The sequence below is a fragment of the Saliterribacillus persicus genome, from assembly GCF_003337485.1.
Lineage (GTDB): Bacteria > Bacillota > Bacilli > Bacillales > Amphibacillaceae > Saliterribacillus > Saliterribacillus persicus.
Genome location: NZ_QPJJ01000021.1, coordinates 1 through 46,632, shown reverse-complemented (window position 1 = coordinate 46,632; position 46,632 = coordinate 1). Strand labels below are relative to the sequence as shown.

The following is a 46,632-nucleotide window of genomic DNA, read 5'->3' as shown; positions in this document are numbered from 1 at the left end:
GAATGAAAGAAACTGAAGAATGGATAAAAACAAGTGCTGAAGAAGTGGCTCAAAATTAAATTGCGAAATGGCTCACTTTTCACTTGCGAAATACATTTGTGGGAAAAAGGTAATCCTTACTGCTGAATGCAGTCGCTTCTAAATAGGATTCTAATGTGTTCTTTAGGATTGGATTAATAAAATAGGATTGCTTTTTTTCGGAGGTCGTTTCGAACAAATCGATATATTCATATACTTTCCCGTCCTTACTTATATCTTCTACTTTTAAATGGAGGAGACGATGAATACGAATACCTGTATTAATGCCAAACACAAAAAGTAAATGGTCACGCATAGAAGACTTTTTCAAGATAGCCTTCATTTGTTTAATTTGCGTGATACTTTTGATTGGATCGACTGCTTCCATATGTATTCACCTCTTCAATCAAAGATACGGATAAGTTTTAATAGTCTAAAGTAGTAACCATGATTAAGTATTGTAAGGAAAATAATAGCTACTAATTTCATTCTATGTTACATAAGTAAATTTTAACATAGGTTTTGTAACATATATAGAGATATGCACTAGGGCTAGAGAAGAGAAATAAAAGAAGCCATCCTCATTTGTGAGGATGGCTTCTAACTATTATATCTCTTTATCAAATAAAAGCACGCGTGCTGGAGCTGCTTCCGTTCCAACTAAGTGAAGCGGAGAGGCTACCATAAAGTACTCACCTGCTTCAATTTCAGAAAGGCGCAAACCCTCCATGATGATAATATCATTTCGGAAAAGCTTACGATGGGTTGGATTGCCCTCCTGGCTTCGTTCAATGCCTAAGGTGTCAATCCCAATTCCATCAATTTGCTTTTCGATACAAAAATCTGCAGCATCTTCTTTAAGATAAATAAAGTCAAAGTCGAATTGATTAGTTGTGTGAAATGAATTAGTTGTTCGACATAAGAGAAAATCGCCTTTTTCAATCGAGCAGTCCTCTAAATCAGATCTTGTAATACCATCTTTCGCGTCTGTAAGATCAATAACCTTTACCTTTCGAACCAATCGATCAAGGTTTATTGTTTCAAATGTATCCGCATCGTTGATCATATGAAGTGGTGCATCGATATGTGTACCAGTATGAAGATTTAGGGTCATTGTCGTTGAAGTAACGTGTTTTTCAACATTTCTGTTTAAGTTAGGCTTACTTCCTTCATTGTTTTCCCAAACCATCATATCCGGTGTAATCGGCATGCTTATATCGTAAAATTTCATCTTATCACCTTCACCTTATTTATTAGGTGTTACATCCCACCACTGGAAGCCATCTTCTGCTAACAAATCGTCTGCAGCTTTAGGACCGTTTGATCCAGTTTCATAGTTAGGGAAGTCTGCTTTCTTTTTACCCCATGCATCTGCAATGACGTCAACAAATTTCCAAGATAATGCCACTTCATCCCAGTGGGTAAAGTTAGTAGAATCGCCACGCATACAATCATGCAATAAAATCTCATATGCTTCAGGCGTATTCATTTTATCGTGGCTACTGTTTTCATAGCTTAACTGAATTGGAGTAGAAGAAGCACTGTAGTCACCTTTTTTAGCATTTACATGTAAGGTGATTCCTTCATGTGGCTGCACATGTATAACTAAAAGGTTTGGACGAGTGTCATGCTCTTTACCGTAATAAAGATTCATTGGCAAGTCTTTGAATTCTACTACAATTTCAGTTGATTTTTGCTTCATACGTTTACCAGTACGCATATAAATTGGCACGCCAGCCCAGCGGAAATTATCAATCATTAATTTAGCTGCAACAAAGGTATCTGTGTTTGAATCAGGATCTACACCGTTACCAGCACGGTAGGCAGGTAACTCTTCTCCATTTACAAGACCTTTGTCGTATTGACCACGCACAAAATACTTGTGCACATCGTCTTCTGTCATAGGACGAAGGGCACGTAATACTTTTACTTTTTCACTGCGGATTTCCTCAGGTGAAAGTTTAATTGGTGGATCCATTGCGATCAGTGCCATCATTTGTAACATGTGATTTTGAACCATATCTTTTAATGCGCCAGCACTGTCATAATAGCGTCCACGTTCTTCCACACCTAAAACTTCACTAGAAGTGATTTGAATATTGGATATATGTTGATTATTCCAAAGTGGCTCAAACAATGCGTTTGCAAAACGAATTACTTCAATATTTTGAACCATTTCTTTTCCTAAGTAATGGTCAATGCGGTAAATTTGATCTTCATCAAATGCCTCACGTATTTGATCATTTAATTCTTTTGCTGAAGGGTAATCGTGACCAAATGGTTTTTCGATTACAAGACGTGTCCAGCCTTTAGCAGTTGTTAATCCCTCTGATTTCAAATTAGCGGCAAGGGTCCCAAAGAAGTTAGGCGCCATTGAGAAATAGAAAAGACGATTTCCTTCTGTTTGATGTTTTTCATCAAGTGCATTGATAAATTTATCCAATGCTTGATAGTGACCCAAATCTTGAATATCGAATGGATTATAATGAAAATGGCTCGCAAATTCATCTTTATCAATATGTGGATCATCGAAGTTCTCGATTGATTTTTTTACGTTATTCTGAAAATCTTCGTTTGTAAGAGGTCGTCTAGCTACCCCGATTACGGCAAAATTATCGGATAATTTTCCGTTGCGATATAGGCGATAAATAGAAGGGTATAGTTTTCTATTTGCCAAATCACCTGTAGCACCAAAAATCACGATTACTGCTTTTGGAGTGTTCGTTGTCATTAACTTAAACTACCTTTCTCATTGATTATTTTCACAGTTTTGCTTATGCTTGTGCTTGTACGCATATGTGTCACGATATGCTATAATCATATAACGATATGTCTCCTAACCATTATACACTATCATGCAAGGTGTTTCTGTGAATAACAATTCACATGATAGAGAGTGATGGTGTGGCTAGTGATTTTTCCATATTTATATACTATCATGTATGTGAAAAATGACAAATGAAATACATAGAATATTCTAAACATTTAGGAGGAAATTATGAAAAAGTACCGTGGATTTTTAATTGATTTAGATGGAACTGTATATAAAGGGACTGAAAAGATTGAAGAAGCTATTACATTTGTAAAAGAATTAGAGAAAAGAAAGTTACCTTATTTATTTTTAACAAATAATTCTACAAAACACCCGAAGGATGTATCGGAAAAGTTAGTGGAAATGGGAGTTCCATCCACAACGGAGCATGTTTTCACAACAAGCATGGCCACAGCAAGCTACATTAAAGAGCAACAAGCGGATGCGAAAGTTTTCGCAATTGGCGAAGAAGGGTTGCATGCTGCACTTAAAGAGGTTGGTTTAGAAGTTGTGGAAGATGATGCAGATGTGGTAGTAATGGGACTGGACCGTGAGCTTAATTATGAAAAATTAGCCGTAGGTGCATTAAATATTCGTAATGGTGCTAAATTTGTAGCAACTAACGGGGACGTCGCACTTCCAACTGAACGAGGATTTTTACCTGGTGCTGGATCTCTTATTTCTGTTTTATCCGTCACTACAGGTGTGACACCAAAATTTATCGGAAAGCCAGAAGCGATAATCGTGGAGCAGGCTTTAGAAGTGCTTGGCACAAAAAAAGAAGAAACGTTAATGGTAGGAGACAATTACGATACAGATATTTTAGCTGGAATTAATGCAGGTATCGATTCACTATTAGTGCACACGGGTGTTACAACAAAAGCACATTTAGAAAAAATTGAAGTAAAACCAACCTATACCATTGATTCCTTGGCTGATTGGATATTAGAGGATTAAACAAAAACAAGGCATGCGCTTTAAACACGCATGCCTTGTTTTTTTCGTATGTTCACTCGATTTGTAATGAGAACACCAAAAATAACTAAGAAAGCTCCACCTACTTGAATGAAGGTTAGTTGTTCCTTTAAAAAGATCACCGCACCGATCATCGTGAATACAGGTATTAAATTTAAAAAGATAGAGGCCCGTGACGGACCAATGGCCTGTACCCCTTTATTGTATGCGACTAATGCAATTAATGAGGGGAAAATACCGAGATATAATAGTCCTAAAACGACATTCCATGACCATGTGATCTCAGACCACGAGTTAAATTCAATCCATGTTAATGGAATAAAGATAATAATTGCAACAACCGACATTACAAGAAGCGCACCATAGGTTGGAAATTTCCATGTATGCTGTTTTATAAAGATAGAATAGACGGCCCAGGTAATCATTGCTAAGAGCATAATCAAGTCACCAATGTTCACTTCAAGCGACATAATGACTTCAAGTGACCCCTTGGTAATAACAACAAAAACACCGAATAAAGAAATAAACACCCCTAATAGCTGCATTCGGGTAACTCTCTCTTTAAAGAGAATAAAGGTTAATAGAAGAGTGAAAATAGGTGTTGACGCTTCGACGATCCCAGCATTGATCGAAGTAGTATAATTCAGTGCTAAGTATACAAAAATATTAAATAATACAAGGCCAGAAATTGATAACGAAAGGATCGCCTTCCATTCCTTTTTCCAAAGAATCCGATTATTTTTCCACTCCCGGTAGCCAATCGGGAAAATGACAAGTGCTGCGATTAAATATCTAAAAAAGGAAAGCGTAATTGGTGGGATTTCCTGTGTAACAGGCTTACCGACAATCAAATTCCCTGCATAGAATATTGCTGCAAGTATGAGTAGTAAATAGGCTTTCAAACAATCCCTCCTTATTTTCAATTTAATAGATGGATTTCAAAAAGTATATGCGAAATCAATACTATCATAATTTCTCGGAGGGCTCTATTCTTTGAATCTCAAATATATCTTCTAATTTCTCAGATAAAAAGTGGTGGGCGTCTTCTACTCCAAGGTTGTAAAAAGTAGGCGCAATCTCCTTCATGATGAAGTCCAGAATAAATCCAGCTTCTAGATTTCCTAATTCTTCATCGCGTTCCTTTAGGTAGTATTGCTTTATCGATAGAATTAGTTGTTCCTTCTTCTCTTTGGATAGTTCGAATGGTTGTTTCATGTGTCATGCCTCTTTTCATACCATATTTATGTAAAGTATAGCAGAGTTAGCGTGAATTGGCAGTTTCGCTCAGCCACTTGTGGAGGTTTCATGGCCAAAATGGATGCATGCATGGCCAAACGAAATGATTTCATGACCAAATAACGCGCTTGCTTGGCCAAACTAGTAAATTTCATGGCCAAATCGGAGTAATTCATGGCCAAAATGCACACAAAGCAGGAATCTCCAAATAGGAAGATCCCTGCTAAACTGCATATTAATATGATAAGTTTCGCTAGGCACAAGTGGCAAGTGCATCCACTTGTGGAAGTCTCATTTTATCGCCGCGCTAAGCGTCCGTAGAAAGAAAGATCAACGGACGCTAAGCATCACTGGGAAAACCCACCCATTGATGCAAGTCTCACTTTATTTCGCTGCTTTTTGTAGCTTGTGTATCATTTGAAGGGAGCGGCCTGTTCCGATTGCAACTGATTCTAACGGATTTGGTGCCATGTGCACAGGCACGTTTACTTCTTGCTTTAACCAATCTTGCATTCCTTTTAATAGAGCGCCACCACCAGTTAGGGTAATGCCGTGGTCAACGATATCTCCACTTAGTTCAGGCGGACAGTTTTCTAACGTATCACGGATAGCTGTGAAGATGGATTCCAGCGTTTCTTTGATCGCAGATTGTACCTGCGTAGAAGTAACAGTTACAACGCGAGGCAGTCCTGTAACAAGGTCACGGCCTCTTACTTCCATTGTTTCTTCCTTGTGATCGATTAATGCATGTCCAATTTCCATCTTAATGTTCTCTGCTGTGCTTTCTCCGATTAACACATTGAAATTTTTACGTACGAATTGAATAATCTCTTCATCCATATGGTCTCCACCAACACGAACTGATTTACACGAAACCACTCCACCAAAGGAAATAATCCCAACTTCACTAGTTCCGCCACCAATATCTACGATGACACTAGCAGTTGGCTCTGCAACAGGTAAGTCCGCTCCAATAGCAGCAGCGACAGGTTCTTCAATTAGATGTACCTCTTTCGCTCCATAATTTTTAACGGCATTATGGATAGCACGGCGCTCTACAGCTGTGCTTCCAGACGGAGTACAAACAACCACACTAGGCTTGCGCATGGATAACCCAGCAGTTTTACTAACCTTTTTAAGTAATACACGTAACATCTGCGTGGTTGTATCAAAGTCAGCGATCACACCGTCACGAAGCGGGCGGATAGGGACGATATGTCCTGGTGTTTTTCCGATCATATTTTTTGCGTCATTTCCAACAGCAACGACTTGCTTTGTGCGGGTGTCAATGGCCACAACAGATGGCTCATTGAGAACGATACCCTTTGATTTTGTATATATTAAAACATTTGCAGTACCTAAATCGATTCCTACTTCAGCATTTGAAAACATAATGAATCCTCCAGTTTATAATCAAGATAATTTTTTATTAAGTAAATATAGCAATACTTTCTATATAGCTTTTCTTAAGTCTAACGAAAATTATGGGGGTAGGTCTGCAGGGGATTAATGTAAATAAACACAAAAACTTGTATTTTTGCGTCACCTCGCACCTTAAAACACACTTTTTTTATCAAATAAAACTATTTTCGACAAGATAAAATTTTGTATGGCCAAATCGATTACCAAAGAGAGAATTTTGAATCCACGACGGCACACGCTATTTTTAGTATAATGAGAGAAATAAGCTCTAAAAAGATGGGGAGGAAATACGTTGACCTATAAAATCGTATCTTTTAATGTGGGCAAACCGTCCACCTATCAGTTCGGCACGAAAGAAATCGAAACAGGTTTCGTAAAAAAACCGATTGAACATGCTGTAAGGTTAACCAAAACCGGATTCACAGAGGACGGCCAAGCCGATCTGAAAAACCATGGGGGTGAGGAGAAAGCTTTACTCTTTTATCCTGTGGAGCATTATCCCTTTTGGGAAAAACATTATGATCGTTCCTTTTCCTATCCAGCTTTTGGCGAAAATATCACCATTAAAGGGTTAACTGAAGAGGCTGTTTATATAGGAGATCAATTCCAATTAGGAGACGCCATTATAGAAATATCGCAGCCAAGGCAGCCATGCTACAAAATAGCGGCCTATCATCAAATTAAAGATATTCCGAAGATCGTGACAGAAACAGGCTACGGCGGTTATTATTTCCGTGTTCTCAAAGAAGGTGACGTTTCAAAGGATTCTGTAGTGGAAAAAGTTTATCAGGATCCGGCAGAAATATCATCTTCGGCTATATTTAAGGCGCTATTTCACAATTCTGTTGGCGAAAGAGACATACAGCTTTTTAGTGAACACCCAAAACTCGCAAGTAATGTCCGTGCATCTTTAAAAAAGAAGTTAGAGCGAAAATAATGGATGGGCATGGACCACACTATAAAAAAGAAAAACAATATTTTAGATAATAGGGGAGAACAACATTGCGTACACTATGGATATACACCTATGCAGCGATCATTGTATTTAACACCTTACCGAAATTACGAAAAGTTAAAAAACTAAGTAAGGAAGAGAAATTTAATCAGCAAGAAGAAATTTTTCAAACCGCTCAACAGGTTTCAGAAAAAGTGATCAAGAAAACAAAAACCACAGTAGAAGTTCATGGGAAAGAAAACTTACCTGATGGCCCAGCACTTTACGTCGCTAACCATCAAGGCTTATTTGATATTTTATTATTACTTGGGTACTTAGATAGACCAATTGGATTTATCGCTAAAAAAGAAATTAAACGACTGCCTATCATAAGTAGCTGGATGGAAGAGATAGGCTGTGTATTTATCGATCGTGCCAATAAAAGAGAAGCAATTAAAGTGATGGCGAAGGGAATAGAAAATTTAAAGGATGGATATTCATTAGTAATTTTCCCAGAGGGAACAAGAAGTAAAGGGGCTAGTTTAAAAGAATTTAAAGCGGGTAGTTTACGATTAGGAACAAAGGCAAAGGTGCCTATCGTACCGATTGCGATTGATGGCACTTATCATATGTTAGAGGGTAATGATGGTGCCATTAAACCTGCGCATGTTCAAATGTGGATACACAAACCAATAGACCCTGAAGTATATCAAACCCAAAAGAATGTAGAAATTATGGAAAATATATCAGAAGAAATTAGAACCACGTTATTAAAAAATACCAAAGAATAGCTACTTTAAGCTGAAGGGGTGAAGGCTATGTGTGGTCGGTTCACTTTAACAGTAAGTGAATTTGAGATATATGAAGCATTTGGATTAGAAGGGAAGTCTGATTTCAGCGACTATTTGCCAAGATATAATATTGCTCCAGGACAAGAAATCCTTTCGATCATTCATGATGGAACGAAGAAAAGAATGGGTCCAATTAAATGGGGACTGGTACCGAGCTGGTCAAAGGATAAAAAAATAGGGTATAAAATGATTAATGCACGAAGTGAAACAGCGCATGAAAAGCCTAGCTTTAAACGATTAATGGCCAACAAACGTTGTCTCATTGTTGCTGATAGTTTTTATGAATGGAAGAAGACAGAGGCGGGAAAGCAACCAAAACGTATTTATTTAGAAAATCGACCTCTTTTTGCCTTTGCGGGATTATGGGATAAATGGGAGAAAGACGGTGAGGTTTTGTTCACCTGTACCATTCTTACAAAGGAAGCGAACTCCTTTATGTCGGATATTCATGACAGAATGCCGGTGATTTTACCAGAAGGAAAAGAAAACGAATGGATAAACCCAAATGCAACAGATCCTATAGAAAGAGCTGCTTTTTTACAAGAGATCGAGATAAGTGATTTGGCTGCCTATAATGTGAGCAATACTGTCAATTCAGTTAAAAACGAAGAAAAAGCATGCATTGAACCGTTGAGCTCTTAAACTGGTCGGATAAAAAAGGACTCAATGGAAAAAGAAGGTTAGAAAATTAGAATAGGTGGTATTATATGATTAAAGTATTATTTGTTTGTTTAGGAAATATTTGCCGATCACCAATGGCAGAAGCGATTTTTAGACAAATCGTAAAAGAAAAGAGAGAAGAGCAAAACTTTGAAATTGACTCAGCAGGAATGGGGAATTGGCATGTAGGCAAACCTCCTCATCAAGGCACAAGAGATATCTTAGATCGTTATGAGATAAGCTATCAAGGACAAGAGGCTAGACAGATACAAGAGGCTGATTGGGATCAGTATGACTATATTGTTGCAATGGATGAACAAAACATGCAAGACCTTGAAGCTTTTCGTCATCTAAATCAGCAGGTAGTTGTGAAACGATTAATGGATTTTGTAGATAATCCGAAAGAACAAAATGTTCCTGACCCTTACTTTACAAAGAATTTTGATTACACCTATGAATTAGTAAAAGAGGGCTGTGAAAAGTTATATCATTTTTTGAAGAACGAGAAAAAGTAAAAAATTCACATAGGCATGAAGCTATGTGAGGCATATTTTAAGGTTCGAAGTAATACAAATGAATTCTATTCATCACACATTTAAAGACACAATTCTTCTTAAAAAAAGACGCAGAAAGGATGATAGTAAATGGGTAAACAATTATTATGTAAAGGTATCATTATTGGAGCAGTAGCGGGAGGTTTAATTACGCTATTTGATGAGGATACAAGAAGGTATGCTAGTAGAAAATTATCAGAATCAAAGGACTCTGCCGGGTATTACGTGAAGCATCCATCTGATGCTTTAAATCAACTTAATCATGGATACCAAAAAGCTTCCAAGCAAGTTTCTGCTGGTCTTTCTAGTGTGTTATCTATTTTAAATCAATTAGAAGAAGTAACGAATTCAGTGGAGGATAAAAGCGAAGCAATACTAGAAGAGTCAACTGGAGCTAGCAATGAACAAAAATAGTTTGATGAAGCACCCAATTGTGTCCTTCGGGAAACAGTTGGGTAAACGTGTTATGGATGATGATGTTACTGGTCTTGCAGCGCAGCTTGCTTACTTTTTCCTGCTATCATTATTACCCTTTATTTTATTTTTAGTGACCCTAGTCGGTTATCTACCCTTCGATGATATTGACGTCATGAGCTTTCTTTCTACTTATGCACCGGAAGAAATTATGACCCTGTTAAATGACAATATCTCACAGATTGCAAATGATCGTAATGGTGGTTTATTATCCATAGGTATTATTGGTACCTTATGGTCAGCTTCAAACGGAATAAACGCACTTATGCGATCGCTTAACACTGCTTATAATATTGAGGAAGATCGTTCCTTTTTAATCGCAAGAGCTATTTCTATTGTTCTAACAGTAGCAATGGTTGTTGTTATTATTACTGCTTTTGTATTACCGATATTTGGCCGTATGATTGGTGTCTATTTGTTTTCATTTTTTGGACTTTCAGATGGGTTCTTGAGTATGTGGAATACATTAAGATGGGTGATATCATCTATTGTATTCTTTATTGTGTTAGTGGTCTTATACCGTCTAGCCCCAAGTAAACGTGTATATTTTAAGCATGTGTATGTAGGTGCTATTTTTGCAACAGTATTTTGGCAATTAGCTTCATTAGCATTCTCTTATTATGTAACCACAATGGGAAATTATTCCGCAACATACGGAAGCCTTGGTGGTGTCATTATACTTATGATTTGGTTTTACCTATCAGGCATCATTATTATTACAGGTGGAGAAATCAATGCTCTAATCGAAAAGAAAAGCAAAGAGAGAAAAGTTGCAACATAACAAAAAAGGTACTGTTACCGAATGATCGGGCAGTACCTTTTTTATATGGGCAGTTCAACATCTCTAAACTAAAAGACTTTTCCATAAAGTAGGAGTATCATTAGTTTTGTAATTTTTCCAGCTATAATTTAAATTTTCAATAATCTTAATCCATTAAGAATAACAAGTATTGTACTTCCTTCATGGCCAATGACTCCGAGTGGCAGATCTATTGCTTGTAAGAAGTTCGATGTGATTAAAACAAGAATAACAGCGATAGAAAAGATGACATTTTGCTTAATCACGCGATTCATTCTCTTAGATGCTTGAAGCGCCTCTACGATTTTTGGTAAATTATTTTTTACTAGCACAACATCTGCCGTTTCGAGCGCTACATCACTACCGGCTCCCATTGCAATACCTAAGTTTGCAGTAGCTAGTGCGGGCGCATCATTAATTCCATCGCCAATCATCGCTACTCTTTCTTCCTTCTCTCGAAGCTTTTTAAGGATTTCTACTTTATCTTGTGGTAAGCAATTGGCATGGTACTCGCTAATATTTGCCTCAGCTGCAATTGCTTTAGCTGTAGATTCGTTATCACCAGTTAACATAATGGTTTTAATTCCTAAATTATTGAACGTTTGAATTGCCTTTAAGGTATCTTTTCGCATCTGATCCTTTAAAGCATAAGCGGCCACTACAACTTCCTCTTTTGCCACATATACAATTGTTTTCGCTTCTCTATTAAAGGTATTGCCATAACTTTCTAAAAAATTCTCTGCTTTTTCGGTTCCAACAAATCTTGCGCTTCCAATTAACCATTCATCACCATTCACAATAGCTTTTACACCTTTTCCGCTAATTGTTTGAATCTCATCGACTTCCAGGTTGGTAGAATAGTTTTCTTTTTCACACCAATTAACGACAGCCTGTGCTAAAGGGTGGGTAGAAGCTTTTTCGATCGATCCTACTATTTCATGTAGTGCTGTTGTATCGATATCATTTTTTACTAAGTTATCTGTTACTGCAGGTTTTCCTTCTGTAAGTGTGCCCGTTTTATCAAAGGCGATTGCTTTAATGGAGGCTAAGTTTTCAAGATGTAATCCGCCTTTAAATAGAACGCCATTTCTAGCATTGGAAGAAATGGATGAAAGGGTAGCAGGCATGATAGAGGCTACAAGTGCACATGGAGATGCAACAACAAGTAGTATCATCGCCCGGTAAATAGTATCCGTCCAGCTCCATCCAACTAAGTAATGTGGTAAAAACATCATAAAGGCAACAGTCAACAGCACTATTTTCACATAGGTGCTTTCAAAGCGTTCAATAAATAACTGGGAAGGTGACCTTTCACTTTTTGCTGCTTGCACGAGCTCCACTATTTTTTGAAAAAGAGATTCACTTGAAAGCTTATTAATCTCAACCGTAATATTACCATTGCCATTTACTGTACCAGTAAATACATCTTCGTCGATTTCTTTTTCAACAGGAATGGATTCTCCTGTTAAAGCACTTTCGTCAATGGTGGTGGAACCCTTTATAATTTTTCCGTCAGCAGGAATTCTCTCCCCAGCCTTGATGACAATGCTATCACCTATAGTAAGCTCTTCTACACGAACCTCTACTGTGCCATTGTCTGTTAGCTTCCATGCGGTTTCGGGTTGTAAATCCATTAATGAAGCAATTTCTTTTTCACTTTTATTCATGGTGTACGTCTCAAGTGCGCCAGATAGTGCAAAGATGAATATTAATATAGCCCCTTCTGTCCAGTAGCCAATTGAAGCTGAGCCGATTGCAGCTAGGATCATTAATAATTCTACATTCAGTGTCCTATCTTGAATGGTTTCTTCTATACCTTCTTTTGCTTTAGCAAAGCCACCAATTACGAATGCGCTTAAAAGTACAGCAACTTGAGCATTACTGCTTAACATGCTGCTAAAGAGCCATGCGCTAAGAATTAATACACCACTCAAGAGAGCTGCAATTAACTCTGCATGTGTTCGAACGAATTGAAAACTAGGATACTCTTTTAATGAATGAAAATGATTCGCAGGCTTCTTATTTAAAATAATTTTAGTTTGTGTCGCCATTTTTGAACACTCCTTATCTAATTGAGAATGTTAATCATTAGTAAATCGTTTAAATTAGGTTAATTGATAATAATAATCATTATCTTATTTATAATTATTATAAAGTAGTACTTAATATTATATTATCATATAGAGAGGAGAAATCAAGAGGGAATTATGGATTCTTTATGAATAGAACGATTATCAATTAGAAAATATATTACTGTTATATTGAGCTTTTTTGTTATATATAACAGATGATTTTTTTAATAGATACAGGATGTTTAAATCTTGAAATAATCAGAATTAACTGTTATCTTTTATTAGGTGAACTATCTATAACAAAATATAAGGGGTGTTTCAGGATGAAGAAATTTTTTTTAATTATTGGGGTTTTATTCCTTTTCTTAGTTGCATGTGGAGAAGGTGATTCAGAAGAACAATCAGGTCAGTCTGAATCTGATGGGAAATTAGCTGAGATTGAAGAAAAAGGCGAGATTGTCGCTGGTACTTCGGGTACATTAATTGCTGCTTCTTATTATGAAGAAGAGACAGATGAATTAACTGGATATGATGTTGAGGTAATGAAAGAGATTGGTAAAAGACTCGATCTAGAGGTTAAATTTGAAATAATGGGAATCGATAGCATGCTTCCTGCGATTGAAAGTGGTAGAATTGATGTAGCTGTTAATGATATTGAGGTAACAGATAGCCGTAAGGAAAAAAATAATTTTTCTGATCCATATAAATACTCTTTTAGTACGATGGTAGTACGTGAAGAAGATAACTCTGGGATTGAAACATTAGAAGATTTAGAGGGTAAAAGAGCTGGTGGCGGTGCTACCACAATCTTTAGTCAAATAGCAGAACACTTTGGTGCAGAAGTGGTTACATACGGTAATGCGCCAAATGAAGCGTATTTACGTGATGTTCATAATGGAAATACCGATGTAATAGTAAATGATTATTTCTTATCTAAATTTGGTGTGGGTGCTTTTCCAGAGTTTGATATTCACCTTCATCCAGATTTGAAGTTCCATCCTACTGAGCAAGCAGTAGCAATGGATAAGGATGCAAATGATCTTCAGGAAAGAATAAACGAAGTATTAGCAGAAATGCGTGAAGATGGAACATTATCGGAGTTAGCAACGAAATTTTATCAAGAGGATGCTTCAAAAGAGCCTGAGGGTGAAATTGAGGAAATCGAAGGTCTTGATTTATAAGGTGTGATAAAGAATGCAGGACTTTTTTGATGTTAAATTAGCGATAGAGAATTTACCGCTTGTCTTAAGCGGCTTACCGATGACGATTGCAGTATCGTTTGTATCGATGGCACTCGGTTTAACTTTAGGACTCTTTCTTTCGCTAGCTAGAAGCTCTTCTGCAAAATTATTACGCTATCCAGCGCGTATCTATATTTCGTTTATGCGAGGTACGCCAATTTTGGTCTTTTTATTTATTTTATACTACGGCTTGCCGATGGTAAATTTGAATATGTCAGCATATGTAGCAGCAGTGCTTGGCTTTGGATTGAATAGCGCAGCCTATATTGCTGAAATCAATCGAGCATCGTTAAATAGCGTTCCATATGGACAATGGGAATCTGCAAAAGCTTTAGGTTTTTCATATTTTCAATCATTACGGAAAATTGTATTGCCACAGGCAACACGCATTTCAATCCCGCCTTTGACAAATGTGTTCTTGGATTTAGTAAAAGCAACTTCTCTTGCAGCTGTTATTACTGTTCCGGAATTATTTCAAAAAGCGCAAATAGCTGGTGGGAGATCATTTGATTCCTTAACAATGTATATTTTAGTTGCGCTAATATATTGGCCGCTGTGTATTATCATTGCTTTCTTCCAGGAACGATTAGAAGATCGCTTTAGTCGTTACGTGCAAAAATAATTAAAAAGATGGTTAAAAAACACGAGTAGGTATCTTTCTACTCGTGTTTTCTTATCACTAAAAGATTATTTATATTTTAACTAAGTCGCAATAGTACCTAAGGATCTAGTTTTCTTGAATAATAAAATTAGGACCAATAATAACATGAAGGCAATAAAATAGAAAAAGGAAATGCCGGGAAACCACTCTAAGAAGATACCACCAAGATATGGTCCAGAGATACTACCAAGACTAAATGCGATTCCGCATAATATATTTCCCGCAGGTAAAAGCGTACGTGGTAATAAATCAGTCATAAAGGAGACACCTAAAGAGTACAGCGAACCAATACATAATCCAGCAAAGATAAACGTGAAAAACACCCAAATAATGTGTTCTTCCATAAAAGCACCTATGATAAATGCGATCATGCCTAATAACACGACAATTTTTAAAACAGCCTTCCGCCCTATTCGATCACTCCATATCCCCAGAGGAATTTGTGTAATTAAACTTGCTAAAGAAAAAGTTGGAATTAAAAATGCAAGTAAATCCACACTATAACCTAAGCGTAATCCGTAAATAGGAAACGTACTATGTAAGGAGGTCTCTAATATTCCATAAGTAAACGGTGCTAAAAGAGCAATCCAAGCAATTTTCCCTGCTTTATAAAAACGTGTCATCGATGATTGGTTTCTCGTTGTTTCTATTTCATGTGCATCTGCTTCAACAAATTCATTTCTAATGAAGAACATCCCTATCCATACTAGGAAAGCAATTCCTGCCGAAACAATAAAAGGTAGGTGTTCATGCACAGATAATAATCTTGTCATCATAGGACCTATAGAAAATCCTAAACTGAAGAACAGACCATATAAAGCAATATTTCTACCTCTTTTTTCAACAGGAGAGTTTGATGTAATCCATGTCTGTGTAGCAAAATGGAGCATATGGTCTCCTATACCAACGAGCAACCTTAAAATAAACCAGAACCATAATGCTTGCCAAAGCGGGAATAAAGCTAAGGATAAAAATACAAGTAAACCACCGACTAATATGATCGGTTTATAGCCTAGCTTTTGAAGTGGTTTTTCCATAAATGGAGATGCAATAAGTACACCGATATACAAACCAGTTGCATGTAGACCATTTACTGAAGAGGGAACACCGCTTTGTTCCAATAAAATCGCTAGGACTGGTAAAAGCATTCCTTGCGAGAATCCAGATACCAAAACAAAGCTGATTAAAAGCCAAAATTTCAAGTTATTTGGTGCCATAATACAAGATGTCCTTTCTTAAGTATGAAAATCGAATTCATACGTGTTCTATGCTAAACTAAAGATAATGCACACGAAATGTGCCGATAGTTTCGATGTATGACCTAAACTAACGATGAAAATAATAAAAAAGCTTAAAACTTGCATCAACTTAACTATTTTACTTTAAAAGGAGGAAAAAAGCATGGAGTTTTATTTAAAAGAAAATGGAGTTAGAACTCAATTAGAATACGGTGAATTAGATATCTCCGGAAATGAAGATTATGGATATCGCCCATTTCAATTAATGATCGCCTCAATCGCTGGTTGTAGTGCTTCCGTTTTCCGTAAGATTTTGACAAAGAAAAAAATAGAAATTGAAGACCTACACATAACTGCAGAGGCAGAACGTGACGCAGAACATGCTAATAAAATTACGAAAATCTCTTTGCATTTTATAGTAAAAGGTGAAAATTTAGATAAGGGTAAATTAGAAAAAAGTTTAGAACTAGCAAAAAAGAATTGCACGATGGTTCAGTCAGTTAAAGGTAGTATTGAGGTTGTAGAAACACTTGAACTCATTAACCTCAGCAATTAAAAAATAGTCTTGGTAATTATAGTAGTTCAGCTTTGAGGGGATGTCTAATTTTCCCTTAGCTTGAACTGCTTTTTTTATCGGCTTATTTTATAATGCTAGGATTAAATCGCGAAACAATATGCAATGCTTCTACGCTAATTAATTTTCCGACGATTTTGATTAAAAGATTTAAGTATTTTAACTGTTAAAGGGCATTAAAAAAGGTATTAAAAGTTGTGATTAATATAAATAATAAAATAATTAACGTAAATACTGAAAAAACAGTAGGTGGTTGGCGGAGCAATTTATATGAAAAAACGAGTGAAAAAATAGCACATAAGAGTAAACCTAAAATAGAAATAATCATGAAGAAAAGATACATAAGCTAATTCTCCTAGTATATAGTTACATCATTTTTAACAATAGGAGCGAATGAAATACACCATAATCTTGGGCATATAATGTGTATAGTTTCCTAATTCGTATTTCTGTGCATAAAAAGAACACGTTAAACTCATTCTAAAAATAAAAAGGATGAGATAGCTTGCAAAAAATAGGTCTAGGAATTATCTTGCTATTAATGATGTTGACTGTCCCGTTTATAACAATGGCAAAAACTGAGCTTCCAAGTCATGTGGTGAATATTGAGAAACAAAATAATTTTACCAACGTTGATGAAGGGGAGTCAAAGGTTGAGCCAAATAAAGAAGTGAAAAATTTATTGGAAGATACGGACGAACAAATTGAAAATCCAGTTCTTATAAAATTGTTAAATGAAACCTCGATTAAACCAACACCCTTTTCCTTTGGCTATCGTGGAAGTGTTTTTTTAGGACGTTGGCCTCTTTCATATAAATCAAAAGAAAAAGAGATAAGCTGGCAATTCCAAAAAATAAATCAAAATGAGTTAAATAATGTTTCAGGAGATAAGACTGGCACTTTATTTTACAATCAGCTTGAGGAAAAGAAGGTAACAGGTGGACTTGCCACGAAGGTGGATAATCCTGATCAAATAAAACAACTTATGTTAGCTAAAGCTAGAGAAAAAGGTGAATTACCAATGGCTTTTTCTTATACCCTTGGAAAGGATACAAAACTAAGCAATACATATGATGTGCCTGTAAAGAAGAATGGTATTTTAAGCGCCTATGCATCAGCTGTTAATGAAAAAGGTGAGGTGCGTTACGGGGATGTCTATGTAGAATTAAAAGGGACGAAAAAAAACTTAGAAATTAAGAACGTAACAACTGATAAAGTTGCAGCATGGATTGTGATTCCAGATCATTTGTCCTTTTCTTTCGAATTAAAGTAAAAATGAAAGGCTTCCCGCTTTTGAAATTGGGAAGCCTTTCATTTTTATTGCTTCGGTTGGGTGGAGCTTCTTACATCAATTAATTGTTCAGCCATTTCGATTTTATTTTCATACAAGTTATTTGCAATAATTCTTCGCGCTTCCTTTGCGGCTGTGAAGAAGACATTATCATTACATAGGCCAGTAATGGTGTATTGATACCCTCTGAATTGGTCATTGATCGAGGATAGACCATATACCACAAATGGTTCGACTGGTTGGCCAGAAATATCCTTTTTCAAATAAGGATAGAGTGCCTCATTTAATTGTGTGCACGTTTCTTCCAACACTTGAAAAACCTTGTGAGGACTCTCGTAAAAGCTTGCAGTTACATTTTCAATCACACGCATATGTCTAATATTATAATTTTCAATCGTTTTAATTTCGCCATTACTTAAGGTCAATAATACGCCTGACCATTGCCTAACCTTTAGAAAACGCAATCCCACTTCTTCCACCGTTCCGGAATAGGTATTGTTAACTTTGATCCAATCACCTTGTTCCAGTTGATTTTCATACAATAGAAAAATACCTGCAAGCAAATCTTTAATAAGACTTTGTGCACCGAAACCTAAAATGATCCCAAGTACACCAGCACCGGCTAAGATACTACCTACTTGTATCTCAAAAACTGTTAATACATAAACAATGAAACCAAAAGTCGCAACATATCTGATGGTAGAATTAAGCATGGATTCCAATGTTTTCTCTTTCTTTTCAGATAAAAAGCTAGTGCGCTTAAAAAAGGAGTGGAGCATTCTTCTTAAAACAAGTACAATCGTTATCGTTATAATAGCTCCAATCGCAATTTTTGTAATTTCATAATCATAGATAATTCCTATATATTTAAGCCACTTTTCCATTATGGTTACCTCCAAAAATATCACTAACGTTCATTATAACAAATCATTGAGTCATAATTAAAGGAAAACTAGACAGCACGGAAAGAATCTTTTAGGATAGTAGAGGGAAAAGAATGAACGAAGAGAGGAGAATTTAAATGGCTTCGCAGGAAAAAGTAACACAGCTAAAAGAACAGCTTGAACATTTTCTTAATCAATTAGATGATCTAGACCCAGAAAAGACATCTATTGATGATATTGATGAATTAATCAAAATCATTGAAAAAATGGAACGTGAGTTATCCTAATATTGGAAGTGTAAGATAACATGCATAATCACACCTTTTATAAGCAAGCTAAGATAAAAAAAGGTGATTCCATGAAAAAACTACTCATCAGCTCTCTCTTATTTTTAATGCTAATCCCGCTTTCCGTAGATGCTTCAAGTCACGGATGGGGCTTTAAGAAAAATACTAATCATCAAAAGCCGAATGTTGGTATTTATGAACAAATGCTCGAAAAGTACGATGCGTACTATATGGACAAATCAGAGGACAAAGTCATTTATTTCACCTTTGATAATGGTTATGAAGCAGGGTATACGGCCCCTATATTAGATATTTTAAAGAGACACGAGGTTCCAGCTGCTTTTTTTCTAACTGGACACTATGTGAAGGACCAAGCTCCACTCGTTAAGCGCATGCTAAAAGAAGGGCATATCATCGGCAATCATTCCGATAAACATCCTGACTTCACAAATTTAACAAAGCAGGCTTATGAAAAAGAATTGAAAAGCTTAGAGAATTTAGTGAAGAATGTTGATGAAAAAGCGGTGATGCAATATGTGCGCCCGCCTAAAGGTACATTTAATGAGGCAACACTCGGATGGGCGAATGAATTAGGTTATATTCCAGTCTTTTGGTCCTTGGCGATAGTGGATTGGGAAGAAAAGAAAAAGGGTGGCACATATGTCTATGATCAAATCATGAAGCAAATACATCCTGGAGCGATCATATTATTACACACTGTTTCAAAAGATAATCTAGATGCACTAGAGCCTGTTATTAAAAAGCTGAAAGCAGAAGGCTATCAATTTAAAAGCCTGGATGATTTAGTCCTCAAAGATATTTTGCCAAAGTCCGTTATTGGTTGGTAGTAAAAAACAAAATAAGACATAAAGATAACCGAACTATAATATCAACTATAGTTCGGTTATTTGCTTTAGGCTTTATTCTTCATCCTCCATCACACGATATGCTTGACGGTACAATGCCATTTGGCTATCTGTTTCTACTTCTGCCTCCATATGCTTTAGATGCGTGTAATTACCTTCAGCATCTTGTATGCGAGCTTTTACATTGTCGTTGAGCATAAGGTCTAAAATATCTTTAATTCTTGTTTTAATGTGACCCTCAAAAATTGGGAACATTAATTCCACCCGTTTTACCATATTTCTTGTCATCAAATCTGCGCTTGAAAGTAAAATTTTCTCCTCACCATTGGAATGGAAAAAATATATTCTACTATGCTCTAAAAATCTCCCAACGATACTAATCACTCGGATGTTATCACTAATTCCTTTGAGGTTAGGTTTTAAACAGCATATCCCTCTTACAATTAAATCAACTTGTATCCCCACTTGTGAAGCCTCATACAACTTTTGAATAATTGGTTTATCTGTAAGAGAGTTCATTTTTAGAATAATATGGCCATTTTTAAACCGTTTGTGAAATCTAATTTCCTCTTCAATATAATGAATTAGATCTGTTCTGATTTCAAAAGGCGACATTGATAAATGATGAAAAATTGGTTTTTCTGTATAACCACTTAAATAATTAAAGAAGTGAGTCGCATCGACTCCAAATCTTCTCTTTGTCGTAATGTAAGACATGTCTGTGTAAAATGTTGCTGTTTGATCATTGTAATTGCCCGTGCCAAGATGGACAAAGCGCTCAATACGATTATATTTTCTTCGGACTACAAGTGTAATTTTACTGTGCGTTTTTAAAGAGATCATTCCGTATATAACGTGACACCCTGCTTTTTCAAGCTCCTTTGCCCATTGCACATTATTCTCTTCGTCAAAGCGTGCTTTTAATTCCACAAGGACCGTAACCTGTTTTCCGTTTTCAGCAGCTCGTTTTAAGCCTTCAATAATTGGTGAATCCCCGCTGACTCTGTATAGGGTTTGTTTAATAGCTAATACATCAGGATCATCCGCCGCTTCAGAAATCATATCTATGACCGGCTCGAAGGATTCATACGGATGATGAAGAAACAAATCCCTTTTTCTAGCAGCTTCAAATACATCTTCCCCCAGCCATATATCCTGTGGAACTTGTGGCATTAAAGTTTCGTATACGAGATCCTCGTGATTTGCTGCACCTAGTTTGTAGAAATCAAACAAAAATGTGAGATCTAGAGGACCGTTTACAATATAAAGGTCTTTTTTATGAATTTCTAATACGTGAAGCAAAAAATCAACGACATCGGGATCATAATCCTTCTCATTGACCTCAAGTCTTACAGCCGCTCCCCATTTTCTTTTCTTCAATTCCTTTTCAATTTCCTTTAAAAGGTCACGAGCACCTTCTTCATGAATTGTCATATCTGCATTTCTCGTAATACGAAATTCAGTTATGGATTTAACATAGTACCCACTAAATAATTTACCGATAAAATAGCTAATAACATCTTCTAGTAACAGAAAATGATCGGTATCTTTGAGTTTTATAAAGCGATCGAGTAAGGCTGGTACTTGGACAATCGCAGTTTTCGTTGTTGGTTCATCAGAGTCGTAGCTATCCTCTAGTTGAATAGCTAAATTTAATGATTTATTTAACAGCATGGGGAAAGGTCGATAAGCATCAATTGCCATCGGTGTAAGAACTGGATAAATTTGATCATCAAATAGGCGTTCGAGTTCGTTTATCTGTTCTTGTGATAGCTCATTTATTGTGACTAAATGAATATCAGATGCATGTAGCTGTGGTATGAGTTGTTTGTAGACATCGTATTGATCTAAAACAAGCTCATGATTAAGTTTTGATATTTGTGAGAGCTGTTGTTTAGGCGTTAGGCCAGACTTATTGTCCGCACGATTGAAGCCGGCCTTTACCTGATCCTTTAAGCCAGCCACTCGAACCATGAAAAATTCATCTAAATTCGATGAAAAAATAGCTAAAAATCGCAGTTGCTCCATTAAAGGGTTTTTTTCGTCAAACGCTTCCTCTAATACGCGTTTATTAAAATGGAGCCAGCTTATTTCACGGTTATTATAATAAAGGGGATTTTTTAAATCATTTTTAATCGCCATTAATGTCATTTGTACTCATTCCTTTATAACAATCTACTTCCATCATAACGCGAATAAAGCAAAGTTTTTGTAAAGAAATTGTAAATTTTTATCTTTTACAGCTTAGCAGGCGGGTGCATACTTGCCATATTTCCCTACTTTTCACCACTGAAATTCGTCTATGACAGGCTTTATGCCTTTTTTAAAGGAACAAAATTAAGCTCTAAATCTTTTTTGATAAATTTTTCGACATGCTTCTTTTGTTTTTCTGCTTGATATTCTTCAGGCATCCAATCTTGCACACAATATAACGTTAAGATTACTTTCTTTTGGGTAACCTTAATATGGATGTCTTGAATAATTTGTCTTTTTGTTGCATCCAAACAATAACTAAATTTGAGCAGGGAACCAAGATACTTCAATTTTTTCCATTCTTCTTTTAAAAACCAAGATTTATATGGTTGTAAAAACTGCTTGAAAACCGTCTTGTTTTTGTAAGAGGCAATAAGGGCAAGCTTTAACCTTTCCTTATGCATTAAACCATCAATGGTTCGGTTAGCCAGTAAATAGAAGGTATGCTGTGCACTAGACTCTGCATCTATATATTCTCCAAGATTACATACATAGCTTGCGCGTTTAAGTAGCATCCAATCCTGTTTGCTGAAATTAGCGAGTCCGTTTTGTTTGCAAGAATCGAATAATTTTCGAGTTAAATACTGTACATGCATGATTTGCTTTGGGGCCAAATCATAATCATTGATTAATTCTTGAATACTATCCTCTAAAACATTTGGAAAAAGCAGAGTCCCAATTTGCTCGGATAGTTTTTCATAAAAGACACCATCTCGCAGTCCTTTACGACTCAAAATAAAGCTCTCTGCTTGTGTTACTTGATACAAGCTATGAAAAACTTCAATCGCAGGAATAATAATGTCCGCTCGATCTTTAGAGAGGCCCTCCACTTTTGCGAGCTTTTTTTCTTTTTGCGAAACTAAATAATTGCTTACTTCCTTTATATCTGTATCATACATGCGATATTGATGAAGGCCAGCAAGTGGATATTTCTTAATATTCTGATCAATTTGTACAAGGTTACGCGCACTTCCGCCAATAGCGATAAGAGGTACTTCTTTATTAGCGAGCCAGGGCAAACTATGGAACTCTTTAGTGAGAAATTTTTGCAATTGCTCTAATTCTTCATCTGTTGGTATGGTGCTTGAGAAAAATTCTTTTAACGTTAAGGCACCAAAAGGAAAACTATGCGCTTCGATTAATTCACGGTCTTTAAAATAAGTTACTTCCGTACTGCCACCACCGATATCTACGGTAATCCCTTCTGTAATAGAAGTGGAATTGACCACAGCTAAATACCCATAAAAAGCTTCCTCTTGATCTGACAATATGCGCATGGTAAAGGAAGTATTCTTTTTCACTGCATCTTTAATTTCATCTTGATTGTTTGCTTGGCGAATAGTAGCAGTAGCCACACATTCTACATCTTCAATTTTATAAATAGTTAAAACATCCTGAAAGCTTTGGAGTGTTTCTAAAAGCCGGTCAATTCCAGCTTCCGTTAATTCGTTTCTGTCATTTAGAAAAGTTCTTAGGCGAGCAACAGCTTTCACGTTTTCTACTTCTCGTAATCGTCCAGCTTTTTCCTGTACATAAATCACTAGCCGCATGGTGTTTGAGCCAATATCAATAATTGCGTAATAGTTTTTTTGCATCGATGCCACCTGCTTTTCATTGTATTCGTTGGTTAAAGTATATCATAATACGGGTATGCTTAAATAAAAGAAAGGAAGATGCTAATGTGGAGAGAAGAGATAAAGCTTGATTTCCCTTATGATTTTGATTACAGCATGCGCAGATTAGCGTTTGATGATTTAAATAAAATCGACATGGATACGAAAACAATTTACGTACCGATAAGTGTAGAGGAAGAGGTTGTTGTCGCAACGGTTCAAGCGATTGGAACAATAAAAAAGCCTGTATTTTTAATAGAAGGAGAAAACGAAAATCAAAAAAAGGCTGTTCTTGCTAAAATTTCAGAGCTTTTTCAGTGGGATGTGGATCTTGCTCAAATTGATAATTTTTTCAAAGAGACCTCGCTAGCTCCTCTATTTAAAAAGCATCGGTATACACCCATTGTTAGAGAGTTTGATTTATTTGGCTGTTTAGTGAAGGTAATAATACACCAGCAGCTTAATATGGCTTTTTCTCAAACACTGACATCAAGGTTTGTTCATACATTTGGACATCAAAAGAACGGTGTCTGGTGCTATCCGAGTCCTAAGGAAGTGGCAGCTTTAGAGTATGATCAGTTAACCTCCCTGCAGTTCAGTAAACGTAAAGCAGAATATATTATTGATACTGCCAAACTAATGGTAGATAAGCAGCTAGATTTAGATGAATTAGCAGGACTTCCAGATGCTGAAATTTTTGATCAACTTCTAAAGGTAAGAGGTATTGGGGCCTGGACAATTGAAAATTGGTTGTTATTTGGCCTTGGTCGTGCAGATTTATTTCCTAAAGCAGATATTGCAATCCAGCAAGCCTTGAAGAATGAATTTGAACTAGAAAAAAGACCAACCTACCCAGAGATGGATGAATGGAACGAAAGGTGGATGCCCTACAGGTCGTATGCCACGATGACGTTATGGCGTAGTATAGAAGATTAAAATAGGATGTTAGAAAACCGGGAAAAAATGAGCCACCCCCAAAAGTTAGTCCAAACAATCTAACATTTGGGGGTGTTTTTATGACTAAATATGATGATTAGCAATCGTTCCGACTGTCTGCTTCCCTTTCCACGGGATTTTCGCCTAAGCTAACTTTGGTAAGCAAAGGTCACTTTCCAAAGTGGATCTTTGACGAAAATCATCCCGTAGGAGTGGAAACAGACGGCCTCCACTATGTTGATTCAGCGTAGGCGTCCACTTTCACTCCTGTGGAACCGTTTTTCCTGAAGATCCACTTTTTCAAGCGATCTATGCTTGGAAAAGTTAGCTGAAGGGAAAACCCCACGGAAAGGGAAGTGGACAGCTGAAGCGATTTCCTTGCACACGATTACTCTCATAATAAACAACATAACTAGTCTATAATCTCTTTGTTTATTTCACATTTAAAACGTGAATAAGGTACCCAAATACTTTAATACCAACGGTAATATTTTTTTTACCTAACAAAAAAACTTGGCGTGTGATTCCCGCCAAGTTTTTAAAATTATAGATTCATCAGTAGTTGTTTAAAGTTATTTGCTTCCACTTTATTTCCCATTGCTTGATAGGTTTTATATAAATATTGAAGTGGTTTTTTGTCATTAGGTGATAGCTCCATTTCCCACTCAAAGCAGCTGATCGCTTTTTCTAATTGTTTAAATTCTAAATATAACTCACCTAATGTTAATTGCTGATCAGGGTTATCGATCAAATCATGCATTTTTTTAATTTTTTCAGTGATTGGTAGCTTACGTCCTTTATTTTCAATTCCCTCTAATTTTTCAGCTAACTCGGACACAGAGTAGATCGAAAGATAATGTGTAAAACACTTCTCCATTACAAGTTCAAGCTGGTGTGAGTTATTCTCCAGTAATTGATAGAGCCGGTCAAATAAATGGTCTATATCGTCGATCCCAGAAAATATGGTTGGTTCAATTTTTTCAATTAAAGTGGCGATCATCTCTGATTGACTTTCATCTAACTTTATATCATACGTAAATAACAGCTTAGCTAAAGTTTCGTATTGTTCCTGCTTAAAGAGTTTTTCCATTACTATTTTCAATAGTTCTGGATCATCTTTAATTTTTACGATTAGACCATTCCAGATTTCCCCTTGTTGCTTGTCTGGTAGGTGTTCACTAATTAAGAGATCGATTTGATCAAGCTTATCTTTGTTGATTTTCTGATCAATTGTCGCTAAATGCAATGCCAAAGCATCTATTATACGATTTTCTTCTTGGTATATATCAAAAAGGATCTGGTTGTCTAAGTCTGTACGATTAGCTTTGAAGCATTTTGCTTCTACATATAAGGGGTCTTTATTTGTCTGGTGTAAGGTTAAGATGTCTTCATAGCGCACGCGATTCTGTTCAAATTCGAAGGCATGCACCATATCATCTGCGAAGGAGTCTTTTGGTGAGAACTGGTAATAGGTCGCAATCATTCGATATGCATTAAAGAGCTGACCATTTCGTCGGTATTGATAAAATAATTTCTTAGCTAATTGTTGAATTTTTTCAGGTTTTATAAAACTATCAAAGAAGGATAATATGATGAGCATTTCGGTCGCGGGGTACTTTTCTTGTAGCTTCTTAAATAGATGATTAAAGGTAGATAAGGTATAGTCAGTTTTGTTGTCTAATAATAATTCGCAGGTTGGATGTGAGGCGTCAAAGGAAATTCCATCACGTATTGCCAGATGTAAATAAGAGGATATAGAAATAGCGTCAGCTTTTACTCCATTGATAAAGTGGTCTTTGTAAAAAAATAAGTAATAGTGCTTTCCGGACTTATCGGTGGTTTCTAATATTTTTCCTTGTTTATAGAGATAAAGCTTTCTAGGCTTGGTATTGACGGATTTCTTGCGAATATGCAAAGTTAAATCGTTCATATATAAGCACATCTCCTTTGATTTATTTCTAAAATCATCTTAACATAGATAATTGTTTTCATGTATATTAACAAATTTAAAGCTAGTTTTGTAAATTGTTTGTAAGGTTTTCCTCCAACCTATAGGAAAAGAGATAAAGCCTATGCTATCATGAAGTAAAAAGTAGGGGGACAGTACATGCTAAAACAGTTGGTGGGGATCATTATTTTAGCTGTAGCGATTATATTAATTCCATTCGGTGTTGTTATATAGAATATTTAATGAAAACTTGGAGAACTCAACAGGAGTTCTCTTTTTTAATGCGTTAAAAAAATAGAGGACTAAAGACTGTTTAGGGAGATTTTATTTCAGGACTTAAGTAAGCATATTAGTACTTATTATCTACTTAAATGTGGTAATATCTTATTAAGAATGACTTATTTGGGGGTAGCTTAACATGAATAAACAACTAGAAACCGTAACAGAAAAGCATATGCTAGAAGCGATAACTAGCAATCTAGCAATCATTCAGTTTAATTTGGATAAAGAAGTAGAGTATGTAAATGATTTATTCGCTCAAACAATGGGATATCAAAAAGAAGAAATGATAGGCATGAAGCATGCAAGTTTTTGCTTTCCTGACTTTGTTAATAGTGCTCGCTATGACGAGTTTTGGAATAATTTAAGACGGGGAGAAAAATTTCAAGATAAGATTGAACGGATGGATGCCAGTCAAAATAAAATTTGGTTAGAGGCAACTTATATGCCTGTGTTATCGGATGATGGTCAAACTGTTATTGGTGTTGTGAAAATTGCCACAGATATCACAGAAAGACAGGAAGCAAGCTTGAAAATGGCGGAAGAGCTTCAAGAAATGTCCGTAAATTTAAATATACAATCGAATAGTGGAATGAAGGACAGTCATATTTTCTTTGAAAATATGCAGCATATCCAAAATGATTCAGAAGCAAATCGTAATAATTTAAAAGAATTGCAGAGACAAGCAAATTCAATCACGGATGTTGTCCAGACGATTCGAGAAATCGCCTCTCAAACGAATCTATTGGCACTGAACGCAGCAATAGAAGCAGCGAGAGCTGGTGAGCATGGTTTAGGGTTTAATGTGGTAGCCAAAGAAGTCCGCAAGCTATCTGAAAAGGTTTCTCTTTCTATTAATGAAGTAAAAGATAATGTCGATACAATAATCGATAAAATCGATTTGGCGACAAAAAGTATTGAAACTATCGGCGAAAAAATAGACACAAGTGCAGAACAAATTAATAAAACCGTTGAGAAATTTGATGAGATTAAACAAGCTTCTGAAACTTTAGAAGACCAAGCAAAAGATTTCCTTAAAACTCTATAGCATTGAGCTTTCCTTCTGTGCCTTAGACGCAGAAGTTTTTTTATTTATAAGGGGAAATTTTATCTGCTAGGATTCATGGCCAAATGATGGAGCTTCATGACAATACTCGGGGTGTTCATGGCCAAATTAAAAGGCTTCATGACACTACTAGGAGAGTTCATGGCCAAACGAAGAGGATTCATAACAAAATAAGAAAGTTTCATGACAAAAGTATGCGACTGTTTAACCAATATTAAAAATTTTTCGTTAACTGACAGGTGAAATATATCATCCTTAGAATTTGAAAAACTGCAAAAAGCCTTTATATTCAATGCTTTATAGCGAGGAATTAAAATTCAAAGCAAAACTCTTGAAAGTCAAAATAGGTCAGAGTATAATAAGAATCAGAAAAGGTCAAAGATAGTCAAACTAAATTTTGATCTTACCATTGAAGGAGGAAGATAAACATGAAATGTCAACAGTGTGGAACTCGTCCAGCTACTATAAATGTTACCCTTCGATTAGATGATAAAACAGAGCAATTACATGTATGTCAAACATGTTTTCAAGAAATACAAGGTAAAATGAAGCATCCATCTGGTATGTTTGGTAACCAGGGAAATATGGATTTTGACCACTTCTTCGGAGGTGGAGCGCAAAAACAAGGCCCACAAGTTCAGGAGAACGCACCTAATAATGGTGGAGGCGGCTTATTAGATGAACTAGGAAAAAATTTAACCAATGCAGCAAAAGCTGGTTTAATCGATCCGGTAATTGGACGAGATAAAGAAGTAAAACGAGTGATGGAAACTCTTAACCGTAGAGGAAAAAACAACCCTGTATTAATAGGTGAGCCGGGGGTAGGTAAAACGGCTATCGCTGAAGGACTTGCCTCAAAGGTTGTAGAAGGAAATGTACCAACGAAGCTTTTAGATAAAGAAATCTATTTATTAGATGTAGCTTCTTTAGTTGCGAATACGGGTATTCGTGGTCAATTTGAGGAGCGCATGAAGCAGTTAGTGACTGAGCTTCAAGAGAGACAAAATGTGATTCTTTTTGTTGATGAGATTCACCTATTAGTTGGAGCAGGAAGTACAGAAGGCTCGCAAATGGACGCTGGAAACATTTTAAAACCAGCTTTAGCCCGAGGTGAATTGCAATTAATCGGAGCTACAACCTTAAAAGAGTATCGCCAAATTGAAAAAGATGCCGCATTAGAGCGACGTTTTCAACCAATCATTGTAAAAGAGCCAACGCTTGAAGAAGCAGAACAAATTTTACAGGGGTTAAAAGAGCGTTATGAGAAGTACCATCAGGTTTCCTATTCAGATGAAGCGATTCATGCAGCAGTAACGTTATCGAAACGATATTTGCAAGATCGATTCTTGCCAGATAAAGCGATCGATTTGATGGATGAAGCTGGTGCACGACTAAATCTAACCTTTACAGAAAATGATAAAGATACAATTCAAAAGCGGCTAGATGAGCTTGGTAAAGAGAAAATGGAAGCAGCGGAAAAAGAAGATTATGAGCGTGCTGCTAATTTGAGACATCAAGAGCTGAAGTTAGAGAAAAAGTTAGAAGAAACAAACGATGAGCCAAAAGAAGAAGTAAATGTTGTGTTAATCCAACAAATTATCGAGGAGAAAACAGGTATTCCTGTTCAAAAAATACAGTCAGATGAACAAGCAAAAATGAAGCATTTAGCTGAGAGTTTATCTGAGCATGTTATTGGTCAAGAGGTAGCCGTACAAAAGGTTTCTAAGGCTATCCGCAGAAGTCGAGCAGGCTTAAAATCGAAGCACAGACCAATTGGCTCCTTCTTATTTGTCGGTCAAACTGGTGTGGGTAAAACGGAATTAACCAAAGCACTAGCAAAAGAACTATTTGGAACAAAAGAATCCTTAATTCGATTAGATATGAGTGAATATATGGAGAGACATTCGGTATCGAAAATTATTGGTTCTCCTCCAGGCTATGTTGGTCACGAGGAAGCGGGTCAATTAACAGAACGTGTTCGCCGGAACCCATATAGCATTATCTTGTTAGATGAAATCGAAAAAGCACATCCAGATGTTCAAAATATGTTCCTGCAAATTATGGAAGATGGTCACTTAACGGATGGACATGGTCGAACTGTTAGCTTTAAAGAAACAGTAATTATCATGACAAGTAACGCAGGAACAGGCGTGAAAAATATTACTGTTGGGTTCAATAGTGATAATAATGAAGCAGTATCAACACTTGAAAACTTAAGTACGTACTTCAAACCAGAATTTCTAAACCGATTTGATGCGATCATTCCGTTCAACGAATTAGAGCAAAAAGACTTACTTGAAATTGTTGACTTAATGCTTGATGAGCTATCAGAAAATCTAAAAGAAGAAGGCTATAACATCACGGTCTCAACTGAGGCTAAAAAAGTTCTTGCAGATAAGGGTTATGATCCAAGATTTGGTGCGAGACCATTACGCCGCGTAATTCAGGATCAGATTGAAGACGGCATCACCGAGCTAATTTTAGACGAAGAAGATGTAACAGAAATTAAAGTAGAGCTTGTTGATGATGTGATACAAGTATTAAAAGCATAATTTAAAAAGGGGAAAGCTCCAGACTGATTTTAGTTCTGGAGCTTTTTTTCGCGGCTATATTTTTGAACTCGCGGATATATAGGAATTTTCGCTGATATATGAAAAATATTGCGGATTTGTGTCCTGAACCGCGGATATATAGGAAATTTCGCGGATAAACCATAATAAGGATAACAATGCACACTTCGGTGATAATAACAGTAGATTATCACGATAAGGAGTTATCCCATGCGCAGTTTTTTCATACTACTACTTAGTCTAGCAGTTATGGTTCCCGTAAAAGCAGAAGCGGAGCTAAAAGTCGATTTCATTGATATCGGTCAAGGTGACAGCATTCTAATAGAAACCCCAAATAAGGAACACATTCTAATTGATGGTGGACCGCCAGATAAAGGCAAGATGCTTCTTCATTTTTTGGAAAAAAGGAACGTGGAAAAGCTTGATACGATGATCGCGACGCATCCTGATTTTGACCATATAGGGGGATTAATCGATGTGATCGACACGCTTCCAGTTGAGAAGATAATGGAGATTGATATTCCGCACTTCACCAAAACGTACCTCTCCTATAAATCGAAGCGACTTATGAAGAGAATTCCTGTCTCAAATCCAAGAATGAATCAAGCCATAAAGCTAGACGACGGGATTAGCTTAACCTTTTTAAATACAGTTGAAAAAACTAGATCAATGAACGAAAATTCGATTGCCATTCTTTTAAGTTATGGAGCGATCGATTTTTTACTAACAGCAGACATCACACGTCAAGAGGAACAGCGCCTACTTAAAAATCACCAAATCGAGGCAGAAATTTTAAAAGTAGCGCATCACGGCTCAAAGACTTCAACAAGTTATCAATTTCTAGAAAAAGTAAACCCGAGTGTCGCGGTTATTTCTTATGAGGTAAACAATCCGTTTGGCCACCCAGTAGCAAGTACCATAACAAACCTAATAAAAAGCGGAAGCACCGTATACTCGACTGCAAAAGTAGGAACGATTACAGTCCAAACCGACGGAAAAACCTTTAATGTAACCTATCCAGGAAAAGATAAAGTAATCTATAATAAACCTTCTTAAAGCTTGCTGCTCCATTTTTTGCTATAATCAGTTAGTAAAGTAAATGAAGGGAAGAAAGGGGCATCCACTTGAAAACAGAAATAGATAAAAGATGTCAGAATGAATATAATGCGTTACGTGAGGTCATGGTTTGCCCACCAACGCACATGAAAATTGGCAAAATAATTAATGAAACACAAAAGCATTTCTCGGATGAGAATATTGACACAAATATTGCCATGAAGCAGCATCAAGCCTTTGTTGATGTATTAAAAAAACATGGAGCAACAATCGTTGAAATCACACCTGAGCCTCAAATGAATGAGCAGGTATTTACACGTGATATCGGATTTTGCATCGGAGAAAATATTTTTATTGCTAATATGGCACGTAAGATTCGCGAACCAGAAACAGAAGTATTGAAACATACCTTGAAGGAAAAAGGCGACAGCTATACCGAGTTAGACGTTTTCTCGATCGAGGGAGGAGACGTTATCGTAGATAATAAATATGTATGGGTCGGCATCAGCGAAAGAACGACACATGAAGCGGTAGAAGTACTTCGAGAATTTGTAACAGATAGAGAAGTAATTCCAGTGCCAATTAAGAAGGATATTTTGCACTTAGACTGCGCGTTTAACATTATAGGAGATAAGCAGGCATTAATTTATCCGCAAGCATTCACGAGTGAAGACTTAGAAAAAATTAATAGCTTGTATGATCTAATTATTATCCCTGATGAAGAGCAATTTACGCTTGGAACGAATGTATTCTCAATCGGCGATAAAAAAGTTATTTCTTTGCCAGAAAATAAAAAGGTGAATCGAGCGATCGAGCAACGTGGGTTTGAAGTAATTGAAGTCGATTTCTCGGAAATTATTAAGTCAGGCGGCTCTTTTCGCTGTTGTACCTTTCCGTTAGTTAGAGAGTAAGGTTATTAGACAAACAATTATTACTGAAAATTAAAAGGGGCTTCTTCTGAAATGATAGAAGGGCCCCTTTTGTTATAAGTATAATCTCAAAAATTATTTTGCTTCTAAACGTTTTTTCAAATTATCTAAATCTTTAGCACAAGCTTTTTTAAACATGCTTGCCATCATTTTTCCGAATAGTTTAGAGAAACCATATAATCCTTCAACAGAACCGTGCAACATTACTTCTGTTACATTATCCTTCTTTTCTTCAAACGAGTAAGTGAAAGTATAAAGGCCTTTACCTGTTGTTCCTTTTTCTCCATCACAACGAAACTTGGCTATTTTAGACTCGACTAATTCCACTACTTCGAAATGTTCCGTCGATTTTGTGCCAAACACTTTTCTTGTTTCTTTCCACTGGGATCCTTCTTGAATTGGGCCATCATCTAATCTTTCAATTCTAACCAATCCCTGCATCCATTCCTTTGCAGAATCGAGATCAAGGAAGCTGTTATATACTTGTTCTGACGAGACTTTAATCGTACGCATAATTTTAAAATTTATTGGCAACTTGATTACCCCCTTGTTCGACTATGTTCACCTTCAGTGTATCATAACAATGGATCCGAAAGCTTAGAGTAAAGGTTCTGACAAAATTATGGAATATAATGAAATTGAATCTTTTTAAAAGGTTAAAACGTATAAACTAGGAGTAAATTAAAAGATCAATAGAAAAGGTCGAAAATAACAAAAGATAAATGGAGGTGAATGAATGGAAGAACTAGGAATCAATTTCGCACTATTAGCACCGCTTCTTTTAATTCAATTATTATTAGCAATCATTGGTTTGGTAGCTTGGTTTAAAACGGAAGAAACGAATGGGCCTAGAATGCTTTGGCTCGTTATTATATTACTTGTTAGCTATATCGGTCCAATTCTATTCTTTATATTTGGAAGGAGGCAGTAAAAAATGTCCGTGATTCAAGTCAAAGACCTAAAAAAATCCTTTAATGGAGACGAAGTAGTCAAAGGCTTAACGTTTGATTTAACACCAGGAAATTGTGTTGCACTGCTTGGGCCAAACGGGGCAGGAAAAACCACCACCATTCGAATGCTTTCGGGTTTATTAAAGCCCACGAAAGGATCGATTGAGTTTGAAGGCGCTGGTAATAAGCAGGATATTCGCTCACTAATTGGATACCTGCCGCAATATCCAGTCTTTCATAATTGGATGTCGGGAAAAGAGTTTCTAGTCTATGTTGGTCAATTAGCATTTTTATCAAAAACTGAAGCTTCAAAAAGAGCAGATGAATTATTAGAAAAAGTAGGAATTTTTGATGCACGAAATCATCGTGTTGGAAAATACTCTGGTGGCATGAAGCAGCGTCTTGGTATTGCTCAAGCAATGATACATCAACCCAAACTTTTAATGCTAGATGAACCAGTCTCTTCTTTAGATCCAATTGGTAGAAGAGAAGTCCTAACCTTAATGGAAGAATTGAAGAAGCAAACGACGATCCTTTTTTCCACGCACATTTTAGGAGATGCAGAAGAAGTAAGTGATGATCTTTTACTAATGCACAAAGGGGAGATTGTAGAATCTGGCTCTATCGAAGCACTTCGGGAAAAGCATCAAACAGCGAAGCTCCAAATGGTATTTCGTGGAGGAAATAAAGCTTTTATTGACCCCATCAAACAATTATCCTCTGTTAATGATTGCTATGAAGAAAAAGCAGAGCTTCACATTTTAATTGATGATTTAGAAAAAGCAAGACAGGAAATTTTAACAGAAGCCTTAGCTAATAATTGGGCTATTACTAAATTCGAGCTTAGCCGAACGACGCTAGAAGATCTATTCATGAAGGTGGTGAAGCACTAATGCAATGGACAACAATCGTTAAAAAAGAAATGCTGGAGGACTTTCGTAATTTTAAATGGGTGTGGGTACCATTAGTGTTTATTTTAATTGCAATCATGGATCCTTTAACTACTTATTATATGCCGAAAATTATGGATGCTGTTGGCGGAATGCCAGATGGTACGGTTTTTGAAATGCCAGAGGTTTCCCCTTATACAGCAATTATGATGAGTTTAACTGAAATGAGTATGTTTGGTGTCTTAGTAGCAGTGGCGATAACAATGGCAGTCATCGCTGGAGAGAGGAAAAGCGGTGTTGCTGAATTGATTTTGGTTAAACCAGTTGGGTACTTTACGTACATTTTAGCAAAATGGACAGAGAAAGTTATCTTAATCTTAGCTTCCTATATAATCGGTATGCTTGTCAGCTGGTATTATATTAATCTTTTATTTGGAGAAATAACGATCGGTGAATTTGTTCCACTAGTATTGTTTTACGCTTTGTGGTTAATTTTTGTTACGACATTGACCATTTTCTACAATACGTTATTTAAAACTCCTGGAATTGTCATTTCAGTTACAATTGCAACCTTACTCGGAATGCATATTGTCTATCGTATTTTTCAACATAAACTAAGCTGGTTTCCAAACAGCTTGAGCTCTCATATAGGGGACATGTTAAACTCCGGATCTATACCGTCAGAATTATGGGGAGCGAGTCTAGTGACTATTCTTGTATCTGTGGTGTTGTTATTTGCCTCTCGCTACGTGTTTAGAACAAAAGAAATGGCAAATTAAAAAATCATGCTGGTAGGATTATCCTATCAGCATGATTTTTAACTTATTTTTGTTCAAAATAGCTGCTAAACGCATGGAAAATCTCAACAGCTTGGAAAGAAAAAAGTGACAATGCTGTTATGGAGAAAAATCCAATCATAATAAAACGAATCCACATCATATAATTATCCTCCTTCTTTAGCTTAATTTGCTATAAGAAAGAGAACTTCCCAGATAATTAGATTGGTAGAATACCGGTCCTAATAAAAAACGAAAGCTTCTTGATACCTGGCCAATTGGAATAAGGCAAGAAAGAAATATTAGACAAACGCCTAAAGAAAGTTCATGGCTAAAAGTTTCTTCAGTATCGTCAAAAGAAAAATCAGTTAGTGGAGATGTCTCCACCGTGAGCGCTGTTAGCACAAGTTTATTTTCTATTTCTTTTATGGACTCAGTCGATGTCAGTTGAATGGATAAACTAGTGACTAAAAAGGATGCAATCAAGATTATACGGTAAATCTAAACCACCCCTTTCTGAGATATAGTTATAATATACGCTTAACTTAATACTTTTTACACTATTTTGTTTAAAAACATTACAGTAAATATAAGAGGTGAAAAGTAGATTCATATCGACTATCATATAAACTATGGATTGGTTTGAAAAGGAGACACGGTGATGAAGAATATAATAGCGATTGCTGTAGGTGGGGCAATAGGTGCATTAGCGAGATTTAGTATCAATATGCAGGCTGAAAGCCCGGTTGGAACAATAATAGAGAATATTTCAGGGAGCTTCTTACTTGGGATATTGACAGCATATTTTTTGATAAGGCTGACGAAGGAATGGCTAAGGCTCGGTTTAGGAGTAGGATTATGCGGAGGGTTTACGACGATGTCAACTCTCGCTTTTGATAGTGTCTTTTTATTTCAAATGGAATCATTTTTCGTTGTGCTATTGTATCTCTTAATAACTATTTTTGGAGGAATTATCTTTGCCTTTTTGGGGTTCTTTCTCGGAAATAAACTTGCTGAAATTCAAATAAATAAAGCTGAGGGGACCGAATGATGAGTATTATTTCTGTTGTTCTGGGTGGTTCACTTGGAGCGGTAACCAGGTATCTTTTAGGAATATACATAAATCAACATGTGAAAAAGACCTCTATGCCAGTTGCCATGTTATTGGTAAATTTAATTGGAGCATTTGGATTAGGATTATTTATAGGGAGTTTTTATGGAATTACAAATGCAGGGGAAAATGCAGATGCCTTCTATCTCTTTCTTGCAGTTGGATTTTTTGGAGCGTTTACTACCTTTTCAACCTTCAGTATAGAAGCAATGGGATTATGGAAAGAAAAACAGTATAAACTATTTTCTATCTATCTCCTACTTAGCATTTTAGGGTCCATTTTATGCTTCATTTCTGGAGCATATCTAGGTGCATTTTTCATTAATTAATGATAAAATGAAAATCGTTGATTTAATAAAAGGGGCATTAGCTCAGCTGGGAGAGCGCTTGTCTGGCAGACAAGAGGTCAGCGGTTCGATCCCGCTATGCTCCATCTATGGAAACCCTTGATACATAAGGGTTTCTTTTGTGTTTTATGATACCCTTGATCTGATTGATTTTTTTGTGGTCATTAATTTGGTCATCAAGCCCGCTTTAACCAAAAATGGCTTGACTTATTTGGTTTACAGCTTGATTTTGTAAGCTCGGTAAAAGGTGGCTATAGGTGTCCAAGGTAATTCTTACGTCAGCATGTCCTAACCTATCCGCAACTACTTTTGGATTCATGTTTAACTGCAAGCAAATTGTTGCATGTGTGTGTCGCAATCCGTGAAAGACTATTTTTCTCATACGGAGATTTTTTATATTACGATTGAATGATCTTCTTAAGTTACTTGGGTTTACAGGGGTTCCTATGTTTGTACATATAACTAAATCTAAATTCTCAAAGGCGCTACCTGCGTTACTTTTAATATGATCTTGTTTGATTTTATGTTCTTTGAGAGCTACCAAAGTCTCTTCAGTAAGAAAAACTGAACGCAAACTGCTTTTATTTTTAGCGCCTGGTTTCAGCTCCTTCCCGTCGTTCCTTAAAGTCTGGTGGATAGTTAATTTCTTAGAGTTAAAATCAATATCTTTCCACCGTAACCCCAAGATTTCTCCCTGACGCATACCTTCTGCTACCGCAAGATGATAAGCAATAAATAATGGATCATCTTTCGTCTCACCCAAAAAGTAGCGAACTTCCTGATTATCCCATACTTCAACTACCGCTTGATTTTGCTTCGGTCTATCAACATTATCAACAGGATTTTTCGAAATTAATTCCATTTTCTTCCCATAATCAAAGCAACTTTTAACTATAGTATGAATTCTCTGTACTGTTGTTCCTGATAGTCCAACTTCATCGTAGAGGTGATCATAGAATTCTTCAATATGGTTAGGTTTTACCTTATCTATCCGCATTTCATTAAAATATGGTTTTATATGTTTTCGAATAAGGTGATCATAACCAGTATAGGTAGATTCCTGTATATTGCGCTTTTTCCTTTTTAACCAATTCTCTACCAATTCATTAACCTTCATTTTAGTAGGCTCAATGTACAAACCATTATTAATTTCGTAAAGCACTTTATTTTTTGCAATCTGGGCATCCCTCTCTGTTTTGAATCCCCTTTTCTTAATTTGTTTAGGCTTTCCATTCCTGTTACTCACTACAAAATACCAGGTATTTCTTTCTTTATCTTTTCTTACTGACAAGATACATCTCTCCTTTTTATTTAAGTTATGGATAGGAGGTGTAGATATCTAAGCCTCCTATACACACATTGATTGAGATGTAGCTGTCGTTTGCCATAACTCAATAATGTTTCACATCGTCTTAATTGTCAATAATGTTACGCACTTTCTCCATATAACCAATTAAAGAAATTTTGTGTGGGAATTCTAATGGATTTTCCAACCTTTATTGTATGAAATTGTTCCGAATGAACTAATTCATATGCTTGTCTTCTTCCTATACCAAGAATTTCTTTGATATCTTTTACTTCTAAAACGGGGGGATATTTTGCGGTGTAATTGTTATTCATTTAAATTTTCCTTCCTTTTGTGAATTTTTTTCAATTTGTATGAGGGTTAATTGAAGTCAGACCTTGAATATTTAGAAGTGATTTGAAAAATCTATTGTCTCTCATAACTCGTTTGTTGATATATTCTTCTTTTTGCTTCCTTCTATTTTGGATAGTGTTCAAAGGTAAAGTGGGTGATATGGTAGGTGTCCTTTTTTAAATGCCTTTACGCACTTAAAGTTTGATTGAGTTTTTTCCGAAGGTGCTTTGTACACATAGGGGATACTTCCTTTCTGAAGATATGGAGGTGTTTTGCATGAAGGTATTGTATAAATTCAAAAGTCGTTTTAGCTTTCTATTAATAGTTTATAAGACAACCATAATTTTTGTCCAACTTATTTGGTTCTACCCCCAAAAAACTTTTTTTATCATTATGAATCACCTCTTCTTCAATAAACTTCCCTATAGTCCAAACCGTATATATTAATTAATTTTCATTAATTTTCTAATGTAAAACCACTCAAAAGTTATGAAACTATTTTTGTTGAGTAGTATGTGTCAATCACATTACTCAAAGTGTGAGTTAGGTAATATTAAATTAGTTGGATTCGGGATAAATAGTAGTGCTCAAACACTTATAAACACTATAAAAATGACTTCCCGAGCTTAAGGAGGAACTCGTGATGATACATACGTTTGAATTTTATCTACGCATTGATACAAAGGCATTGCAAAATTTATTTTCACTTCATATGGTGACAAGAATAAATTGGGATAATGTAAGAGCAGAAATTAAAAAGATTAATCAAAAAATAGATATCAATTTTTATGGAATTAAAATTAATTATTTGAAGGAATTGGTTAATGAAGAATATCAAATAAACATCAAAGTAGATATTACCAAATTACTATCTAAAGGTAAGATTTTGGAGATGGATTATTATATTGTTAAGGAATGCATCCAAGAATTTTTAAATCATTCTTTCGGTAATCATGTTATCTTTGATCAACATATCTTGACTCGTATTGATTACAAACTGGATGCTATTGTAAATGTAGAGAAAGATCGAGAATTACTTTTTCATTTAATTGAAAAGCATACAAAGAAGTATAGTCACAAGAGCAAGTATCGTTGGGGTAAAACTGATATTGGTGAACCGTACAAATATGAAGCAAGTCAGTATCACAATAATAAGAGCGTGGGATTGATTATTTACGATAAGCAAAAAGAACGCTTAGAAAAGAATGAACCATTATTACCATTTCACAAAAATGTTGTGAGATATGAATTACGATTACAAAACCAACATTTAAATGCAAAAAAGAGACATGATAAATTAGGTAAGTATGTACCCAAAAAGCTATCTGCTTATTTTAGAGAAGAAATGTGGTATGAATACATGAATAAGCATGTCTATCCCATTGTGCATAAAGGTGATTATTATAAAATTACCGAGGCAGAAAAGATAATTGATTCAAGTTCCTTTACAAAGCGAAAAAAAGACAAATTAAGACAATTTTTAGTTCAAGTATCAAAGGGCTCTATCGATACTCCAAAGCAAAATTTATCTAAAATGACTTATAGACATTATATTTGTGACTTGGATTCGCTGAATATAAATCCAATTCTAATACCTAAAAATCGAAAGGATTTTCCTTGTCACTTGAAAAACCCTTTTGCTTTATAAATAACAATGTCTTAGCTAAGTGGAGCAAGGGTACAGAAGTTCACTGGATTATCAAGTATGTATTTGTCATGTTTGGATGGTGGATATATAGATAATAAATAAACTCAATTTGTATATCTACCATAATTATTGCAGCGGTAATTGACAATTCAATTTTTGACATTAAAAATGAGCTATTCCTTTATGGGAATATGCTCTTTTTTCGTCTTAAATAATTTTAGGATTTCACGGGCTAGCTTCACATTTGCTTTATTTCTAATTGTTAAAACCCTTCCAGGTGTTATTTGTAAGGAACTAGCGATATTTTTTGTGGGTGTTACTTCATGATTAATTCCATAGACTCTGTTTAGAATGAATTGTTCTCTATCAGATAGAACATATCGTAGAGCTGTATAAACACTAATAAAACGTTTATAATTAATTGATTCTCTGTCTTTGATCAAAATATAATAGGGTTTCCTTCTAAATAAACCAGGTTTAAAGTTGGGGCTTTTTACCGAATCAATCATCTCTAAGTAAAAAATGGCATCTTCTTTACTGATATTAATTTCAGCATCCATGACATATCTCCCCCCTTATATACAATTTTCTAATATAGTATTCAGTCATGTCTATATGAAAGCACTCGACAATATAAAATGATATGTTTAATTATGGTACATTAATAAAATGTGAGTAAGATCTACTTTAAAGGAAGATATGACTGAGTATGACGGTCATATGTACTAACGTGATTTCAAGAGTTTTGAAAGGAGAGTTGGAGTGGTTCCCGACTCTTTTTTTATTTGTAATAAATCCCTTTTACTTTTCTAACTTTTCTTCATTTATCTACCAAGTCATTAAACCAACACCATTAATAAAAGATTGATATTTAGGGTGAAATTATATTGTGATTTCAAAGAAATAATAATTTGTGACCTTCTATTCTTTCCGTCGCAGACGACAAAAATGAGTCTTGCTATAAAGTCGCATCAGATCTTGATATTAATCTATCAAGACCTTTATTTTTTAGAAAACAAAAAGAGATTTGTTGATGATACAGGTTAGTAAATAATCCGAAAATTATGAAGCGTTACTGCTTCTTTCTATTAATTTTAAAATTATTATCTCATTTAGTTCAATTTTCTTTTTATCATCTTTTATACTGTTGGCTTATTCAATTGCCAACATGGTATCCTGCATCTTTTCTAATTTACCATAAAAATAATTAAGTTGTTTTATACTTTTATCATACATATAAAAATACATTCCCCCAATTATTTCAAGGAGTACTCCAGAGACAATAGAAATAACACTGGCGGTAATCGTCTCGTTGAGATAGATAAACCATATACCAGCTAAAATTGTTATTAATCCTGCAACTATTGCGGTTATACTTACCCCAAAACTCTTTCTCGCTTGACTTTTATTTATAGTATAGTATTCGGTAGTTTGGTTAAGGTTTAGTTGAATGGTATTAAACAGATTATTTTCAGAATTTGAATCTTCATAATCAACTTTTTTCTTTAGTTCTTCTCTTTCTGCAGATAATTTCTTCAATTCAATCTCAAAAGGATTTTTGATACTAACTGGATCTTCCGAAAATGCTAACAAGGAAGACAATAAAAGAATAAATGAAGTTAACATAACAAATATACATATTGCCAATTGATAATCTTTTAAATTATCATTATAAAAAAATAGTATGATAGCGTCAAAAAAAAGAAGTATAGATGAAGTTAATAAAATGCTAATTCTGACTTTCTTATTCTTTCTTAATTTGTTTGCAAGTAATTCTATTAATCCGAGAATAGACTCATAAAATAAATTCAATAAATTTCCCCCCTTAATAGGTTATATCTTATTTTCGGACAAAAAATTAGTAATGTAAAGGAGGAGTTTTGATTTAAAAGGTATGCTCTAAGAACAAAAGTTTAATACAAGAGATATAATATTTAATAGAACCTTGTGTTAATATGAAATTATATTTTACGGAAATTGAACTTATCGAATACTAATGAAGCATTTTACAAAAGAAGAAGTATTGCAAGTTTCTTAGAGACTAAATAAGTAAACTTTCAAATAAATTGAACCAAAATGATGAAAGGAGATTGAAATGTCTACAAATACTTTTCAAATAGATTTGGATTCTGAAGTTCTTAGGTTATTAAGAGATAAAGTGAACGAAGAGCAAAATATTATTTTTAATAAAAGAAATAAAGCTCATCGTGCATGGGATAAAATTTGTGCAATTATGGACAGACTTGACGATACCGTTGAATACTTAAATGGACTAAAATTAAATACAGGAAAATATAAGAACAGCTCATTTGATTTTTTTGACTTTATGAATAATGCTTCTGTGGTAGTAGATTGTATAAAAAAACTTTCAAAAATCTTTGATGTATCAAATGATAAAATGAAGAAGTCAATCGATATCTTTAATCAAACTGGTAAGGATGGCAAAGGTACTGATGAAAAATATTTCGAATATTTGCGTTCTTTATGTTCAATTCATCCAGTAGAAACAAGTCACCATATAAGGTATCAAGATAACGATTTTGAATGCAGCCCATTTGTATTATGGAATAACAGAAAAGGATGGATTAATAACGATTATGATCTTTCCGCGGTAGTGTATACGAGTAATGATGAAGATTATGTTAAAAGAGTTCAGATATATATTTCGCAAATATTTGACTATGTGAAAACGAGATTAGAGTTTGTTCAAGAAATAATTAAATCTATTGATGATTATCAAAAGAAGGTTATAGCTGACTTTCAGAAAAAGACTATAAAGAAAGAACAAGAGTTTGATAATTATATTGCTTATCTAAGAAATATAAATATCGAGAAGATTGCACGATATGGCTCTGAGAGTGCATTTTCCTTTGATTATATTATAGATTTATTTGAAATAAAATTATCAAACCCAAAAAATCAAGAAAAGATGAATTTATATCTAAATATATTTAAATATGCAATTGAATTTGAGCATAATAGCATACAAAATATGAGTGATCGTGGATTTGAAAATAATGGATTGATACATAGTGAAAAAAAATTAGAATCAACTTTATATTCTGAATTATACTCACCTCATAGTGGGAGCCATGAACTAAGAGAATATAGTTATAATTTACAAAAAATCAACTATTTAAAATATGATTCAGGCTTCCAAAATAAGCAATGGGCTCACATTCAAATAAAAGAGATGCTTCCATTTTTAGAAAGGTATGTTTCCTTTAAAGGTGTTAATGATGATTTTGAACATTACGTTTTAGTTCAATTGGCATTGTACTTGGACTCCTTAGAAAACAAATGCTTTTTAAATATGAATATTCCAAATGATTTAAAATACCGTGAAAGAGTACTTTCTGATAAAGAATGGAAAGATTTATTTACCGAGAAATAATTTTACATTATTCAAGCGACGAACTCCATTTAGTACTGCTAACCTGATATTGAATAAGTGTACTAAAGAAAGCAATCAGCTAATTAGTTCTAACTTTATTAATAACTAATTATTCAAACAAAATCAACAATGTTTTATGATGTAGTTTTGCAGTTGAACAAATTTTAAATATACTGAATAAAATGTGGAATTATTCTATCTGACAGTTAAAGCACTAAGACTTGCAAGAATTGGGAATGATAAAGTAACTAATTCAATTACAGAAAAATTTAAAAGCATGGATGGTAAATCAGGTTAATTAATGCTGTTACCCAAAATAAATCTTTTTCTATATGAACTAATGTTTTTACCTGTATGGGAGAAAGGTTGGAGAGAAAAGTGGCTGAAGAAAAGCGGTAGAAAGACAAAAGTGAATAAAACAAAAAGCCATTAATATATCTGAGGTAGAGGACTGGAAGGTTAAAGAATATCTTGTTTTTTGGTCATTTTTTTATAACATACGGAAAACTAGGTTATCGTTTGATGAATTTCGCAAAGTCCATAGTCGATCAAATTTGGCTATATTACAGAAAATATTAATGGTGTATCATATTTTGTGAAAATTGATTTAGGATGCAGTGGCAATGGATTGAGATGGATTTAATTAGTGAAAGAGAAAGTTTTGAGGGCATAGCAGAAAAAAGAAGGATCGATTTAGTATAATAAATACAATTGAATCTAACTGGAAGGTTATTTTTAAAAAATCTTTAATTGCTCTATGATAGGTATCGCTTAACAGTTTATATATAAAGGCTTTAACTAATATTGCAAATAAACAAAGATTGTTAAATGACAAGGAGTTATTTTTATGAAATTTGTATATTTTAATGATACGGGTAGAACAATTACAATCCATCCAGCAAGTTTCATCCATGGTTGCACATCTAAAAATAAAGAACCAATTGCTCATTTGGAAGAACGAGTTTTTTATCTGCCTGAAGGAACATATCCGTTTGTTAAGATGTGGGATTACGGAGAAGAAAGAGGGTTGCAAATTTTAATATCTCCAACAAGAGATGATTGTTGAGGCCATATTAGATGTTCTCCAAGTTGGATATTTATCCTAAGCGTTACGCATATGAGATAAAGAAGAATGATAGAAAGAGGAAACAATGTAGCAAAGACTTTTCTATTTCATGCATTTAATGTACTTTCTGTATTTAGCATAAAGTAAATTACTAAATGACAGTAGTTATTTCTTTTTACATTTCCTAAACCATTCATAAATACCAAATGGTCCAGCTTGGATTTGTTTCAATCGTTGTAACAACAATTCGTTTTCTCTTCTTAGTCTTTTTACGCCATGGGACTCACCAGTTTTTGCTAACGGTAAATTTAGACTTTTCCTACTCACATTTTCGCCCCCTTGCAATTATTTAATTGTATTAAATCATAACAAGTGTAAATCTACAAATAAAAGATAGTAGATGATGAGAAGGTGATGGGATAATAAATGAGTACAGAGGGGGATAATTAAGAATATATTTATTGTTGATACCCCATGCTAAAAGTTAAACCATTATCGTCCCACAATTGCTATCTTTCACACCACTTTTGCTATACTTAAGACATTCAAACATCAAAATTGTAGCACTGTATCCTGTAAAAACTATATTTTCAGGTTATTTTAATTATAATATATAACAATAAAACCATATTTGAGGTGAAGTAATGAGTGAAAATGAAATTATTTAAGCCAGGTATAACAATTTCACTTAATTGCTATCTTTCACCCCATAATTGCTATCTTTCATCCTATAATTGCTATTTTTAACGTTATGATTTTAATTGATAATCTTTTAGTTGTAAGGTTGCTGAAGATGATGAAGCAGAAATGGTTTGCTTGGTGATAAGCACAAAACACATATAGAAAATCTTAAGTCCAGTGATAAAAGCCTCATTTAATATTTGTGATATTAAACTATTTTTGTAGGTATTTATAAACATTATACTCCATAGTATCTAAAGCACTCGTCCACCTAAGACCTGATATTTCTGCGAGCAGGTCACGATAGTATCCCCAGTTTAGAATATGGATATTCCGTAGACTTTCATCAAGAATAGGGATCAAATTTTGTGTATTGTATGCAGGTTTATGTACATTAATCAATAATTTCTCTGCTAAATCAATTTCTTCAGACCATTGATTATCTGTAGGTGTGAATTCTCCTGCCAATCTGCCACAATAAATTTGTAAATTGATTGGATCACTTGTGCTCCACCACCAAAGTTCCTGAGAAAGTCGTTTACCAATAGTTTGTCTATCTGCTTTTCCTATATAAAGTAACACATTACTTCCATAAACATTATGACTTCCATAAATTTGATATACTCCATAATCCGAAACCTCATCAGTTAATGAAAGTATCTCTGATAATTTATACGGCCCATCCCAATCAATATGGATTAATTTGATATTTTTTTGCTCCATCACAAATTATCCTCTCTATTCTATACTAATATTTGTAATTAGTTGTCCGAATCCAACATTTTAAATGTATTCGTTTAGTCACAAATGGTCTACTCACAAATCTCCTTTTTTCGAATAATCTAACTACGCTCAATTATCGATATGTTCATCATTAACTTGGAATATACTTAATATCATTAAGTCCATTTTTATAATAATATTATCGAGGGAATATAACAAATAAAATATGTGTTTTTACTTATGACATAAAGTGATCAATAAAAATTAGAAACAATCATGACACTCAGATAGGCAGCTAAAACATAAATAAATTAATTGAATCAATAGTGATGAGATAAAAGTTTATTGTTATTTTATTGATTTTAGAAAATAATTGGAAATATTATGATGTTTATTTGAGTTAAATAAATTAAATACCTCATAAGAACAGGTATCAACTCGGTTTTGAATTGTAGAGTATTGTGGAATTTTAAAATTTGTTGGTGTAGATAAAGATCCCATCTATCGTAAGATGTGGATCTGTTTATTTTTATTTTTTATTGGTTCATGTAGTGATATATAGATAATTATGGATAATAGATTAAATAAAAGTGTATATAAAATTATCTACGGTTAAATGTAGATCAGTATTATTATTGAAAATGTATAGATGAATATGTATAATACAATCTATAGCGTTGGTTAGTACACGTTATTGATTCAATTATTCATTTCAAGGATGGAAGCCCATGAGACGTATAAAAAAATTCATAAAACCACAAGTTACATATTACATAAATAAAAACACCTGTATTCGCTATGAACTGCCCCCTGTCAAGTAGACAGTGGAAATAATAAAAATGATTTAAGCGGCTTTAGCTCTATATTCCATAGGGCTAAGGCCGTTTAATCGTTTTTGATATCTATCG

Annotated in this window: 45 protein-coding genes and 1 tRNA gene; 27 read left to right on the top strand and 19 right to left on the bottom strand. The window is 34.9% G+C overall.

Annotated elements, in window-relative coordinates; genetic code table 11:
• Positions 1–79: 79 nt before the first annotated feature.
• The 3 genes from DFR57_RS17105 to zwf form a co-directional block, all read right to left on the bottom strand.
• Positions 80–406, bottom strand: coding sequence for a site-specific integrase (locus tag DFR57_RS17105; RefSeq protein WP_114354433.1), 327 nt, complete (start codon positions 404–406; stop codon positions 80–82).
• Between the two features lie 219 nt (positions 407–625).
• Complete coding sequence (locus DFR57_RS17100; protein WP_114354432.1) at positions 626–1,249, bottom strand: cyclase family protein; 624 nt, start codon at positions 1,247–1,249, stop codon at positions 626–628.
• A 15-nt stretch (positions 1,250–1,264) separates the two neighbouring features.
• Complete coding sequence (zwf, locus tag DFR57_RS17095; protein WP_114354431.1) at positions 1,265–2,749, bottom strand: glucose-6-phosphate dehydrogenase; 1,485 nt, start codon at positions 2,747–2,749, stop codon at positions 1,265–1,267.
• A gap of 267 nt (positions 2,750–3,016) precedes the next feature.
• Between zwf and DFR57_RS17090 the strand changes: the two genes are divergently transcribed.
• On the top strand, positions 3,017–3,787 hold the full coding sequence (locus DFR57_RS17090; protein WP_114354430.1) for a TIGR01457 family HAD-type hydrolase: 771 nt from the start codon (positions 3,017–3,019) through the stop codon (positions 3,785–3,787).
• Positions 3,788–3,807: 20 nt separating this feature from the next.
• Here the strand turns inward: DFR57_RS17090 and DFR57_RS17085 are convergent, their stop codons facing one another.
• From DFR57_RS17085 to mreBH, 3 genes are all read right to left on the bottom strand, one after another.
• Positions 3,808–4,707 (bottom strand): DMT family transporter, encoded by a 900-nt coding sequence (locus DFR57_RS17085; protein WP_114354429.1) that lies wholly within the window; start codon positions 4,705–4,707, stop codon positions 3,808–3,810.
• A 64-nt stretch (positions 4,708–4,771) separates the two neighbouring features.
• Positions 4,772–5,020: a DUF2164 domain-containing protein gene (locus DFR57_RS17080; protein WP_114354428.1), complete on the bottom strand. Its 249-nt coding sequence runs from the start codon at positions 5,018–5,020 to the stop codon at positions 4,772–4,774.
• 405 nt (positions 5,021–5,425) lie between these two features.
• Complete coding sequence (gene mreBH, locus DFR57_RS17075; protein ID WP_114354427.1) at positions 5,426–6,433, bottom strand: rod-share determining protein MreBH; 1,008 nt, start codon at positions 6,431–6,433, stop codon at positions 5,426–5,428.
• Positions 6,434–6,755: 322 nt separating this feature from the next.
• On the opposite strand from mreBH, the gene DFR57_RS17070 reads away from it, so the two are divergent.
• From DFR57_RS17070 to DFR57_RS17045, 6 genes are all read left to right on the top strand, one after another.
• Positions 6,756–7,400 (top strand): MOSC domain-containing protein, encoded by a 645-nt coding sequence (locus DFR57_RS17070; RefSeq protein WP_114354426.1) that lies wholly within the window; start codon positions 6,756–6,758, stop codon positions 7,398–7,400.
• A gap of 65 nt (positions 7,401–7,465) precedes the next feature.
• Positions 7,466–8,188, top strand: coding sequence for a lysophospholipid acyltransferase family protein (locus DFR57_RS17065; RefSeq protein ID WP_114354425.1), 723 nt, complete (start codon positions 7,466–7,468; stop codon positions 8,186–8,188).
• 27 nt (positions 8,189–8,215) lie between these two features.
• Positions 8,216–8,890: an SOS response-associated peptidase gene (locus DFR57_RS17060; RefSeq protein WP_114354424.1), complete on the top strand. Its 675-nt coding sequence runs from the start codon at positions 8,216–8,218 to the stop codon at positions 8,888–8,890.
• Positions 8,891–8,955: 65 nt separating this feature from the next.
• A complete protein-coding gene (locus tag DFR57_RS17055; RefSeq protein WP_114354423.1) occupies positions 8,956–9,423 on the top strand; it encodes a low molecular weight protein-tyrosine-phosphatase in 468 nt (155 codons plus the stop codon).
• A 129-nt stretch (positions 9,424–9,552) separates the two neighbouring features.
• Entirely contained in the window at positions 9,553–9,876 is a 324-nt protein-coding gene (locus tag DFR57_RS17050; protein WP_114354422.1) for a YtxH domain-containing protein, read from the top strand.
• Complete coding sequence (locus tag DFR57_RS17045; protein WP_114354421.1) at positions 9,863–10,717, top strand: YihY/virulence factor BrkB family protein; 855 nt, start codon at positions 9,863–9,865, stop codon at positions 10,715–10,717. Before DFR57_RS17050 ends, DFR57_RS17045 begins: the two co-directional genes overlap by 14 nt.
• Positions 10,718–10,845: 128 nt before the next feature.
• On the opposite strand, the gene DFR57_RS17040 is transcribed toward DFR57_RS17045, so the two are convergent.
• Complete coding sequence (locus DFR57_RS17040; protein ID WP_114354420.1) at positions 10,846–12,786, bottom strand: heavy metal translocating P-type ATPase; 1,941 nt, start codon at positions 12,784–12,786, stop codon at positions 10,846–10,848.
• 344 nt (positions 12,787–13,130) lie between these two features.
• On the opposite strand from DFR57_RS17040, the gene DFR57_RS17035 reads away from it, so the two are divergent.
• Entirely contained in the window at positions 13,131–13,988 is an 858-nt protein-coding gene (locus tag DFR57_RS17035) for a transporter substrate-binding domain-containing protein (RefSeq protein WP_114354419.1), read from the top strand.
• A 13-nt stretch (positions 13,989–14,001) separates the two neighbouring features.
• Positions 14,002–14,670: an amino acid ABC transporter permease gene (locus DFR57_RS17030; RefSeq protein ID WP_114354418.1), complete on the top strand. Its 669-nt coding sequence runs from the start codon at positions 14,002–14,004 to the stop codon at positions 14,668–14,670.
• A gap of 80 nt (positions 14,671–14,750) precedes the next feature.
• On the opposite strand, the gene DFR57_RS17025 is transcribed toward DFR57_RS17030, so the two are convergent.
• Positions 14,751–15,926 (bottom strand): MFS transporter, encoded by a 1,176-nt coding sequence (locus DFR57_RS17025; protein WP_114354417.1) that lies wholly within the window; start codon positions 15,924–15,926, stop codon positions 14,751–14,753.
• Positions 15,927–16,110: 184 nt separating this feature from the next.
• Here DFR57_RS17025 and DFR57_RS17020 point away from each other — a divergent pair, with 184 nt between their 5' ends.
• A complete protein-coding gene (locus DFR57_RS17020; RefSeq protein ID WP_114354416.1) occupies positions 16,111–16,503 on the top strand; it encodes an OsmC family protein in 393 nt (130 codons plus the stop codon).
• A gap of 523 nt (positions 16,504–17,026) precedes the next feature.
• Positions 17,027–17,794, top strand: a complete 768-nt coding sequence (locus DFR57_RS17015) for a YfkD family protein (protein WP_245937512.1) — start codon at positions 17,027–17,029, stop codon at positions 17,792–17,794.
• A gap of 44 nt (positions 17,795–17,838) precedes the next feature.
• On the opposite strand, the gene DFR57_RS17010 is transcribed toward DFR57_RS17015, so the two are convergent.
• The gene (locus tag DFR57_RS17010) at positions 17,839–18,696 is read right to left on the bottom strand and encodes a mechanosensitive ion channel family protein (protein ID WP_114354415.1); all 858 of its coding nucleotides are present in this window, start codon (positions 18,694–18,696) and stop codon (positions 17,839–17,841) included.
• A 137-nt stretch (positions 18,697–18,833) separates the two neighbouring features.
• Between DFR57_RS17010 and DFR57_RS18355 the strand changes: the two genes are divergently transcribed.
• Positions 18,834–18,983, top strand: a complete 150-nt coding sequence (locus DFR57_RS18355) for an SE1561 family protein (protein ID WP_170133025.1) — start codon at positions 18,834–18,836, stop codon at positions 18,981–18,983.
• Between the two features lie 71 nt (positions 18,984–19,054).
• On the top strand, positions 19,055–19,831 hold the full coding sequence (gene pdaA, locus DFR57_RS17005; RefSeq protein WP_114354437.1) for a delta-lactam-biosynthetic de-N-acetylase: 777 nt from the start codon (positions 19,055–19,057) through the stop codon (positions 19,829–19,831).
• Between the two features lie 72 nt (positions 19,832–19,903).
• On the opposite strand, the gene DFR57_RS17000 is transcribed toward pdaA, so the two are convergent.
• On the bottom strand, positions 19,904–22,000 hold the full coding sequence (locus DFR57_RS17000) for an RNA degradosome polyphosphate kinase (RefSeq protein WP_114354414.1): 2,097 nt from the start codon (positions 21,998–22,000) through the stop codon (positions 19,904–19,906).
• A 161-nt stretch (positions 22,001–22,161) separates the two neighbouring features.
• The gene (locus DFR57_RS16995; RefSeq protein ID WP_114354413.1) at positions 22,162–23,697 is read right to left on the bottom strand and encodes a Ppx/GppA family phosphatase; all 1,536 of its coding nucleotides are present in this window, start codon (positions 23,695–23,697) and stop codon (positions 22,162–22,164) included.
• Positions 23,698–23,781: 84 nt separating this feature from the next.
• Here DFR57_RS16995 and DFR57_RS16990 point away from each other — a divergent pair, with 84 nt between their 5' ends.
• The gene (locus DFR57_RS16990) at positions 23,782–24,651 is read left to right on the top strand and encodes a DNA-3-methyladenine glycosylase family protein (protein WP_114354412.1); all 870 of its coding nucleotides are present in this window, start codon (positions 23,782–23,784) and stop codon (positions 24,649–24,651) included.
• Between the two features lie 544 nt (positions 24,652–25,195).
• On the opposite strand, the gene DFR57_RS16985 is transcribed toward DFR57_RS16990, so the two are convergent.
• The gene (locus DFR57_RS16985) at positions 25,196–26,581 is read right to left on the bottom strand and encodes a tetratricopeptide repeat protein (RefSeq protein ID WP_114354411.1); all 1,386 of its coding nucleotides are present in this window, start codon (positions 26,579–26,581) and stop codon (positions 25,196–25,198) included.
• A gap of 436 nt (positions 26,582–27,017) precedes the next feature.
• Between DFR57_RS16985 and DFR57_RS16980 the strand changes: the two genes are divergently transcribed.
• The 4 genes from DFR57_RS16980 (at position 27,018) to DFR57_RS16965 (ending at position 32,481) form a co-directional block, all read left to right on the top strand.
• Positions 27,018–27,926, top strand: coding sequence for a methyl-accepting chemotaxis protein (locus tag DFR57_RS16980; RefSeq protein WP_114354410.1), 909 nt, complete (start codon positions 27,018–27,020; stop codon positions 27,924–27,926).
• A 446-nt stretch (positions 27,927–28,372) separates the two neighbouring features.
• Positions 28,373–30,496, top strand: coding sequence for an ATP-dependent Clp protease ATP-binding subunit (locus DFR57_RS16975; protein WP_114354409.1), 2,124 nt, complete (start codon positions 28,373–28,375; stop codon positions 30,494–30,496).
• Positions 30,497–30,724: 228 nt separating this feature from the next.
• The gene (locus DFR57_RS16970; protein WP_114354408.1) at positions 30,725–31,570 is read left to right on the top strand and encodes a ComEC/Rec2 family competence protein; all 846 of its coding nucleotides are present in this window, start codon (positions 30,725–30,727) and stop codon (positions 31,568–31,570) included.
• Between the two features lie 68 nt (positions 31,571–31,638).
• Positions 31,639–32,481, top strand: coding sequence for a dimethylarginine dimethylaminohydrolase family protein (locus DFR57_RS16965; RefSeq protein ID WP_245937511.1), 843 nt, complete (start codon positions 31,639–31,641; stop codon positions 32,479–32,481).
• Between the two features lie 93 nt (positions 32,482–32,574).
• On the opposite strand, the gene DFR57_RS16960 is transcribed toward DFR57_RS16965, so the two are convergent.
• On the bottom strand, positions 32,575–33,033 hold the full coding sequence (locus tag DFR57_RS16960; protein ID WP_114354407.1) for an SRPBCC family protein: 459 nt from the start codon (positions 33,031–33,033) through the stop codon (positions 32,575–32,577).
• Between the two features lie 202 nt (positions 33,034–33,235).
• Here DFR57_RS16960 and DFR57_RS16955 point away from each other — a divergent pair, with 202 nt between their 5' ends.
• The 6 genes from DFR57_RS16955 (at position 33,236) to DFR57_RS16930 (ending at position 36,659) form a co-directional block, all read left to right on the top strand.
• Positions 33,236–33,430, top strand: coding sequence for a PLDc N-terminal domain-containing protein (locus DFR57_RS16955; protein WP_114354406.1), 195 nt, complete (start codon positions 33,236–33,238; stop codon positions 33,428–33,430).
• A 3-nt stretch (positions 33,431–33,433) separates the two neighbouring features.
• Entirely contained in the window at positions 33,434–34,342 is a 909-nt protein-coding gene (locus tag DFR57_RS16950) for an ABC transporter ATP-binding protein (protein ID WP_114354405.1), read from the top strand.
• Positions 34,342–35,118, top strand: a complete 777-nt coding sequence (locus DFR57_RS16945; RefSeq protein WP_114354404.1) for an ABC transporter permease — start codon at positions 34,342–34,344, stop codon at positions 35,116–35,118. Before DFR57_RS16950 ends, DFR57_RS16945 begins: the two co-directional genes overlap by 1 nt.
• A gap of 658 nt (positions 35,119–35,776) precedes the next feature.
• Complete coding sequence (locus DFR57_RS16940) at positions 35,777–36,166, top strand: fluoride efflux transporter FluC (protein WP_114354403.1); 390 nt, start codon at positions 35,777–35,779, stop codon at positions 36,164–36,166.
• On the top strand, positions 36,163–36,555 hold the full coding sequence (gene crcB, locus DFR57_RS16935; RefSeq protein ID WP_245937510.1) for a fluoride efflux transporter CrcB: 393 nt from the start codon (positions 36,163–36,165) through the stop codon (positions 36,553–36,555). Before DFR57_RS16940 ends, crcB begins: the two co-directional genes overlap by 4 nt.
• A 31-nt stretch (positions 36,556–36,586) precedes the next feature.
• A tRNA-Ala gene (locus DFR57_RS16930) sits at positions 36,587–36,659 on the top strand.
• 101 nt (positions 36,660–36,760) lie between these two features.
• On the opposite strand, the gene DFR57_RS16925 is transcribed toward DFR57_RS16930, so the two are convergent.
• Positions 36,761–37,864, bottom strand: coding sequence for a site-specific integrase (locus DFR57_RS16925; protein WP_114354402.1), 1,104 nt, complete (start codon positions 37,862–37,864; stop codon positions 36,761–36,763).
• 137 nt (positions 37,865–38,001) lie between these two features.
• Entirely contained in the window at positions 38,002–38,193 is a 192-nt protein-coding gene (locus DFR57_RS16920; RefSeq protein ID WP_114354401.1) for a helix-turn-helix domain-containing protein, read from the bottom strand.
• Positions 38,194–38,855: 662 nt separating this feature from the next.
• On the opposite strand from DFR57_RS16920, the gene DFR57_RS16915 reads away from it, so the two are divergent.
• On the top strand, positions 38,856–39,860 hold the full coding sequence (locus tag DFR57_RS16915) for a hypothetical protein (RefSeq protein ID WP_114354400.1): 1,005 nt from the start codon (positions 38,856–38,858) through the stop codon (positions 39,858–39,860).
• Positions 39,861–40,033: 173 nt separating this feature from the next.
• Here DFR57_RS16915 and DFR57_RS16910 read toward each other — a convergent pair whose 3' ends face one another.
• Together DFR57_RS16910 and DFR57_RS16905 are read right to left on the bottom strand one after the other, a co-directional pair.
• Complete coding sequence (locus DFR57_RS16910) at positions 40,034–40,420, bottom strand: hypothetical protein (RefSeq protein ID WP_114354399.1); 387 nt, start codon at positions 40,418–40,420, stop codon at positions 40,034–40,036.
• Positions 40,421–41,012: 592 nt separating this feature from the next.
• The gene (locus DFR57_RS16905; protein ID WP_114354398.1) at positions 41,013–41,672 is read right to left on the bottom strand and encodes a TRADD-N-associated membrane domain-containing protein; all 660 of its coding nucleotides are present in this window, start codon (positions 41,670–41,672) and stop codon (positions 41,013–41,015) included.
• Positions 41,673–41,955: 283 nt separating this feature from the next.
• Here DFR57_RS16905 and DFR57_RS16900 point away from each other — a divergent pair, with 283 nt between their 5' ends.
• Positions 41,956–43,254 carry a hypothetical protein gene (locus DFR57_RS16900; protein WP_114354397.1) on the top strand — a complete coding sequence of 433 codons (1,299 nt, stop codon included), beginning with the start codon at positions 41,956–41,958 and terminating at the stop codon, positions 43,252–43,254.
• Between the two features lie 847 nt (positions 43,255–44,101).
• Positions 44,102–44,320, top strand: coding sequence for a hypothetical protein (locus DFR57_RS16895; protein WP_114354396.1), 219 nt, complete (start codon positions 44,102–44,104; stop codon positions 44,318–44,320).
• Positions 44,321–44,485: 165 nt separating this feature from the next.
• Here the strand turns inward: DFR57_RS16895 and DFR57_RS18350 are convergent, their stop codons facing one another.
• Both DFR57_RS18350 and DFR57_RS16890 read right to left on the bottom strand, forming a co-directional pair.
• The gene (locus DFR57_RS18350; RefSeq protein ID WP_170133024.1) at positions 44,486–44,647 is read right to left on the bottom strand and encodes a hypothetical protein; all 162 of its coding nucleotides are present in this window, start codon (positions 44,645–44,647) and stop codon (positions 44,486–44,488) included.
• A gap of 567 nt (positions 44,648–45,214) precedes the next feature.
• Complete coding sequence (locus DFR57_RS16890; protein WP_114354434.1) at positions 45,215–45,724, bottom strand: GIY-YIG nuclease family protein; 510 nt, start codon at positions 45,722–45,724, stop codon at positions 45,215–45,217.
• Positions 45,725–46,632 lie beyond the last annotated feature (908 nt).

Excerpts from the sequence above, each read along its gene's own strand:
- DFR57_RS17105 (WP_114354433.1), bottom strand. The coding sequence starts at position 406 with ATGGAAGCAGTCGATCCAATCAAAAGTATCACGCAAATTAAACAAATG.
- DFR57_RS17100 (WP_114354432.1), bottom strand. The coding sequence starts at position 1,249 with ATGAAATTTTACGATATAAGCATGCCGATTACACCGGATATGATGGTT.
- zwf (WP_114354431.1), bottom strand. The coding sequence starts at position 2,749 with ATGACAACGAACACTCCAAAAGCAGTAATCGTGATTTTTGGTGCTACA.
- DFR57_RS17090 (WP_114354430.1), top strand. The coding sequence starts at position 3,017 with ATGAAAAAGTACCGTGGATTTTTAATTGATTTAGATGGAACTGTATAT.
- DFR57_RS17080 (WP_114354428.1), bottom strand. The coding sequence starts at position 5,020 with ATGAAACAACCATTCGAACTATCCAAAGAGAAGAAGGAACAACTAATT.
- mreBH (WP_114354427.1), bottom strand. The coding sequence starts at position 6,433 with ATGTTTTCAAATGCTGAAGTAGGAATCGATTTAGGTACTGCAAATGTT.
- DFR57_RS17060 (WP_114354424.1), top strand. The coding sequence starts at position 8,216 with ATGTGTGGTCGGTTCACTTTAACAGTAAGTGAATTTGAGATATATGAA.
- DFR57_RS17055 (WP_114354423.1), top strand. The coding sequence starts at position 8,956 with ATGATTAAAGTATTATTTGTTTGTTTAGGAAATATTTGCCGATCACCA.
- DFR57_RS17050 (WP_114354422.1), top strand. The coding sequence starts at position 9,553 with ATGGGTAAACAATTATTATGTAAAGGTATCATTATTGGAGCAGTAGCG.
- DFR57_RS17045 (WP_114354421.1), top strand. The coding sequence starts at position 9,863 with ATGAACAAAAATAGTTTGATGAAGCACCCAATTGTGTCCTTCGGGAAA.
- DFR57_RS17040 (WP_114354420.1), bottom strand. The coding sequence starts at position 12,786 with ATGGCGACACAAACTAAAATTATTTTAAATAAGAAGCCTGCGAATCAT.
- DFR57_RS17035 (WP_114354419.1), top strand. The coding sequence starts at position 13,131 with ATGAAGAAATTTTTTTTAATTATTGGGGTTTTATTCCTTTTCTTAGTT.
- DFR57_RS17030 (WP_114354418.1), top strand. The coding sequence starts at position 14,002 with ATGCAGGACTTTTTTGATGTTAAATTAGCGATAGAGAATTTACCGCTT.
- DFR57_RS17025 (WP_114354417.1), bottom strand. The coding sequence starts at position 15,926 with ATGGCACCAAATAACTTGAAATTTTGGCTTTTAATCAGCTTTGTTTTG.
- DFR57_RS17020 (WP_114354416.1), top strand. The coding sequence starts at position 16,111 with ATGGAGTTTTATTTAAAAGAAAATGGAGTTAGAACTCAATTAGAATAC.
- DFR57_RS17010 (WP_114354415.1), bottom strand. The coding sequence starts at position 18,696 with ATGGAAAAGTGGCTTAAATATATAGGAATTATCTATGATTATGAAATT.
- DFR57_RS18355 (WP_170133025.1), top strand. The coding sequence starts at position 18,834 with ATGGCTTCGCAGGAAAAAGTAACACAGCTAAAAGAACAGCTTGAACAT.
- pdaA (WP_114354437.1), top strand. The coding sequence starts at position 19,055 with ATGAAAAAACTACTCATCAGCTCTCTCTTATTTTTAATGCTAATCCCG.
- DFR57_RS17000 (WP_114354414.1), bottom strand. The coding sequence starts at position 22,000 with ATGACATTAATGGCGATTAAAAATGATTTAAAAAATCCCCTTTATTAT.
- DFR57_RS16995 (WP_114354413.1), bottom strand. The coding sequence starts at position 23,697 with ATGCAAAAAAACTATTACGCAATTATTGATATTGGCTCAAACACCATG.
- DFR57_RS16990 (WP_114354412.1), top strand. The coding sequence starts at position 23,782 with ATGTGGAGAGAAGAGATAAAGCTTGATTTCCCTTATGATTTTGATTAC.
- DFR57_RS16985 (WP_114354411.1), bottom strand. The coding sequence starts at position 26,581 with ATGAACGATTTAACTTTGCATATTCGCAAGAAATCCGTCAATACCAAG.
- DFR57_RS16980 (WP_114354410.1), top strand. The coding sequence starts at position 27,018 with ATGAATAAACAACTAGAAACCGTAACAGAAAAGCATATGCTAGAAGCG.
- DFR57_RS16975 (WP_114354409.1), top strand. The coding sequence starts at position 28,373 with ATGAAATGTCAACAGTGTGGAACTCGTCCAGCTACTATAAATGTTACC.
- DFR57_RS16970 (WP_114354408.1), top strand. The coding sequence starts at position 30,725 with ATGCGCAGTTTTTTCATACTACTACTTAGTCTAGCAGTTATGGTTCCC.
- DFR57_RS16955 (WP_114354406.1), top strand. The coding sequence starts at position 33,236 with ATGGAAGAACTAGGAATCAATTTCGCACTATTAGCACCGCTTCTTTTA.
- DFR57_RS16950 (WP_114354405.1), top strand. The coding sequence starts at position 33,434 with ATGTCCGTGATTCAAGTCAAAGACCTAAAAAAATCCTTTAATGGAGAC.
- DFR57_RS16945 (WP_114354404.1), top strand. The coding sequence starts at position 34,342 with ATGCAATGGACAACAATCGTTAAAAAAGAAATGCTGGAGGACTTTCGT.
- DFR57_RS16940 (WP_114354403.1), top strand. The coding sequence starts at position 35,777 with ATGAAGAATATAATAGCGATTGCTGTAGGTGGGGCAATAGGTGCATTA.
- crcB (WP_245937510.1), top strand. The coding sequence starts at position 36,163 with ATGATGAGTATTATTTCTGTTGTTCTGGGTGGTTCACTTGGAGCGGTA.
- DFR57_RS16920 (WP_114354401.1), bottom strand. The coding sequence starts at position 38,193 with ATGAATAACAATTACACCGCAAAATATCCCCCCGTTTTAGAAGTAAAA.
- DFR57_RS16915 (WP_114354400.1), top strand. The coding sequence starts at position 38,856 with ATGATACATACGTTTGAATTTTATCTACGCATTGATACAAAGGCATTG.
- DFR57_RS16910 (WP_114354399.1), bottom strand. The coding sequence starts at position 40,420 with ATGGATGCTGAAATTAATATCAGTAAAGAAGATGCCATTTTTTACTTA.
- DFR57_RS16900 (WP_114354397.1), top strand. The coding sequence starts at position 41,956 with ATGTCTACAAATACTTTTCAAATAGATTTGGATTCTGAAGTTCTTAGG.
- DFR57_RS16895 (WP_114354396.1), top strand. The coding sequence starts at position 44,102 with ATGAAATTTGTATATTTTAATGATACGGGTAGAACAATTACAATCCAT.
- DFR57_RS16890 (WP_114354434.1), bottom strand. The coding sequence starts at position 45,724 with ATGGAGCAAAAAAATATCAAATTAATCCATATTGATTGGGATGGGCCG.